Genomic DNA, 57,487 nt, shown 5'->3' with positions numbered 1-57,487 from the left:
GGAGTGCGCGGTGAGGAGGTGGGTCTCCGAGGCGTCCGGGCGGACATGGGCGACGGTCTGCTGCGCCCGTCCGTCGAGGACACCGACGTCGGCGTCCAGGACGGCGTCGATCTCGGCGCGGACCTCCCGGACGACGGCGTCCCGGAAGGCCCGCCCCGGCGCGAGGGACACGATCCGGCCCAGCTGGTGTGCGGCCTCGACACCGTCGTCCTCCATGGACTCGATCAGGCTCCCGACCGGCCGTTTCGGGTACCGGACGGCTTCGACGAGCCGGAACGGACGGATCTCCTCCACCGTCTGCTCGGAGTAGGCGTGCCAGAGGTGCGCGGAGAGCCGGGTGAGAATGCCTGCGGTCCGGCGAGCGTGCTCGGCACTCCAGTTCCGCGGGACCCGGGCGATCTTCTGGGCGGCGGCGCCGTCGCCGGTCGGCCAGGTGGCGACGATGATCGACGTGGTGGCGTCGTGCGCGTAAGTCGTCATCGGGTCCACCCGAAGGACCAGACACCGGCACCGCGGATTGTCCCGACGTACCTGCGCAGCGAGTGGCCGTCGCCGTTCTGCGGGTCGGGCCGGGCGGCGCAGAAGGCGAGGTGCTCGCCGGCGACCTGCTCGCACTCGTCGTCGTACATCGGCGGCCGGGCCACCGACAGGTACATCCGGGACCGGGTCAGCGCGACGACGAGCGCGCCCCACCGCCGCTCCCAGTAGCGCAGCACGGCGGCGAGGCCGACGAGATCGTGGTGCGGGTGGTGGCCGGCCCCGCTCCAGCCGAGCACCGCCGGGGTGTCGGCCGGACGGTAGGCGTCGACCAGCGCGAGCGGGCCGGATGCACCTCGCGCGCACTCGATCGCCGCGTCGAACGTCTCTGGGCGCCGGGCCAGGTCGCGCGTCGGGCGCAGCGCCCGCGCCCGCGGGATCGAGACCGGGAACGGGTCGCGGCACGGGCACTCGGCGCCGCACGGGCCCGGCCACCACCTGGCGAGCACGGCCTCGCCGTCGAGCCTGTCGATGGCGTCGAACAGCTCGTCGGGATCATCGGGACGTTCGAGGGTGTGCTCGAGATCGGCCGGGGAGACCCACACGGGGCAGCGGCCGGTCACGTGGGCGCGGCGGAGGAGGTGGTCGTAGAGATCGGCATCGGGATGGTCGGGAAAGCTCGGGGAACCGGCCTGGCCGGATTCGGTGACGGTCATACGGCTTGGACGACACCCGGGACCGGGCGGTTCCGGCTACTTCGCAATCGGGCACCGGCAGCCGCGGATGTCGGCGAATCGGCCTGGTGCGCGCGCGAGCTGCCCTACTCTCGGACGGTGTCGTTGAGTCCGGAGCAGCAGCGCTCGATCGAGGGCCTGGTCGCGCAGGTGAACGTCGACAACGTCTTGCAGGTCGCCGCGGTGCTCCGGCGACAGGCCGACGACATGGCCGCCCATCTCACCGTTGCCGACCAGGACCTCACGGTCCAGCGGTGCGGCGAGGATCCGGTGTCGACCGATGCCCAGCAGCTCTTCCAGGCGAAGATCGATCAGATCCTCAGCGTCCACTGGGCGCACGTGGAAGAGATCGTCGCAGCCTGTGAGGCCTTGCGCGTGACTGCGCGGAACTACGGCCACCTGGAGGACGTCATAACGGCGGCTCTGGGAGCTCCGTTGGAGATCCGGTGAGGTCCTGCCTCGTTGTCTGCGCACTGACAGTCCTCGTCGGTGTCTCTGCGTGCGCGGTCGGTCGCACCGGATCTGTCGATCCGTTTCCAGAGCGGCCCTACGCTCTTGACGTCACCCAGGTCGATCCCTGCGCTGCGCTCACCGAAAACCAGCAGACAGCGCTCGCGCTCAAGCTCGGTCGATCGGGCACGAGCCAGGGCGGTACATCCCGCGGCTGCAACTGGGTGAGCTCGGCCGGCCTGGGGTGGAACTTGCAGACACTGGTCGACGACGCCTCGACCGCAGTCGGCGCCGAGCCGACCTCGACGATCGTCGAGGTCGGTGGGTTCGGCGCGGTCCAGAGCTCACCGCCGGCTCGGGGAACCGGCCTCGCGTTCTGTCAGGTCGTCCTCGACGTCGCCGACGGAGCGTCACTCCGCGCACAGGTGCAGGTGACCCCGCTGGCGCCCGATGCCGAGCAGCACACGGTGGAGCGGACCTGCGAGCAGGTGCGCGCGGTCGCCGAGCTGATGATCGACAACCTGCACGCCCGGCAGACGCCCTGACCGTGCCGCCCGGCGGAGCGACACGGGCCGGAGCGCCCTACAGCGACATGAGACGAGCGCTTCGGACACCCGTGGATCCCGCCCCGAGCACCCGCATCCCAGAACGACCTCGACAGTCGGCGGTGGCGCCCAAGCCCGCCGCCGGCGACTCGCAGAGACCGTCGGTCACGGCCGACCCACGGGTCATCCCAGAGCGTCGAGCAGTCCTGCCAGCACCGCCTCCTCGTGTACGGCGAGGCCGTGATGCCGCATCGCCGCACCGAGATCGGCCTCCCACACCGGGTCGACCGGACGACCGTCGAGCGGCAACTGTGCCGAGGCGGCTGCGTCGACGTAGTCGTCGGCCGTCATCCGCCACGTGACGGCACCGACCTCGTCGATCACCCGGTTGGCGATCGCGATCCCGGGCCAGTCGAAGTCGCCGTGGTACCGGACAGGCCCACGGGCGGTCAGCGCCCGCAGGACGTCGAGGACTACGAGCGCCGGCTGACCGCTGGTGCACACAACCGGGACCGTGCCACCGAAGCGCTCGGCGACCGCTTCCAGCACACGCGGGTTCTCACAGGCCAGCACGGGCCCGGAGGCCGATGGGCGTCCTCGACGCAGGTCCCAGGGCGTCACGTGCACCGGATCACCGGCCTCGGCCGCGTGCGCGAACCGTGCAGCCGCCGGACCGTCGAACGCCAGACCGACCGTGAGGCAGCTGGTGGAGACGAGGTCGACCCGGACGCCGAACCGCTCCCACAGCGCGCGTCGCCCGGCCGCGTCGCGAGGCGGCTCGATCCCGCAGCGTGCCGCCAGCGCGCGCGTGACCAGTGCGGCGGTGGCACGGCCGTCGTCGAGCGCGTGGGCCCCGCCGCTCGTGGCCGCGGCGAGTTCGGTACGCGAGACCTGCTCGGGCAGTCGCCCGAGCACGGCGGCGGCCCGGCGCACGGCGGCGTCGGGATCGCGGCTGCGGGCGAGCAGCCCGGACCGCTGCACGCCGACCAGCCACTCCTCGCACCACGGCTCGTGCCCGAGCAGGTCCCGGGCCGTCTGCATCGGCACGGCCCGCTCCGCCCGACGCCGTTCGAGATCCCCGGGCCGGTCCGTGACCGCCTTCCCGGTGACGGCCTCGACCACCGCGACGACACCCCCGACCCGCGAGCGGGCGCGCAGTCCCGCATCGAGGTCGGCGAGATCGATCGTGGTCCGGGCCGCGACGACCGGCCGACCGAGCAGCCCGGCCAGCGCGTGCCGTTCGCTCCGGTCGAGGCCCTCGATCCGTACCCGCCCCTCCGCCCGCCTGCCCCGAGCGGCCAGCCGGGTGTGCAACGTGGACCAGATCCGGCCGAGTGCCGGATCGACCAGCCAGGCGGGGAGCTCGGTCGTCACGATCCGACCGCCTGCAGCCGACGTCCGTCCCACACGTGCCGGTACTGCGCGATCCCGCGCTCGGCCGGGTCGCGCAACGCCTCGTAGATCGCGAGCGATGGCACCGTCTCGTGGTCGCCCCACAGCCGTTCGCTGGTCACCACGAAGTCGAGGTCGAGCTGCACCAGCAGGCCGAACAGCAGCGGATGGGTCCGGACGTCGATCTTCGGGAACGCGTCGTCGAGCAGGACGAACCGTGGCGAGTACGGCGCGGCGCCCGCGAGCGAGCTGAAGTGCGCCGCGGCGGCCGCGAACAGGGGCAGGTAGCAGACCACCTTCTGCTCGCCCTGGCTGAGCGGTGAGCGCCGGTGCAGGTCCGCCCACGTCCCGGGTGTTTCTGGGCGGGTGTAGCGGATCCGGAAGGCGAACCACCGCCGGTAGTCCAGCGCCCGGTTCAGATGCTCGGAGTACGAGTCCTCGGGAGCCTCGGACCGGGAGGCCTCGATGAGCCGGTGCAGTGCATCGCGCAGCTCCTGACGCTCGTCGGGCAGCAGGGACCCGACCGGGCGCCCGAGCAGCTCGACCGCGCGGCGTGCATCGCCGGACACGTCGTCACGCAGCGTCCAGCGCAGCTGCACCGCGATCCCCTGGCTGGTGGTGACACCGCGCAGCAGGCTGTTCATCGCGGTGACGAGCTCCTCGGACTCCTGACGCCGGGCGCGCAGCGACTCCCCGAGATCACCGAGGATGTGCTCCTCGAACAGCCGGCGTTCCCGTTCGGTGAGCAGGTCGGCGTCGCGTTCGACGCCGGCCGCGAGCCGCCGGGCGAGCACGCCGATCGCGTGCTCACCGGCATCGTCCCGCCCGATCGCGGCGAGCGCGCCACCGATCTCGACCACCCGCGGATCGACGTCGGCGGCCGGGCCGCTCGTCGCGTCCTGCAGTGCCGCGAAGACCGCGACCGTGGTCGCCGCCCGCCCCGGCTCGGGAAGTTCCCCGAGGCGGCGCGCCACGACCAGTACGGCCGCGGGTACCGGGCCACCGGCGGTGAATCCGCGTGCCAGGTCGAGCGCTCCCTCCGGCAGCTCGACGAGGGCCTCGGCGCCGGAGTCGACCAGGCCGGGAGTCTCGTCGAGCGACGCGAGCCTCGCGACCGCCGCGGCGAGCACCGGTTCCTGCTCGGCGAGGCGCGCGGCCGCGTCCTCGGCCGCCTGGCCTGCCTGACCGGTCGACGTGTGCAGTTCGGCGATCGTCTCGTCGAGCTCGCGCAGCCTGCGCTGCAGTTGGGCGTCGCGTTCCTCGGCCTCGGTGATGCGGGCACGGAGCTCCCGGACCGGGGCGTCCACGGTCCGTTCCAGCTCGCGGGCGGCCTCCTCGGCGGCGACGGCGTCGCGTTCGGACTCCTCCGCCCGTGCCGCGGCCTCCTCGGCGTCGGACCTGTCCTGTTCGGCCACGCCGGCGTCGTCGGCCCATCGGGCGAGGCGGCGGTCGAGGTCCGTGCCGGTCGTCGCGTGCCGCTCCAGGAGCCGGTCGAGTTCCCGCAGCGCCTCACGCCGGGCGGCGAGCGCCTCGGCCTCGACCGGCAGCTCGTGCACGGCCGCGAGGTCGTGGAGCTCGCGCCGGCGTGCGGCCTCCTTCCCGCGGGCGTCGACCGCGGCCCGTTCCGCGTCGGCCGCGATCCGCTCGGCCCGCTCGACGGCCCGGTTCCGCTCGTCGAGCAGCGTCCACGCGCGCAGCAGGCCGGCCGCCACCGGGAGCTCGGCGAGCCAGGCCTCGAGGTCCCGCGCGGCCTGCGCCGCGGTCCGCTCGACCGTCGCCGCGGTGTCCCGACGGTCCTCCAGCCCGGTGATCGTGGTGTCGAGCTCGTCGAGGCGGCGGCGGCGCTCGGCTGCCCGGGCGGTGGCACCGATGTACTGCGGTGTCGGCTTGGAGCTGCGCCCGGTCAGCGGACCGAGCCGCCACCGCCCGTCGGTTCCGACGACGGCGGCCGGCACGGGAGCCGACCCCGAGTCGTCGGCCGGCGCGTCGGCACCCACCGGGCCGCCCCGTCCGACGACGTCTCCCACCCAATCCGGCAGACCCGGACCACTCGCCGCGACCCGCGCCAGCACGCCCGCGACGACCGCCGCCGTCACCGGCGAGCCGGTCGGTGGGTCGGCGATCAGCCACTCCCCCACACCGGTTCCCACCGCGGGCGGCCCGGCCGGCAGGACGACGTCGTCCCGATCGGGGTCCAGGACCGCACCGTCCGCCCGCACCCACGCGTCGAGCAGGCCGGACGACTCGAGCGCGGCCTCGATCCCTGCGCGGTCGGCAGGCCCGACGGAGCCGGCGAAGTCGATCAGCTGCCACAGCGGCGCGCCGTCGCCGGTCTCGCGTGGGTCCCGCCTCCAGGCGGGCGCCGGTGGCGCCGGGTCCGCCTCGGCCGCGACCTGGTCGCGCAGGGCGCGGGTCGTGGTGAGTTCGCGGTCGAGAGACGCGCGCAGTGCTCCCGCGTCCTTCTCCTGCCCGCGGTGCCGGTCCACCTCCAGCTGCGCCGCCGACCGGGCCCGGGCGCCGAGGCCGGCGACGGCGTCCGCGTCGAGCTCGGCCGGGACATCGACCGGTACGGCACGGATGTCGGCCCGCCAGGCGTCGAGTGCACCGGTGAACTCCCGCTCGGCGACGTCGGCGGCGCGGCCGGCATCGGCCCGGTACCCGCGGGCCTCCTCGGCGCGCTGCTCGGCGGCCGCGGCGGTCTCCTCCTCCCGGTGCCGTCCCGCGATCGCGGTGTCCAGCGCCGCACGGGCCTCGGCGACGAGATCCACGGCGGCGCGCCGCTGTCCGAGCACGGGACGGGCCGCGGTGACCGCCGCGGAGTGTGCGGTGAGCGCCTCGGCGACGGGTGGGGCGTCCCCGGTCGTGGCCAGCGCCGGTGCGCGCAGCACGGCCGGGACCGGGAGCGGGGTGTGGACCCCGGCCCGGCCCAGTCCGGCGGCGTGCTCGTGGGCGGTCGCCGCGAACCGGTCGAGGTCGGCCACGAGCGACACGCCGTCCGAGCGGGCCCGGTCCGCCGTCTGCGCGGCACGCCGCTCGGCATCGACCCGCACGCGCTCGGCCGCGGTGGACGCCCGGCGCAGGTCGGCGGCCCGCTCCTGCAACCGCTCCAGCTCGCGCTCGTTGCGCAGCAACGGATCCCGCCGCAGCTGCTCGAGCCGGGTCGCGAGCGTCGCCCGCGCGGTCCCGGTGTCGTCACGCTCCCCGGTCGTGGTCTCCAACCGGCGCGCGACCTCGGCGGACCGCGCCGCGCAGCGTTCCACCTCGCGGTGGCGCCGGGTGCGTTCGGTGTGCTGCTCGACGAGGTCCGCGCCCCGGGTTCGCAGCTCCTCCCGTGCGTAGGCCGCGTAGACCTCGGCGAAGGCGGAGACGCCCTCGGCACTGCGTCGCTGGCGGTCGAGCTGCTCGCCGAACGCGGCGAGCTCGTCGAAGGTGTCCCCGGCTGCGCGGACGGCGTCGTCGTCGAGCTGGGGCAGCGCCTGGATCAGCTGCTCGGCCAGGCGGGCGGGCTCGATGTCCTCGCCGACCTGGGGCTGACGCAGCCAGTACAGCAGCCGCAGAAGCTCGTCGTAGCGGTCCGGGTCCAGGCCGAACAGCAGCCGTCCGACGTGCTGCTTGTACGACCGCGCGGAGTCGAAGAACTGCCCACCGGCCGCCTCGACCGCGGCGCGCAGCCGGTCCTTGGCCAGCGGACCGGCGTCGTCCTCGAGCAGCAGGTCCTCCCCGACGGTGCCGGGGCAGGTGAAGAACCAGGCCGAGGCGGCCCGCGCGGACTGGGACGCGCGGATCCCGACCCCGCAGATCACCGTCTCCCCGGGTCGGGCGAGCTCGAGCCACAGGTACCCGGCCCGGTTCTGGCCCTCGTACCCGTCGAGCATCAGCCAGAGCAGGCTGGTGTGGTGGCGGGCCGACGCGGTCATCCGCGCCTTGTCGCCGTCGAGCACGAACGGCAGCAGCATCTCCAGCGTCTTGGACTTGCCCGCCCCGTTGGAGCCGCGCAGCAGCATGCGCCCACCGGCGAACTCGAAGATCTGGTCGTCGTACTGCCACACGTTGAGCACGCCGGCGCGAGCGAACCGGAAGCGTTCCTCGGTCATCAGCCGTCCTCCTGTCCGAACAGCGACTGCTGGTTGCGGGGTTCGGTGCGCTCGGGTCCGGTGCCGCCGGATTCGGTGATCGAGGCCTGCACCGTGTAGCGCGCGGCCGCCGCGTGGATCGACCAGCCACCGTCGGGCTCGATCCGGATCAGGCCGGAGTCGGCCAGTACCGCGGTCGCGTCGGCGAGCGCCGCCGCGGGATCCTCCCGGTGCTCCCGTTTCAGGCCGCGCCCCCACCTGCCACGTACCGCCTCGGCGGTCTCGACGACGACGTCGCGCCCCACCCGCATCCAGGTACGGTCGGCCGCCTCCCGTTCACGGGCCGCCGGACGCGACGCGTCGGCGAGCTGCTCCAGCAGCAGGAGCGCGAACTGACGGGCCGAGCCGCCTCCGGGGAACTCGACGTCGGAGAGCTCCCCGGCCGGGTCGACCGCGATCGCGCCCTCGGCGCGGATCTCGAGTTCCAGGCCGAACCGGTCGGCGAACCACACCCGTTCCCGGTTGCGGTTGCGCCGCCACCACTCGGCCTGCTCCTCAGGGAGGTCCGCGGTGGCGAGGACCGGGGACTCGACCAGCCGGCGACGCACCGCGACGCGCGCCCCGCCGGACGCCGACGGCAGCGCGGCGACGTCGAGCAGGTCGCCGGGCTGCTCGAGACCGCCGAGCGCCGCCGAGACCAGCAGCGGCAGACGATCCCGGCGCACGTCGAGCAGGGAGGCGGTGCGTTGCTCGGCCCAGTGCTCCAGGTCGCCGTCGCGCTCGTGCAGCACGCCCAGATCGACCAGTGCCGACAGGGCGGCGTAGAGCGCGCGCCGGTCGGCGATCGCGTCGAGATCGACGTCGATCCCCGCGTCGACGGCCGCCGAGCGAACCTGCGCCACGAGCTCGTCGACGAGCAGCTGGGTCCGGGACCGGCCGAGGGCGGCAACGGTGAGGCACAGCAACGCGTAGCCGCGAGGTCCGAACGGCCTCCCGCTGCGACGCAGCAACGGACGTCCGGCGTCACGGCCCAGTCCCGACTTCATCAGCCGCGCCGCCGTCGGCTCGACGATCAACCGGTAGCCGAGGCCGTCGGCGAAGAGCCGTTCGAGCTCGGCCCGGTGCCGGCGGACCAGGCGCAGATCGTCCGCGCCCGGCCCGTCGGCGTGCAGCAACGGGTGGCGCAGCAGGGCGCGGGCCGCCCGGCGCCGCTCGGCCACGGCCTGGACGTCCTCGGCCGGTGCCGGCCGCTCGACGCGGCTCATCCGGTCTCCTCCCCCGGTGCGACCTCCTGGGAGATCGGCTCGACCGACAGGGTCAGGTCACACATCTCGAGCCGCCCGGCCGGACTCGTGACCACGGTGCCCTCCCCCGGGGTGCGCCGGACGACCAGCCGCCATCCCGCGGCCGTGACCTCGGTCGTCGCCGTCGCACCGTCGCCCAGCGGGCGCCCGTTCCCGACCATCGCGCGCGAGTAGAGATCGAGCAGGACGGCCCGGGAACGGTCGGACAGCCGGATGGTGCCGAGGTCACCGCGATGCCGGGCGATCTCGGCGAGCGCGGCGGCCCGGTCCCGCTCGGCGCGTTCGCGCTCGGCGATCCGCGCCGCCTTCGCCTCCGAGTAGTCGTCGCGCCGCCCGGACCGCCCCCGGATCGTCCGGGCGCCGTGCCGGCGCAACGCGACGGGCACGTCCGCCGACGGGGTACGCCACCACGACGCCGTTGCGGGGACCGGGTCGGCGTCGTCGTCCGCGGCGAAGGCGAGGTGGCGGCACGAGTAGAGGCCGAACGCCGCCGCCCACAGGGCGTGCGCCGTGTCGTCGTCGGCGGTGTCGAACCAGCGGGCGAGGGTCAGCAGGTCGCCGTAGCGGCTCTGCTCGCGGCGGCCGCCGGCGATGCGGCGGAGGTTGACCAGCAGCGCCCGCATGGCGTCGGTGGCGAGCCGGCGCACCCCGGCCGCGTCCGAGTCACGTCCGGCACCACCGACGAACCAGGCGTGCAGCCCGGTCCAGTCCGCCGGGTCGAGGCCCTGGGTGCGGCGGGCGACGCTGCCGTCGACGCCCTGCAGGCGGGCCCCGGAGTTGGCCCGCGCGCACAGCGCCGGGACCCGTGGTTCCACCCGGACGAGTACGTCGGACAGCTGCGGCATGTGCCGCCCGATCTCGTCGACGAACCGCTGCAGGTAGTCGAGCAGGACGGTCTTGAAGGCCTGGAACTCGTCGCGGTCGAGGTCGTAGCGGACGAGGACCTGGGACAGGTAGGTGTAGAAGTCCCGGGTCGAGGACACGAGCCGTTCGAACTGCGCGAACAGGGTGCCGATCGCGCGGGCGAGCTCGTCGGGATCGGCACTCGCGATCGCGGCCTCGTCGAGGCGGGCGAGCTCGGTCAGCCCGGCGAGGATCCCGCCGAGCATCTCGGTGGAGACCTCACGCGCGGTGTCGGTGTGGCCGAGCAGCTCCTCCACGAACCGGTGCACCATCTCGCCGCGCTGGGTCAGCTGGTACCGGGCACGGTTCTGCAGGTACTCGCGCAGGCTGCGGGCCTCGGTCTCGCGCGGGCTGCGGGCGAGGTTGCCGTGCTCGACGAGGTAGGACAACCGGTCGTCGACGGTGTCGGTGTCGATCTCGAAGCCCTGTTCGGTGAGCTTCGTGGCGATCTCGGTCGCGGACTGGTCCGACAGCAGGCCCGCGATCTCGCCGGTGAACAGGCGCATGATCGCGATGTAGGTGGCGGCCTCCTCGCCGGACGCGTAGCGCAGCGCCTCCAGCCGGACACGGGCGTCCAGCGGGAGTGCACCGAGCTCTGGGGCGTCTTCGGACACGGCGCGAGGGTAACGAGAGGGTCCGACAGTCTCGGCGCACCGGCGCCGGCCCGGTCCTCCAACCCCGGCCCGGGAGTGGAGGCTCGCTCCGGCGGCCCGGTGGTGTGGCAGGTCGGTGTGGCAGGTCGGTGTGACAGGGTGCGAGACGTGCGCGTCGTCGTGGTCGGGTCCGGGATCGCCGGGGCGAGTGCCGCCTACCACCTGGCCTGGCGCGGTGCCGAGGTCGTGCTCGTGGACGCCGACCGTGCCGGTGCCGCGACGGCGGCCGGGGCGGGCATCGTCTCCCCGTGGGACCTGCGCGACGAGCGGCTGTACCCGTTCGCCGCCGCGGCCGCGAGCTACTACCCGCGGCTCGTGTCCGAGCTGGGCGACCGCACCGCACTCGACACCTCGTACGCGCGGGTCGGAGCGCTGGTGGCCGCCGCCGACGAACGTGAGCTGGAGTCGGTGCACCGGCGAGTCGCAGCGCGGGCGCACGAGCACCCGGCGGCGGGCACGGTGCAGCTGCTGGACGCGGCGCAGACCCGGGAGCTGTTCCCGCCGCTGGCGCCCGAGCTGGCGTCGGTGCACATCACCGGCGGCGCCCGGGTCGACGGCCGCCGGTTGCGGGCGAGCCTGCTCGACGCCGCCCGCGCCGGCGGGGCCGCCGAACATGCCGGTCGCGCCGAGCTGGACGAGACCGGGGTCCGGATCGACGGCGAGCCGGTGCCCGCCGACGCCGTGGTGGTGGCGGCGGGAGCGTGGAGCGACGACCTCGTCGCGCCGCTGGGCGTCCGGCTCGGCATCGCACCCCAACGCGGACAGATCACCCACCTCGACCTGCCCGGGGAGTCGAGCCCGCCGACCGGGCACTGGCCGGTGCTGTCCCCGCTCACCGGCCACTACATGCTCGCGTTCCCCGGCTCCCGGGTGGTGATCGGCGCGACCCGCGAGGACGGCTCCGGGTTCGACCACCGGATCACCGCCGCCGGGCAGCTCGAGGTGCTCCGGCACGGGCTCACCGTCGCGCCCGGGTTGGCCGACGCCACCCTGGCCGAGACCCGCGTCGGGTTGCGCCCGGTCTCCCGCGACGACCGGCCGGTGATCGGACCGCTGCCCGGGCACCCGCACGTCGTCGTCACCGGGGGGTTCGGGCCGAAGGGCCTCACCCTCGCCCCGTACGCCGGGTCGCTGGTCGCCGACCTCGTGCTCGGCGGGACGCCGACGATCGACCTGGCGCCCTTCCGGCCGGAGCGGTTCGGGGAGTCGACCCCTCGATAGGTACCCGGGAACTGCCGACCGCGTGCACCGACCACCCCGCGGATCCCGTCTCCGACGAGGTCGCCACACTGTGCCGATGCGAATGCGGTTCGAGCCCGAGGACGAGGACGCGTTCCACGCCCGCCGTGACGAACTCGGCGAGCAGTTCGCGGGCTGGCTGAACACACACGACGTGCCCGGCGACCCGGACGACGCGGGCCTGCTCATGGACTGGAAATGGGGCTACGGCGACGGGGCCCTCGACCACTGGCGGATCGCCGACGTCGACGAGTTCCTGCTCGAGTGGTGCCCGCGCAAGCTCTCCGCGGACCCGCAGGACTGCGCCGGTATCCCTGCCACGGTCGCGGCGTTCGTGGAGTTCCTCGCCCACACCGGGACGCTGGCCGGCGGCGACCCGCCGAGCAGGATCCGCGCGCACTGCGAGCGCAGCCGGAACCGGTTCGTCGAGGAGATGGGGAACCCGGCGAACTTCGGGATGGCCAAGAGCCTCTTCGCCGGCGCGGGCGGCATCGGCCCCGGCGAACCGGGCTCGACGGAGGACCTCGACGCGGTGTTCTCCCGGATGACGGAGCAGTCTCCCGGGGTGCTCGACCAGCTGCGCGAGCTGTTCGACGACGAGGGCGACGACAGCGACGGGCCGCTCCGGATCGGGCCGGTACGCGTCCCCGATGACGACGCCGTGCACGCCGCGGCCGCCTCCGCGCCGCTGCTGCGCACGATCCGTGCTCTCGCCGACTACTGTGCCGAACCCGGCCGGACCCTCACAGCCAAGGGGAACCTGCGCCTCGCCGACGCGCGTCATCTCGTCGAGGCCCTGTCCACGGGCGACGACCCGACCTTCGGCGGCAGGCGGAAGCTCACCTCGGCCGACGAGTTGCCGACGCTGAGCTGGTACGTCCACCTGGCGGTCGGGTCGGGCGCGGTGCGGCGGCACAAGGGCAAGCTGGTCGCGGTCGCCCGGTTCGCCGCGCTCGACGCCGTCGCCGCCCACGACAAGATCTTCCGCACGGCGGTGGAGAGCGGCGTGGGGATACGTCGGGTGCCGCTCCTCGACATGATCGAGCCGGCGGGGGATCTCCTCGACGGATGCGTGATCGTGCACCTGGTCGAGCTCCTCCACGGCGACGCGGAGACCGACGAGCTGATTGAGACGGCGCGCCGTACCGTCCTTCCCCCGCTGGGCGGGGCAGCCATGTTCATCGACGAGCTCGTGGTGAGCACCGTCCGCGAGCAACTGGAACGGCTGGTCTCCCTCGGTGCCGTGCAGATCGTGGATCGCGAGTCGAGCTACTGCGACGACTGCGACGAGGCGCACGAGATCGGCGGCCGGGTCTCGTTGACCCCGGTCGGCGTCCGCCAGGCGGTGCTGCTGGCCCGCGAGGGCGGGATCGAGGTGGCCGAGCGGGTGGACCCGGCGGAGGCCGGGCCCGGTCAGATCCTCGACCTGGTGGGCGCGACCGATCCGACGGAGTGGATGGCCGACGCCCGTACCTGGTTCGCCGCCCAGCCCGACCCGGGCGCCGCGACCGTCGCCCTGGCTGCGGCGGCGCTGGACGGGAACCGGGAGAGCATCGTCGCGATGGCCGGACTGCAGGCCCTCGAGGATCTCGCCGGGGACGCGGCCGTCGAGGCGGTCCGTCCGCACCTCAAGGGGCCGCACGACGGGATCGTGCTGAACTGGATGGCCGAGCAGGGCGCGATCGATCCGGACACCGTCGACCCGACCCGGTTCCTGTGCGGACTGGTCGACGTGCTGGCCGCCGCGCTGGACGCGGCGGGTGCCGAGGAGGTGGTCGCGATGGTCGACGCGGGCGGGCGATCCGGTCCGCAGGAGCTCGTGGGTGCGCTGTGGCGGCTCGACCACCCGCGGGTCGCGGACGTTCTCGAGGCCGTCGGCTCGCAGCACTCGGTCAAGGCGGTGGCGAAGGCCGCGCGCAAGGCGCTGGTGCAGCACCGCAGCATGCTGGCCGACCGGGCGGCGCAGGCACGCTGACCGCGGGTCCGTCAGACCTCCGGCCGGACGTAGTACGTCCCATGGGCTCGTCCCGACGCACGAGAGATTCGTACGCCCTGCCACATCAGCCGTGCGCCGTTCGACGCGGACGTCCGCGCGGTGCTCGAGCAGCGCGGTCAGCGGCTCGGCGCCCAGGCCCGCCACGTACTCGGTGAGCGACACGGCGACGATCGCACCACGACCGCCCCTACCAACCGCCACCAGGGAGCAGTCGCCCCGCGCCGGCTTGCCGACCACCGCCCGGGGTGCACCAGCGCTGCCCGCACGAGATCGAACAGCTCTCGTGCACCGGCCGGGGACGTTACGGCGTGGACGAGCCGCGCTGGTCGGGGCTGTGCGACCGGAGCGGACATCGCGGCAGGTCGGCCCGCCCGAGAACCCCGCGCATCACCGCGCAGTCGCAGTGCAGGCCGGCGCAGCGGTAGCGCTCCACGAACAGGTCGGGGAGCACACCGAAGTGCTCGGCCCAGGCCCGAGTGCACCGCAGGGTGCCATCGCAGCCCCAGAACCGGGTGCCCCGGTCGAGCGCCGCGCCGAGGCTCGCCCGCAACTGCGTCCCGACCTCGGCAATCTCCTCCATCGACGGTCGAGTTCCGGGCGGCTCCTCGTCCTCCTCTCCGGGCCATCCGTCCTCGGGCCGCTCGTCCTCGTGGAACTCATCAGCGGAGAACTCGTCAGCGGAGAACTCGTCGTCGGGCCGGTCATCGATACTGCGGTCCGGCGCAGCGCCGGTTTCCTCCAGGATCCGGTCCAGCACTTCATCGATCATGTCGTGCAGCACTCCGCGCCAGATCTCCACGGAGCGGCTGGGCGTGCGGGTGAAGTCGTCGATAGTCATGGGCGTCACCATCCCGGGCACCCCCGACAGTTCGCGGGTGCGAATGCCCCCGGTGGGGCCGAGCCGCGTGAACCACCTCGCGCACCTCGGCGGCGAACGGCTGTCCGGACTCACGCCCGAATGCCGTCCCGGAGCATGGCGAGCGCCCGCGCCTCGCACAGCCGGTGAGGTGCCGACACCCACACGACCCGACCGACGCTGCAAGGCCGAAGCGACTTCGCTGAGGCTCGCGGGCTTCGGTCGTGGTGCACGACTGCTCGCCGGATCCGTTCAGCGGGCTCAACGCGTGCCCGTTCGGCCCGCTGGACCTGGCATCGTGGTGAACCGCCGGACCAAGTACTCGACGACGATGCAGATCGTCCGCCGCACGACCCGTCGGCACTCGACGACCGTTGTCGAGATCTCGGGGACGAGGTTCACACCGCTGGTATGCGCTGGTCGGCGCGTCCGGAGCCGAGATCGTCCGCTTCTCGCTGACCGATCTCCACGCGAACTGACCTGGACGGGTCTGCGGAACCTGGAGGAGCGGCTCGCGCCGTACTTCGGGGAGAAGTGGATGAACGCTGATGAGCACCTACACGGTCGACGTGAACCGCGAGGACGGGCTGTGGTCGGCCATCGTCGAAGGCCTCCCCGGCAACGCCTTCGTCGGCCTGGACTTCGAGCGCTTCTCCGACGCCCGTGACGGCGTGCAGGAAGCGCTGATCGACTTCTTCGACAACGAGGAGTTCACTCTGGAGTGGATCTTCGCGACCGACCACCGCGACTTCACCCGGCCGCCTTCAGGATGCCTTGGGCATGTCCAAGGCGCGTGTGTCGCAGAGCCACCACTCGGCGACCGACGCCGACGACCGGTCCGTCGATGCCGCGTCGTGACGCGATCAGACACGTTGGCGTCGAGGAGCAGCCAGTCAGCGTGGAACCGGAGGCCTGCTCCGGCGAGGTCGACCCCGATCAACGAGGTCGACAGCCGATCGTCCGCGGCGGTCGCCCGTCAGCCCATCATGTCGGCGAAGCGGCCGACCGCGTCCGCACCGACCAGCTCACCCGGTAGCAACGGCAGCTCGGTCACGGGGATGCCGGGGAGTTTCCCGCTGAGCATCTCCATGAACTGCTCCTCGAGCTCCCGGCGCTGCATCAGGAACTCCCCCGCGTCCGCCGGGGAACGTCGGTTGACCACGAGCTGTCCGACATGGACCCCGGCCGCCCGGAGATGGCCGTGGAGCTCGACGCTCTCCAGCACCGGCAGCCGTTCCGCAGTCAGGACGACGACGAAGGAGGTGAGCGCCTCGTCCCTCAGGGTGTCCCGGAGCGCCTCGAACCTCTCACGTCGGGCGAGCAGGATCCGCCGGATCCGCAGGTCACGCTCGACCAACGGGTCGTGTGGGGTGTCCTCGACGAGCCCGCTCCGGTTCGTGTCCCGGGTCAGCCCGCGGACGGCGGCACCGAGCTTCTCCGACCTCCGCCGATTGCGCAGCAGCCCCTCCGTCCACGACGCCATGATCTCCGGCAACGCCATCAACCGCGACGTGTGCCCGGAGGGCGCCGTGTCGAACACGATCAGGTCGTAGCTCGGCAATCCCGTCTGCAGCACACCGGCGATCCGTTCCAGGACGGCGGCCTCGTGCGTGCCCGGTGACTGCCGGGACAGGTTCAGGTACCGGTCCACCTCGCCCCGCAGGTGCTGCGGCATCACCGAGTACAGCGTCTCCCGTACCGCCGAGAGGTGCTCGTCCGTCGTCGCCTCCGGGTCGATCTCGACGCCGTCGAGCTGATCGGCCAGGCCGACGACCTCGGGGCCGATGGTGCGCTGCCACAGGTGCCCCAGGTTGTGGGCCGGGTCGGTAGAGACCAGCAGCACCTTCCGCCCGGCACGCGCCTGGGCGAGGCCGACTGCGGCGGCGACCGACGTCTTCCCCACGCCGCCCTTGCCACCGAAGAACAGCACGCGACGGCGACCGGCCAGATCTAGCAACACGAGATCTCGTCCAGCGGTGAGCGTTCCATTCCCATCCGGCGGTGCCATTCGTGGAAGTTCTCGTAGACGGCGGGAAGCAGTTCCATCGTGTAGTAGCCGGCCGGATTGGGTAATCCGAGTGCCTCCGAGAGCACCATCATCATGAACAGGTCGTCCTCGTCGCGTTTCGCCCGCGCGAACGACCGCCGGTACGGCGCGGCATAGAACTCCTCGAGCCCGGCGGCGACGCGACGGCAGAACGCCACAAGCCCGCTACCGTCCGGACTCATCCCGGGTACCCGCTTCGGCCACCTCGTCCTCGGGGTCCGGCTCCTCGTTGCGGGCACGCCCGATCGCCATCGCCGACTCGACGACGACCCACGCCGCCGCGACGAGGATGACGAGGTCCATGACCAGCAACAGCCAGTTGCCCTCGTTGTAGAACTCCACGACCTGCACGAGCAGCGCGTGGACCGTCATCACCAGCACGAACAGCAGCGGCAGCAGCACAGGTAGGTAGGGACGCCGTCTGCGGACCAGCATCACGGTGATGATCGCCAGTGTCAGCGCGGCCAAGAGCTGATTGGTGGTGCCGAACAACGGCCAGATCACCATGCCGCCCTCGCCGGACCCGGTCACGTCCGCGCCGAAGGACAGCCCCAAACCGAAGACGATCACGATGACGGTGGCCACGAACGTGCTGAACCGCAGCCCCATGAGGCCGCCGATCTCCTCGACGATGTAGCGCTGCAACCGCACGCCGGTGTCCATCGTGGTCGCCGCGAACAGCACCGCCATCGTGGCGAGGATCGTGGCGGACAGTGACACCGGGATGGCGAGACCGTCGTTGAGGATCGACCCGCCCGAGGTGACGAACGTGACCACACCGCCCTCGTTGAACGCGGAGTAGGTCTCCTCCCAGCTCGCGAGCGTCTCGAACCCGGCCGTGACGACGATGATCGTGCCCAGCGCCAGCAGGCCCTCCCCGACGGCGCCGAAGTAGCCGACGAAGCGCGCGTCGGTCTCCTTGTCCAGCTGCTTCGACGACGTGCCGGAGGAGACCATGCCGTGGAACCCGGAGATCGCACCGCACGCGATGGTGACGAACAGCAGTGGCACGAGGCCGGGCGTGCCGGGGGGCGGATTCTCGTTCACGGCCGGAGCCACGATCGTCGGCGCGGAGACGAGGATCGCGGCGTACAGGATGCCCAGGCCGATGAACAGCTGGAGCCCGTTGATGTAGTCGCGCGGCTGCAGCAGCATCCAGACCGGCAGGGTCGAGGCGACACCGGCGTACAGGAACAGGACGATGATCCAGAACGCGCCGGTCGACAGCCCCAGGACGGTGTCCGGCAGCTCGATCGGGAAGCGGTCCCCCAGCAGGATCAGCGCGTAGAGCGCGACGACGCCCACGACCGACACGAGCGGCAGGTTCCACTTCATCCGGTAGATCGCCTGGCCGATCAGCACGGCGACGACGATCGCGCCCCAGACCGGGATCACGGCCGTGGGCTGGGCGACCAGGAGCTCGGCGATGACCACGGCGAAGACCGCGTTCACCATCAGCAGCAACAGGAAGATGACGATGAGGAACAGGTTCCGGCCCCGGCTGCCGATGTAGCGTCCGGACAGCGACCCGATGGACTGGCCCTTGCTCCGTACCGACGCCCAGAGCGCACCCAGGTCGTGCATGCCGGCGAAGAACACCGTGCCCAGCGTGACCCACAGGAACGCCGGCACCCAGCCCCAGATCACCGCGACGGCCGGGCCGACGATCGGGGCTGCGCCGGCAACGGAGGTGAAGTGGTGTCCCCAGAGGACGAACTTGTTGGTCGGGACGTAGTCGACGCCGTCGGTGAACTCCCGCGACGGCGTCGTGAACGACGGGCTCAGCTTGTAGACCCGCGTGGCCAGGTACTTCGAGTAGAGGAGGTAGCCGGCGACGATGATCGCTATGCCGACCAGTGTCAGGACCACTGAGTTCACGGTTTCCGACCTCGCTTCCCTGCACCGGCTCGACCCGTCGCCGGGCAGACTAACCCGCCTCCCGGTATCAGATCGACCAGAAGCACGCATACAGGACAACTGAGATGAAACTGTGAGTCCGGGGATTGCGTGAGGCGCTCCTTCAGCCGGACACGGGCCGATGCGGCACGGTGATTCTCCGAAGTCGGCTCCCCCGGGCCGCCCGTCGCCTACTCTCGCTCCGTGCCGCTGAGCCCGGAGCAGCAACGCTCGATCGCCGACCTGGTCGCGCAGGTCAACGTCGACAACGTCCTGCAGGTCGCCGCTCAGCTGCGCAAGCAGGCGGACGACATCTCACGAGAGCTCTACACCCGGGCTCCCGATCTGGTCGTCGGCAGCTGCGGCAGAGATCCGGTATCGCTCGATGCACAACAGCTCTTCCAGCGCAAGATCGACCAAATCCTCGAGGTGCACTGGCGACATGTCGAAGAGCTCCGGGCAGCGGTGGAAGCGTTGAGGCAGGCCGCGCACCGATACGGCTACGCGGACTCGATCATCGAGAGCACCTTCACGACGCTGGTGTCGAGCGCTTGAAGCGCACAGCGCTGCTCGCACCAAGTTTTGTGATCGCACTCGTACTCGCCGCGTGTGGCGAGGTCGCGACCGATCCTGCCGACCCGTTCCCGCCGCGCCCTTACACCATCGACGTGACGCGGGTCGAGCCCTGCAGCGGACTCGACGCGGAACAGCGAGAGCGGCTGTCACTCCAGCACGGATCGGAGAGCCTCGCCCAGGGCGGAACATCGCGTGCCTGCACCTGGCCGAGCACTGACGGCGTCGGCTACACCTTCCAGACGCTGGAACTCGACGCGGGTGCGGCCATCGGTGCCGATCCGACCTCGACCCTTGTTACCGTCGCCGGCTTCGGGGCCGTCCAGAGCTCACCGCCGGCTCAGGGCACCGGTCTCCCGTTCTGCCAGGTCGTCCTCGACGTCGCCGACGACGCCTCGCTCCGGGCCCAGCTCCAGGTCAGCCCACTGGCCGCGGAAGCGGACCGGCGCACCGTCGAGGCCACCTGCGAGCAGCTCCACACGGTCGCCGCGCAAATGCTGGAGAACCTCCGCGTGCAGCAGGGTCAGTAGTTCCCGACCACCCGCACCGGCGTCACCAGCACCGCCGCCCGGCGCTGCTCGGCCATCACGCGGTCGTACGCCACCCAGTCGTCGTGCGTCCCGCCGCAGGCGGTGAACACGTCGCGCAGCAGCTGCGGGACGTCGACGCCGTCCCGTGGGTCGTCCGGCCCGATGATCTCCGACGATCCCTCGACCGCGACCCACTTCCACCCCGAGCGCCAGTGCAGCGACGTCGCGGGTCGCGCGCGCAACGCCTCCAGCTTCACGGGCCCGTAGGTGACGTAGGCGGCGACGGGCGAGCCGCTGACCGGATGGTCGAGGACCCCCGCGTTCACCAGCGAGGTGTGCGGCCGCCCGTCGGGCCGTACGACGGCGACGGTGCACAGTCCGCTGTCCTCGGCCACGATGCGCCGGACGGCGTCGAGATCGGCAGTCATGCTTCGCGAGTGTGCTCCGGTACGCCGCCCTGCGCAGCCGCGAGGGGCACCCTCGTGCCGCCAGGGGCCCCGAGGGTGGCCCCTCGGAGCAGCACCGGTCGGGCGGTCGCGGGGCACGACCGGCGACCGGGGCGCACCCGGGCGACGCGGGCACGCGTCCGGTGACGCCTCAGCGCCAGCCGAGCTCCTTGGTGCAGGACGGCCAGGCCTTCCAGCCCTGCTGCTCCTGGACCTTCTTGGCGACCGCGATCTGCTGCGACTTCGACGCCTGGTCGGGGCTCGACGCGTGCTGCGTGCCGCCGAACTCCTGCCAGGTCGACTCGGTGAACTGAAGCCCGCCCAGGTAACCGTTCCCGGTGTCGGCGCTCCAGTTCCCGGTGCTCTCGCACTGGGCGAGCTGGTCCCATGTGGACGTCTTCTCGACCGAGGGGGCCGACGCGGCCGCCGAGGCGGTGCCGACGATCCCCAGCGGTGCTGCCGCCATCGCGGTGAGCACGCCGATCCGGGCGACCGTGCGGCCGGTGTCAGTGGGCTTGCGGTGCCGTCCTGCCATGTTCGCTTCTCCGTGCGTCGGGGAGCGGGTCCGTCGCCTCCCGGGCGGATTTCTCGGGGGTGCCCGGAAAGCGGCGGACACGGTAAGCACGTCCGCCGCGCCCCGCTCAACCGCTGGGACGCACTCCCCGCCATCGCCGCGACGAACGGTCGGTCACGTGCGATCGACGCCGGACGGAGTAGCGCAGCTCCGACGGACAGTCGAATCGGTGCTCACGTGGTAGGGGAACCTGCGGGGACGGGTTCCGGGCCGGTCGGGGCCGCCACCCGGCGTCCCAGCACGGTCGCGACGACGCCGACCGCGACGATCGTCCCGCCGTAGACGAGTGCGGTCGGACGCAGCCCGGCGACCGTCGCGGCCAGCCCGGCGATCATCGCGGGCACGCTGAACGCCAGGTACGACAGCGTGTAGGTCGCCGCGAAGAGCTCGCCGCGCTCGTGCGGCTCGGCGAGCGTCGACAGCGTCCCGAAGGTCGCGAACGCCGCCGCGCCGAAGCCGACGCCGGCCACGACCGTGCCGACCGTGGCCACCAGCAGCAGCCCGCTCAGCACCCCGGCCAGGGTGACCAGGGTGCCGAACGCGAGCACTGCCGCGGACGGGGCGAGCACCCGGACCGGCGGACGCCCGCGCAGCAGGAAACCCGTTACGGCGCCGGTCAGGCACAGCACCGCCACGACCAGGCCACCGACCAGGTGGTCACGGACCCCGAACACCTCGGTCACGACCGACGGCCCCAGCGACAGGTAGAGCCCGCTCAGCGACCAGCTCGCCAGCAGCGTGGGCACCACGGCGGAGAACCCGGCGCGCAGCCGCGGTGGCACGCCCACCCGGGGACGCAGCGACGCCAGCGCGCCCGGCCGGCGCTCGATCGTCTCGGGGATCAGCGCGACCAGCAGCGCGGCGACCAGCAGGCCACCGAGCAGCAGCACCCAGACCAGCCGGGTCGGGGCGGGCGCGAACTCCACCAGCGCCCCGCACGCCAGACCCCCGAGCCCCAGGCCGGTGAGCGGCGCGGTCCCGTTGACGAGCCCCGCGCGCCCCGGCTTCGTGGCGAGGTCGACGAGCGTCGCGGGCAGGGTCGCCGTCGCGGCTCCCGTCGCCACGCCCTGGACGATCCGGGCGGCGAGCAGCCAGCCGACCCCGCCGGCGACCAGGAACAGCACCAGCGCGACGATCTCGAGGCCGATCGCGGCGAGGATCACCGGCCGTCGTCCGATGTGGTCGGACAACGCGCCCACGACGAGCAGTGCCGCGATAAGCGCCAGCACGTACACCGCGAAGACCGCAGTGAGGGTGAACTCGGTGAAGTCGAACCGCTCCTGGTAGACGACGTAGAGCGGGGACGGCGCCGACGACGCGGCGAGGAACCAGACGAACGTCGCCGCGACCACGGCGAAGGCGACCGGTGGCGTCAGGCGGAAGCGGGCGGGCACAGCGCTCCTCGGGTCGAACGGCTACGTAGCGTTGCCAACGACCCCGGCACGAACCGCATTCCCGGACGACACCGGAGGACTCCCGCAGCGGGACCGCCGGTGGCAGGCTTGCCCCATGCTGCGTGCCACGTCCACCCGGGCCGGGCTGTTCCAGGTGCGCTACGAGGTGAACCGGAACGGCCGCCCGGTGACCGGCTGGACCGCGCGAACCTGGCAGCAGCACCGCGACCTGGTGATCGACGGCCACCCGTACGCGCTGCGTTCGGAGGGCATCGCCCGGTTTGCGCTCGAGGGCGAGGTCCGCGCCCACATCCTGCGCACCGTGGACCATCCGGACGGTCCACTGTCGCGTCCGCACTGGAACGTGGAGGTCGGCGACCTGACCTACCGGCTCGCCGGCTCGGGCGTCGGCCGCCGCTTCGCGCTGCTGACCACTGCGGACGCGGTCAACGAGGCCGGCCGGGTCTGGCGGACGGGAGCGCTGCGGCCGTCGTACGCCGCCCAGCTGCCGGACGCGCTCCAGCTCCCGGTCCAGGTCTTCGTGTTGTGGTCGGCGATGGCGATCTGGCGGGCGAGCGTGGCCGCGGGCACCGCGGCCGCCATCCGCTGACCCGTCGATCCGCCTGCCCTGCAGACGACGACGCCCCGGACACCGGTGGGTGTCCGGGGCGCATCGCCGGCGACGGGCGCGGTGGTGGACACGCCCGTCCCGAGGGAGGAGGGTCAGGCCTGGTCGCGGAACCCCGCGGCCTGGGCCTGCCACATCCAGCGGGCCTCCTCCAGGGCACGACCGAGCTCGATGAGCAGGTCCTCGGTCAGCGGGTCGGCCTTGCCGGCCTGCTCGATCCGCGGACGGAGCCGGTCGACGGTGATGTCCACTGTGGCGGACACGGTCAGCACCGTGTCGGCGTCGGACACGTAGCCCTCCGGGTACTCCGGCAGGCCGGTGTCGCGGCCGACGGTCCTCGACCGGCCGTCCGGGGCGACGCCGATGGCGGCGGCGCGCTCGGCGACGTTGTCGGAGTGCTCACGCGCGAGATCGACGAGCTCGTCGAGGTGCAGGTGGACGTCGCGGAACTGCTTGCCCACCAGGTTCCAGTGCGCCTGCTTGGCGACCAGGGACAGGTCGACGAGGTCGACGAGGGTCTCCTGCAGGACGCGACCGGTGATGTCGGTGGCACCGTCGTCGAGCGGGCTGGTGATCGGGGTGGCCATGGTGTCTCGGCTCCTTCGGTGTCGGTCCGGGAACTGCGCCGGCGGGGGTCTCCCGCCTACACACGGAACAACGCCGGCGCCGGAACCGGTATGCCCGGAACGGCCCGCCACCACGCGGTTCGTGACACAGTCGACATCCGGTAAGGGCCACCTGACCTGGGGAAAAGACGGGGGCTACCGGGCGGCGTGGGTGACCAGTACCGGGATCGGCGACTCCAGGATGATCCGCTGCGCGGTGGAGCCGGTGAGCAGCTTGCCTACCGGACTGCGCCGCTTCACGCCGACGACGAGCAGCTCCGCCTCCTCCGCCGCCGCGAGATCCAGGATCGCCTCGGCGGGGTCGCCGCCGTCGTCGATCACGTGGACGTCGGCAGCCGGGTCGCCCTCGGCCCGCAGCTCCGCGAGCCGCGACTCGAGATCCGCACGCACCGTGCCGGCCTCGTGGGCGTCGGCGTCGAACCTCTCCTGCCGCTCCGTCGCCAGCGCGACCAGCGGCGCGCCCCGCAGCCGGGACTCGCGGACCGCGAGCTCCAGCGCGGCGGCACCCTCGGGCGTCGGGCCGTAGGCCACACAGATCGTCATGTCGCTCCCCATCACGCGCGTGCGGACGGCGCCGACCCTAGACACGGAACCGGTCGAATCGGAGAAGAGTTCATTGTGTTCACAGAGGTCGTAGTGTTTCCGCATTGCGACATTGGCCGCGCATCGCGCGTGTGCCAACGTCTGCGCCCATGCCACGACGGCAGGTCATCGCAGCCCTCGGAATCGTTCTGGTCGCCGCCCTCGCGGTGACCGCATTCGCCGACGCCGCCCGGTCCGGGGAGGGGCAGGCGGCACGCTCCAACCTCACCATGATCGCGCCCGCGGCGGCGGGCGGCGGCTGGGACCTCGTCGCCCGCGAGGCGCAGCAGGCAATGCGCACCGGCAACGTCGTCAACACCGTGCAGGTGGTCAACATCCCCGGTGCGGGCGGCACGATCGGCCTCAACCAGCTGGCCGGGCTGGCCGGTGAGGAGACCACGATGATGGTCACCGGCACCGTCATGCTCGGCGGGATCAGCCAGGCGGGCAGCGAGCTGAGCCTGGAGGACACGACGCCGATCGCTCGGCTCGCCGAGGACTTCGAGGTGATCGCGGTACCGGCGGACTCGCCGTTCCGCACCCTGGAGGACTTCCTCACCGCGTGGCGGGCGGACCCGGCCGGGCTGCCGGTCGGTGGCGGCTCGGCGGGCGGCATCGACCACATGGTCGCCGCGCAGCTCGCCCGGGCCCGCGACGTGCCGGTGCCGGACATGGTCTACACACCGCACCCCGGGGGCGGCGAGCTCACGTTGAGCCTGCTGTCCACCGCGTCCGGCACGGTCGGCGTCGGGATCTCCGGCTACAACGACTTCCGCGACCTCGTCGAGGCCGGGCAGCTGCGGGTGCTCGGCGTCGTCGCCCCGGAGCGCCTGGAGGGCGTCGACGCCCCGACGATGACCGAGCTGGGCCTGCCCGAGGTCGATCTCGTGAACTGGCGCGGGCTCGTCGCGCCGGCCGGGATCACCCCCGAGGAGCGCGCCGAGCTGGAGCAGATCGCCCGCGAGCTGGTCGGCACCGAGTCGTGGAGCGAGGCCATCGAGCGCAACCGCTGGGTGCGCAGCGAGGCCTACGGCGAGGAGTTCGACCGGTTCCTCGTCGCCGAGCAGCGCCGCATCGACGACCTTCTGAAGGAGCTGGGGCTGGCATGAGGACCCGTCCGGCACATCTGTCGAGGGGCGCACTGGTCGTCCCCGCGATCCTCGTCGCGCTGGGGATCTTCCTGCTCTACGGCACGCTGACGATGGAGGTCGTCGGCGACGGCGGGCTGTTCGGCCCGACGACGATGCCGTGGATCGTCGCCGTGCTGTGCTTCGTCGTCGCCGCGGGGCTGACCTTCGACATCCTGCGACCGCGGCCGGAGTACGACGGCGTGGCGGCCGGTGCCGTACCGGCGGCGGTCCCGGCGGGCGGTGCCGCTGCCGGCGGGGCCGACGACGCGGCAGCCGCCACCGGGCACACCGGCGTCGACCCGGGCTCCCCCGACGGCGTGGGGCCCGACGGCGTGGGGCCCGACGGCGCGGGGTCCGGCAGCGAGGCGTCCGGGGACGCGGTTGCGGACGCGCCCGACGCGGTGAACTCGGCCGCGGTCCTCACCGCCGTCGGCGGCGTGGCGGCGTTCATCGTCGTCCTGCCGTGGCTGGGCTGGATCCTGGCGGCGACCGGGCTGTTCACCGCGCTCGCCGCCGCGCTCGGCAACCGGCGTTGGTTCCCGGTCGTGCTCGCCGGGCTCGCGCTGGCCTCGGCGATCCAGGTCGTGTTCAGCGGGCTGCTCGGGATCTCCCTGCCCGCCGGTTTCGTCGGGGGGTTCTGATGGAGCAACTGACCAACCTGCTCGGCGGGTTCGCCGACATCCTGAGCCCGTCGGCGCTGCTGTTCGTGTTCGTGGGCGCGCTGCTGGGCACGGCCGTCGGCGTGCTCCCGGGCCTCGGCTCGGCGATGGCGGTGGCGCTGCTGCTGCCGCTGACGTTCGTGCTGGACCCGACCAACGCGCTGATCATGTTCACCGGCATCTACTTCGGCGGGCTGTTCGGTGACTCGATCGCCGGCATCCTGATGAACACCCCGGGCAACTCGACGGCCATCGCGAGCTCGTTCGAGGGCTACCGGATGGCCCAGCGCGGCAAGGCGGCCCAGGCGCTGGCGACGGCCGCGATCGGCGCCTTCATCGGCGGCATGGTCGCCTCGTTGCTGGTGGTGTTCTTCGCGCCGACCCTCGCCGAGCTCGCCACCGGGTTCGGGCCCGCCGAGTTCTTCGCGCTGGCGGTGTTCGCGTTCATCGCGATCTCCGCGGTGGTGGCCGACTCGGCGATCCGCGGGCTCGCCGCGCTCGCGATCGGGCTGGTGCTGGCACTGATCGGGATCGACCAGCCGTCGGGGACGCCGCGGTTCTCCTTCGGGTTCCCGGCCCTGCTCGACGGGGTCTCGATCGTCGTCATCACCGTGTCGTTGCTGGCCCTGGGCGAGGTGTTCCACCAGGCCGCGAAGGTCGGCCGGAGCACCGAGCAGGACACGGTGCTGCCGACCGGGCGGCCGTGGCTCTCGCGCGCGGAGTTCCGGGCGGCGCTGCCCGCCTGGCTGCGCGGTACCGGCTACGGGCTGCCGTTCGGCGTCATCCCCGCCGGTGGCGCCGAGGTCCCGACGTTCCTCGCCTACGGCACCGAGCGCCGGCTCGACCGGCGCCGGACGACCCCGATGTTCGGTCGCGGATCCATCCAGGGCGTGGCGGGGCCCGAGGCCGCGGGCAACGCGACGGCCGGGACCGCGATGGGCGCGCTGCTCGCGCTGGGCCTGCCGACGTCGGCCACAGCGGCGATCCTGCTCGCGGCCTTCCAGCAGTACGGCCTGCAGCCCGGACCGCTGCTGCTGGAGCGCTCCGGGGACATCGTGTGGGCACTGCTCGCCGGGTTCTTCCTGGCGATGGTCGTGCTGCTGATCCTGAACCTGCCGTTCGCTCCACTGTGGGCGCAGCTGCTGCGGGTGCCGAAGTCCTACTTGTACGCGGGCATCGGCGTGTTCGCGGCGTTCGGCGTGTATGCCGCCGGGGCGAGCACCGTCGACCTGGTGATCATGCTGGTGATCGGCGTGCTGGGGCTGGCGATGCGGCTCTACGACATCCCCGTCGCACCGGTGCTGATCGCGGTGATCCTCGGGCCGCTCGCCGAGTACTCGCTGCGGGACGCCATGGGCAACTCGGGGAACGACCCGGCCGTACTGGTGTCCTCGCCGATCACGGTCGTGCTGTACCTGCTGCTGGTCGCGGGCCTGGCCTGGGCGGCCTGGCGACGCTTCGCCGAGAAGCGGGCCGCCGACGTGTGAGCTGCGCTCGCTCCCCCACGGCGTCCGAGCCTCCCTCGGGTGCCCTGGCCCGGCGCCCCGAGGGGCACCCTCGGGGCGCCCAGCGCTACCAGGGGCACCCTCGCGGCATCCGTGCTCCCGGGGGCACCCTCGCGGCACCGGCCCTGTGCGCTCCGAGGGGCACCCCCGCGGCGCCCGGCGCTACCAGGGGCACCCTCGCGGCACCTGTGCTCCCGGGGGCACCCTCACGGCACCCGTGCTCTCGGGGCATCCTCGCGGCACCCGTGCTCCCGGGGGCACCCTCGCGGCACCCGTGCTCCCGGGGGCACCCTCGCGGCCCCCGGAGCGGCCCGGGCCGGCCGCCCCGGGGGGACCCTCGGGGCGCTCGGCGCTACGAGGGTGCCCCTCGGAGCGGGTGCGGCGCGGTGCGGAGCCGGCCCGACACCCGAGCCGAGCTGCGCACCCCGGGCGCGGAGCGGGGCCCGGTCACACGGCGACGTCGAGCCCCGCACCGGGTGTGGTGGCGACCGGCACGGGGCGCGGCTCGGCCGCGTCACCCTTGCGGGGACGGCCCCGCGGACGCTTGCGGCTCACCACGACACCGCGCTGGAAGATCTCGCCTCCCCACACCCCCCACGGTTCACGACGGTGCAGCGCCGAGGCGAGGCAGGCACCACGGGCCGGACACGTCCGGCACAGCGCCTTGGCGCGTTCGACGTCGTCGGGCGACTCGGCGAACCACAGATCGTCGCCGGTGGCCCGGCACGGCAGGTCCGTGGGTCGGCAGTGCAGGTCGGTGGGCGGCGTGGTTCGCGCGGGTCGGATCGGTGCGGTGGACGTGCTCATCGTCGGCTCCCCCCGGGGCCTGGATTCGCGGTACCCGTACACGTTCCCGCACCCGGCTACCGGACGGCTACGGCTCGGCTATGCCCGCCTCGCGGGGGCCGCTCAGCAGCACGTCCAGCTCCGCGGCCTCCCGGGCGCCGACGCCGTCGAACAGCTGCCGGGCCGCCCGCCACTCGGTGCGGGCCCGCCGGTCGTCCCCGGCCGCGGCGTGCACGTCACCGAGCCGGCGCCGGGTCCGGCCCCGCCACCACGGCAGGCGCAACTCCGTCCACAGCCGCAGCGCCTGGTTCTGGCACTCGGCCGCCGCGTCCAGCCTGCCCTCCACCCGGTACAGCTCACCGAGGCTTCCCAGCGCCCGGGCCTCCCCGTAGTGGTACCGGTGACGCCGGAACAGCTCCAGCGCGGTGTCCAGCTCCACCCGGGCCTCCTCCGCGCGTCCGATCCGCGTGTAGCCGACGCCGAGGCCCTCACGCACGGCGGCCTCGGCGAGCGGGTCCCCCAGCTCGGTCGCCGCGGCGAGCGCCTCGCGCAGGCAGCGCCGCGCGGGTCCGAACTGCCCGTGCAGGCGGTGCACCCCGGCCAACCGGCGCAGCGTCCAGACCTCGCTCCGCCGGTCGTCCACGGCCCGCAGCACGGCCAGCGCCTCGTCCAGCAACGCCGCGGCGTCGTCGAGGCGGCCGGTGTCGCGGTACACCGCCGCGATGCCGGACGCGGCGAGTGCCCGGCCCTGCCGGTCGCCGGTCGCGCCGAAGCTGTCCCGGGCCTCCTCCAGGAGGACCAGTGCCTCGCCGGCCCGGTCCTGGATGCGGGCCAGCTCGCCGAGCCCGCGCAGGGCGTGTGCCTCGGCCCAGTGGTCGCCGGCCCGCCGGGCCGCGGCCACGGCGAGCTCGGAGATCCGCCGCCAGTCGTCGTAGTAGGCGCGCAGCACCGAGATCGGGGCCAGTGCGGTGTCGAACCGGCAGCCGAGCGCGTCGAGCCCCGAGGCGCAGGCCTGCTCCGCGACCGCGAGCAGCGCCGTGATCTCGGATTCGAACCACCGCAGGGGCTCGTCGAGCGCGGCCGCGACGGTGTCGGGGTCCGGTCGCCAGGCCGGTGTGGACGCGACACCGCCGCCGAGCTCGGGCGAGGGCAGCCTGCGGCCGGCCCGTTCGGCCAGGGTGAGCCAGCCGCCGACGGCCCGCGCCAGCGCGTCGGTGCGCTCCCGGGCGGGCTCCTCGGCGGCGGCAACCTCCCGGGCGTAGACCCGGATCAGGTCGTGGAACCGGTAGCGCGCCTGCTCCCCGCCGACCGGCCCGGCGAGCTCGAGCAGCTGCGCGTCGAGCAGCTGCTCGATCAGCTGGTCCGCCCGCTCACGCGGGACGTCCAGCAGCGCGGCGACCACCCACGGCGCGAAGTCGGGGACGTCCAGCACCCCGAGCAGCCGGAACGCCCGCCGGGCGGCCGGGTCCAGCCCGGCACAGCTCAGCGCGAGGCTCGCCCGCACCTCGAGGTCCCCGACCGCGAGCTCGTCGAGCCGGCGGTGCTCGTCGGAGAGCAGCTCGGCCATCCGGGCCAGCGTCCAGTGCGGCCGGGTCGCCAGACGGGCCCCGACCACCCGGATCGCCAGCGGCAGCCGGCCGCACCAGCGCACGATCTGCTCGGCGGCCTGCGGCTCGCCGTCGACCCGCTCCGGGGAGACCAGCCGGGACAGCAGCTGCAGCGACTGGTCGGGCTCGAGCACGTCGAGGTCGACCCGGACCGCGCCGGCCAGACCGCTCAGCGGCGTACGGCTGGTCACCAGCACCGCGCAGCCGGCGTCCCCGGGCAGCAGCGGACGGACCTGGGACTCCGCGGCGGCGTTGTCCAGCACCAGCAGCAGCCGCCGCCCGGCCACCAGGCTGCGGTAGAGCGCGGCCCGCTCGTCGAGCTGTTCCGGGACGGTCGCCCCCCGGGCGCTCAGCGCGCGCACGAACTGGGCGAGCACGTCGGCGGGGTCGCGCGGGTCGGCCTCGGCGCCGCGGAGGTCGACGTAGAGCTGCCCGTCCGGGAACCGGCTCCGCAGCTGGTGGGCCACGTGCACGGCCAGCGTCGTCTTGCCCACCCCGGCCTTGCCCGCGATCGCCGCGACCACGACGGCGGGTGAGGTGTCGAGCCGGTCGACGATCAGGTCGCGGATCCGGTCGACCTGTTTGGCCCGGCCGGTGAAGTCCGCGATGTCCGCGGGCAGCTGAGCGGGCACCGCGGGAACGCCCACCGGGGCCTCGGCGGGCGCCGGCGACAGACCGGGGTCGTCGGTGAGCATCGCGCCGTGCAGGTCCTGCAGCGCCGGGCCGGGATCGAGCCCCAGCTCCTCGGCCAGCACCCGGCGGCCACGGGCGTAGACCGCCAGCGCGTCGGCCCGCCGGCCGGACCGGTACAGCGCCAGCATCAGCTGGCCGCGCAACCGTTCACGGAGCGGGTGCCCGGCGACCTCGGCATCGAGCTCGGCGACGAGGTCGCCGTGCCGGCCCGACGCGAGGTCGGCGTCGACCCGGTCCTCCAGGACGGCGAGCCGGTCCTCCTCCCACCCCGGCACGACGGTCCGGACCAGCTCGGCCGCACCGGTCCCGGCCAGCGGCGACCCGCGCCACAGCGCCAGGGCCGCCCGCAGTGTGTCGGCCGCCGCGCCGGCCTGCCCCGCGGCGAGCTGGGCCCGTCCCTCCCGGGACAGCTCGGTGAACCTCCCGACGTCGACGTCGGCCGGGTCGACGTCGAGGAGGTACCCGGACGGGCGGGTGACCAGCATGGCGGCATCGGTGCCGAGCGCGCGGCGCAGCTGGGAGATCAGGCTGTGCAGCTGCGCACCGGCGGTCCGCGGCGGGGCCCCGTTCCACAGCAGGTCGACCAGCCGGTCCCGCGGCACGACCTGGCCGACGTGCACCAGCAGGACCGCCAACAGGTCCGCGACCTTGCCGGAGGGCAGGACCAGCCTGCGCTCGCCGTCCCGGGCCTCGAGCGGCCCGAGCAGCAGGTAACGCATCCCTTCACCTCTCGACGCCCGTGAGTGGTTATCGCGGCTCTGACCGCGATAACCACTCACAAGCCACTACACCAGCGCGGTGCGCACCGCGGCGGCGGCCCGGTCCAGGGTCTCCCGGGCCGGGTCGAGTGCCCCGACCATCTGGAAGAAGCCGTGGATCATGCCGTCGCACGGCACGTGCTCGGTCGCGACCCCGGCCTCGGTGAGCCGTCCGGCGTAGGCCGCGCCCTGGTCGCGCAGCGGATCGAACTCGGCGGTGATCACCATGGCCGGGGGCAGCCCGGAGAGGTCCTCGGTACGGGCCGGGGACATCCGCGGGTCCAGGCCGTCGTCCGGACCGGCCTGGTACCAGCCGTAGAACCACTCCATCCAGCCCCGGCTCAGCAGCGGGCCGAGCGCGTTCTCCCGCATCGAGGGGCTGTCGTCGTGCCGGTCGACGGCCGGGTAGACCAGCAGCTGGAACCGCAGGTCCGGGCCACCCCGGGTGCGGGCGAGCTGGGCGACGACGGCCGCGAGGTTGCCGCCGGCGCTGTCCCCGCCGACGGCCAGCCGGCTGCCGTCGCCACCGAAGTCACCGATCTTCTCCGCCGCCCAGACCGCGGCGGCGTAGGCGTCGTCGACCGCCGCCGGGAACCGGTGCTCCGGGGCGAGCCGGTAGTGCACCGACGCGACGACCGCCCCGGACCGGTTCGCCAGCGCCCGGCAGACGGCGTCGTGGCTGTCGATGTCGCCGATCACCCAGCCACCGCCGTGGTAGTAGACCAGCGTGGGCAACGGTGCCTGCTCCTCGCCGGGACCGTGCGGGACGTAGACGCGGATCGGGATGTCGCCGCCCGGGCCGGGCGCGGTGGTGTCGGTGACCCGTGCGAGCTCCTCGGGTTCCCCGGCCAGGTCGGCGAGCTCGCCGATCAGCGCCCGGTTCTGGTCGACCGTCATGCTCTCCGGGGACGGCATCCCCTGTTCGGCCATCTGCGTCAGCAACGCCTCGACCTGGGGGTGCAGTGGCATCTCAGCTCTCCTTCGTGTCCAGGAACCCGTGCACGGCCTCGGCGACGGGTGCGGGGTTCTCCAGGTGGGGCAGGTGGCCGGCGTCCGGCACGGTCACCAGGCGGGCGTCGCGCAGGTGCCCGACGAACGCCGGGCCGTAGGCCGGGTCGACGAGCCGGTCCTGCTCGCCCCAGACCAGCAGCGTGGGCGCCGACACCCGGTGGATCCGCCGGTCCAGGCCCTTGTCCGGGATCGGCCAGATGAAGTGCAGGATGCTCGCCATCCGCATCGCCGCCTCGAACTGCGCCTGCGGGTCGTCGGCGGGCACCTCCATCGCCCGGGCGAGCGGCCCGGTCGGGTCGGCGAGCACCAGCGCCGGCAGCTCGGTCGGCGGCATCCCGGCGATGTCCGGGATCGGGTGCTCGTCGAGCCAGAGCCCGATCGGCGCGAGCAGGACCAGCCGGTCCACCCGCCGCGGGGAGTTCGCGGCCAGCTCGGCCGCCACCATCCCGCCGAACGAGTGCCCGACGACCGTGACCCGGTCCAGGCCGAGCGCGTCGAGCAGCTCGTCGTAGAACAGCACGAGCTCCCAGATCCCGGGCAGGTGCGACAGGTCCTCGCCCTCCCCCGAGCCGGGATGGTGCACCGCGTACACGGTGTGCGAGGCGGCGAGCCCGTCGAGGAACGGATCCCACATCAGCCCCGCCGCGCCGTGCAGGAACAGCAGCGGCTCGCCCGTCCCGCCGACCAGCACCCGCGCGGTGAGCGGGCCGACCCGCACCTCGCGCTCCTCCGTGTGTGCTCCGGTGACCGTCATCGTCGCCCCCTCACACCTGCGCGGCCGGCTCGGCGGTGACGGCGCGGACGGCCGCCCCGGAGGGCCACCACTCGTGGGTCCAGCCCTCGTCGTCCCAGATGTGCCGGATCCGCGGGATGACCTCCTCGGCGAACAGCGTGATGTTCTTCTTCGTCAGCTCGTGCGGCATCGACCCGATCTGCAGCAGCGCGTGCAGGTTGCCGACCCGCAGCGTGCGGGCGACCTCGATCAACCGATCGGCCACGGTGGACGGACTGCCGGCGATGATGAAGCCCTCCTCGACGAGGGTCTTCCAGTTCTTCTCCAGCGCCGCGGCCGCGGCGATCGCCCCGGGCTGGTTCGTCTTGATCGCGAACTCGGTCGACTTCCGGGTCCGGTAGCCGGGTGCCTCGAAGAAGTACGGCGGGATGTGCAGGCACTTGTTGAAGAAGTAGGTGACGTGCTCGAGGTACTCCTGCTCGGCCCGTTCGTCCGTCTCGGACACACAGATCTGCTGGGCGAACCCGGCCCGGAACGGGTTCCGGTCGATACCGAGCTCGTCCATCGTGGACCAGAAACCGTCCATCAGCTTCTTGCCGAACTTCGCGCCGAAGAAGGACAGGTAGCTGTAGGTGTAGTTCTTCGCCGCCGCGAGCTCCCAGGTCTCCACCGACCCGCCGCCGGCCAGCCAAACCGGCGGGTGCGGCTGCTGCAGCGGCTGCGGCCACGGGTTGACGTAGCGCAGCTGGTTGTACCGGCCGTTGAACGTGAACGGCCCGGGCTCGGTCCAGGCCCGGGTGATCAGCTCCTCGGCCTCCCGGAAACGCGGCCGGGTCTCGGTGGGGGTGACGCCGTAGCAGAAGTTGACGTCCATCGAGGTCCCGACCGGGAACCCGGCGGCGAGCCGGCCGTTCGAGAGCACGTCGAGCATCGCGAACTCCTCGGCCACCCGGGTGGCCGGCGCGTACAGCGCGAGGGTGTTGCCCAGCACCATGATCGCCGAGTTGTTGGGCGTGCGGCGGGCCAGCGAGGCCGCCATCAGGTTCGGCGAGGCCATGAACCCGTAGCCGTTCTGGTGGTGCTCGTTCACCCCGACGCCGTCGAAGCCGAGCGCGTCGGCCAGCTCCAGCTCGTCGAGGTTCCACTGGTAGTACTGCGCCACCCGCCGCGGGTCGCACAGCTCGGTGTTGGGTGGGGTGACCCAGATCGACTCGTATCGCTGCTCGAAGTCCACCGGGAGGTCCCGGTAGGGCATGAGATGGAAGAAGATCGACTTCATTGTCGCTCCTGATCGCGTGACAGCGGTCACACGATCCTACCCGTGAGTGGTTATCGCGGTTCTGACCGCGATAACCACTCACAAGCAGCTATGCCAGATGGTGACTCTCCTGGAGTGCGTAGACCGGGGTCGGGATGCCCTCCTGGCGGGCCTTGAGCTGCAGCGCCAGGTACAGCGAGTAGAACCGGCTCTGGTGCAGGTTCCCGCCGTGGAACCACAGGTGCGGCTGCTGGGTGGGCTTCCACATGTTGCGCTGCTCGCCCTCCCAGGGACCGGGGTCCTTGGTGGTGTCGGAGCCCAGGCCCCAGACCTTGCCGACCCGGTCGGCCGTCTCCTGCCCGACGATGTCGGCGGCGAGGCCGTTCATCGACCGGTACCCGGTGGCGAACACGACCAGGTCGGCGTCCAGCTCGGTGCCGTCGGCGAGCCGGATGCCCTTCTCGGTGAAGGACTCGACCTGCCCTCCGACGAGGTTCACCTTGCCCTCGGCGACCAGCTCCGCCGCGCCGACGTCGATGTAGTAGCCCGAGCCGCGGCGCAGGTACTTCATGAACAGGCCCGACTCGTCGTCGCCGAAGTCGAGCCGGAAGCCCGCCTTCTCCAGCTTCGCGTAGAACTCGGCGTCGATCTCGCGGACCCGGTCGTAGTTCGGCTTCTCGAACTGGTTCATGATCCGGTACGGCAGCGACGCGAAGATCATGTCCGCGGTCCGGGTGTCGACCCCGCTGGCGACCGCCTCCTCGGAGTAGAGGCCCTTGAGGCAGTACTCCATCAGCGAGGCGGACCTGATGATGTGGGTCGAGGACCGCTGCACCATCGTGACGTCGGCGCCGACCTCCCAGAGCGCGCCGCAGATGTCGAACGCCGAGTTGTTCGACCCGACGACGACGACGCGCTTGCCCTTGTAGGCGTCCGGGCCGGGGTGCTGCGAGGAGTGCTGCACCTCGCCCTGGTACTGCTCGCGGCCGGGGAGGTCCGGGATGTTCGGCTTGCCGGAGACACCGAGGGCGATCACGAGCTGGCGCGGGCGCAGCGTGACCTGCTCACCGGCGCGGTCGACCACGACGTCCCACCGGCCGCTCGACTCGTCGTAGGTCGCGGACGTCGCCTCGGTGGAGCCCCAGTAGTTCAGCTCCATGATCCGCGTGTAGAACTCCAGCCAGTCGCCGATCTTGTCCTTCGGCGCGAACACCGGCCAGTTGTCCGGGAACTTCAGGTACGGCAGGTGGTCGTACCAGACCGGGTCGTGCAGGGCGAGGCTCTTGTAGCGCTTGCGCCAGGAGTCGCCCGCCCGCTCGTTGCGCTCGACGATGATCGTCGGAACACCGAGCTGGCGCAGCCGCGCGCCGAGCGCGATGCCGCCCTGACCACCGCCGATGATCACGACCTCGGGGTCGCGGGTCCGGCCCAGCTCGGCGAGTTCCTGCTCGCGCCCCTCCTTCCAGGTGACCCGGTCGGGGTTGGCGCCGTGCTCGGTGCCGAACGGGCGGTTCTCCCGCATCGGCTCCTCGTGGCCCGTGAGCTCGTCGAGGGTGGTGAGCAGCGTCCACGCCCGGCCGTCGGTGATCCGGACGTGGCCCGACCCGCGCCCGACGGCGGTCTCGAAGGAGAACCACGCCTCGGTCACGCCGCCGGCCTCGCTCGGCTCCGCGGTGATCGTCCAGCGGGAGGGGTCGGTCGACTCCAGCGTCCGGGTCAGCAGGTCGCGGACGCCGTCGTGGTGCTCGACCGTCTTCAGGTTCCAGGTGAAGGAGACCAGGTCACGCCAGTAGCACTCGTCGGCGAACAGGGACACGGCCCGGTCGACGTCCCGCGCGGACAGGGCGTCGGCGAAGGCGTTGAGCCAGCCCTCGGCCGTCGCGCGGGCAGTGCTGACTCCTGTGGTCTCCGACTGCGTGGTGGTCACTCGGCACCTCCTGCGAGCGGGTTCGCCACGACCGCGGCGGCGCTCGCCGGCCTGCCGCGGTCGTCGGGGCTGTCAGGCCTGGAGTGCAGTGAACACCACACCCGTGACGCGCGACACCGGTTGCGGCGACGTTGCAACGGGGCCCGGGGCGGACCGGTCCGGCCGCGCGGTCAGAACAGCAGCACACCGCGCCCGCGCTGCCCGCCCGCCTCGAGCGCGCGGTGCGCGTCGGCGGCCTTCTCCGCGGGCCACGTCCCGGCGACCCGCGGGGTCAGTGCGCCGGAGGAGGCGAGGTCGCGGACGGCGAGCAGCTTCTCGCGGTCCTCGGCGATCGTGCGCACCCACACCGGGTGCCAGGCGATGCCGCGTTCCTCGGCGCCGCGGTGGCCGCGGACGGTGGCGATCCGGCCGCCGTCGCGCACCGCCGGGAGCAGCACGTCACCCTGCACCGAGCCGTCGGCGAGCCCGTCGACCCCGTCGGGGACGGCGCCGCGGACCGAGTCGGCGAACCCGTCGCCGCGGGGCAGCACGACGTGCGCGCCCAGGCCGTCGACCAGCTCCCGGTCGGACTCGGCGGCGTCGGCGACCACCCGCAGCCCACGGGCGAGCGCGAGCTGCACGGTGTAGCCGCCGAACGCGCCCGCGGCCCCGGTGACGGCGACGGTGCCGCCGCGCGGGACGGCCAGCTCGTCCAACGCCAGCCACGCGGTGAGGGCGTTCATCGGCAGGGTGCTCGCCGCGGTCTCGTCGACGCCCTCCGGCAGCGGCACCACCGACCCCGCCGGGACGACGACGTGCTCGGCGTAGGCCCCGTGCGCCCCGCCGGGGACGACGATCGCCATCACCCGCTCCCCCACCGCGACCGGGCTGCCGTCGCCCGCCTCGTCGACGACGCCGGCGATGTCCATCCCGGGCACCCACGGCGGGTCGACCTTCTGCAGCGGCCGGGCGCGCTGCACGGTGTCGGTGGGGTTGACCGCGGCCGCGGACACCCGAACCCGGACCTCGCCCGGCCCGGCATGCGGTTCGGGCAGCTCGAGGACCTCGAGGACGTCCGGGCCGCCGTGGGTGGTGAATCCGATCGCTCGCATGATCCCCACCCTCGCCCCGCCGGCGCCGGGACGCCACCGCACCGCGGCGGGCGGCACAGTCAGGCCAGGTCGGGCCGGTGCGGCGTCCGCTCCCCCGCTTCGAGCGCCACGGTCAGGACGTTGCCCGCCGGCGGCAGCGGGCAGGTCGCGTGGTCGGTGAACGCGCACGGCAGGTTGACGACGCGGTTGAGGTCGAGCCGCAGCGTGCCGTCCCGGCCGGGGTCGTCGGTCTTGAGGATGCGCCCGGCGCCGTAGGTGGTGTCCCCGGAGGTGGCGTCGCGGAAGTGCAGCGACAGCCCGCCGTCACGGCCGGCCAGCGCGACCAGGCGCTGCCGGGCCCCGCGGTAGGTGAACGCGACCTCGCCGAGCGCGGTCGGGAAGTGCTGCAGCCCGGCGACGACCGCGTCGACGGCAATCCGGCCCGGCTCCTCGTAGGCGGTGAACAGCCCGTCGACGACCGCCGCCTCGTCGTAGCCGAAGGTCGGCACGCCGTCGAACGCGGTGCGGGTGAGCGCCTGCGGGTCCCGCACGCGCAGCGCGAAGTCCTCGCTCCGGCGGGCGATCTCCACGACACGCTCCCCGACGGTGACCAGCACGCCGGGGAGACCGTCGACCGGACGGACGTGGGCGATCCCGTCGAGCGGCTCGGGCGCGGCGGGCAGCACCACCCCGTCCGCGGCCGTCGCGGTGATCGCGACGTGGTCGGCGTCGGCGACCCGCCAGGTCCCGGGCAGCCCGGGGATCGTGCCCTCCTCGGGCGTGAGCCAGTGCAGGGCGGTCAGCGAGAGCCAGCCGTGCGGCTCGCGCAGCGTCTCCTCGCGGTCGGCCCGCCAGGCGGTGTGCTCGGTGCGGGGGTCGGCGCCGGTCGTCGTCATACCGGGGGCAACGCCGCGGCACCCGCCGACCTTCCCCGTGCGTGGTTACCGTGGCCAGGACCGCGAAAACCACTCACGGGTCAGTGCACCCGGCGGCGGACCGAGTCCGGGTCCGGCCGGGTCAGGGCGACCACCCCGGCCAGCGCGACGAGCACACCGAGCACGGCGACCGCCTCCCACCCGGGCCGGATCCGGTCGCCGAGCAGCGCGATCCCGACCGCGCCGGGCACGACCACCTCGGTCACCGACAGCACCGCCGTGGCCTCCCCGACCGCGCCGTCCTGCAGTGCCTTCGCGAACGTCAGCACCCCCAGCACCCCCATCGCCACGACCCCGTAGACCAGCGGGTCGAGCAGCAGGTCGGCCACCGTCTCCCAGCGGAACGGGCCGGGGTGGATGGCACGCACCGCGAGCGCGGTGCCGCCGAACCCGAGCCCGGACAGCAGGGCCAGCAGCATCGGCCGCCCGGACCGCCACACGAACGGCGTCGCCACCAGCAGCAGCGCGAAGGAGGCGAGCAGCACCGGCGTCGCCGCGGGCGGCAGCGCCTCCGGACGTTCCGGGGCCGCGGCCGTGGCCACCAGCACCAGCCCGGCCAGCACGGCGAGCACCGCCCAGCGGTCGCGCGGGATCAGGTTCCACGGGTTCCAGCCGTGGTCGGCCAGCGCGGTGAGCGCGATCGCGCCGGCCAGGATGGACTGCACCGCGAACACCGGCAGGTAGCGCAGCGCGATGACGGTGAGCACCCAGGCGACGACGTCGGCGAGCAGCCCCGCCAGGAACCACGGCTGCAGCCACACCGGCCGCCCGTAGCGGGCCAGCCGGCTGCCCTTGGCCTCCCACAGGGCCGCGATCGTGTTGCCGATCATCGCGGCGACGGCGATCAGCAGGGCGAACAGGGTCGTCATCTCAACCGACCATCCTGCCCGTTCCCGGCCGTCCCGGCTCCGGACACGCCGACCCACGCGAAGCCGGGTCGACGGTGCACACTCGGACCATGCGCATGCAGTTCGCGGAGGACGAGGACGACGCGTTCCAGGAGACCGCGGGCCGGTTGATCAGCGGCTTCACCGGTTGGCTCGACGAGAACGAGCTCGTCGCCGAGCCGATGTCGGCCGAGCTGCTGCTCCAGTACAAGTGGCTCGCGGCCGACGGCGACCTGGCCGACTGGCCGTTGGAACAGGTCGAGACCTTCCTCGACGGCTGGTGCCCGCGGATCATGGCGGAGCACCGCCTGCCGCTGCGCCTGGTGCCGCTGACCGTCGCGGTGTTCCTGGAGTACCTCGACGAGTGCGGGCTGCTCACCCGGGACAGCCCGCGGCCGTCGCAGATCCGGCGGCTGTGCACGGCCTACGCCGACGACTACGACGAGCTGGAGGCCGGCCCCGTGCACCCGGTGCTCGCCGAGTTCGACACGCCCCCGGACCCGGTGCGGCTGCCCGGGCCGGCACGGCGGGCGGAGTCCGCGGCGGCGGCGACGATCGTGCGGGACGCCCGCGCACTGGCGCAGTGGTGCGGGGAGAAGGGCCGGCAGCTGACGCGCACCGGCAACCTGCGCCTCGCCGACGCCCGCCACCTGGCCACCCAGCTGGGCACCGACGACCTCGACGCGGCCCGCTACGCGCGGCTGCACCGCGCGGACCGGCTGGTGAACCTGACCTGGATCCTCGAGACCGCGGTGCTGGCCGGGGCCGTGCAGCGGGAGAACGGCAGGCTCGTGGCCGGCGCGCGCTTCGCCGGACTCGACGACACCTCCGCGCACGAGGACCTGGTGCTGGCCGCCCGCGAGGCCGGGGCGCTGACCGTGTCGATGGGCGGGCAGCGCCGGGGCGACGACGGCTACGACCTCGGCGACGACCTGCTCGGCGGCCTGCTCGACGACGACGATGACCCGGACGGCGATGACCCGAACGGCGGCCCGGACGCCGACGACCCGGACGGGGCCGCGGACGGGCTCGCGGACCCGGGCGGCACCGAGCAGGACGGCACCGACCTGGACGACGAGGCCACCGAGCGTGCGCTCGAGATCCTCGCCCGGGAGCTGGGCTCGACCGGCGACGGCTCCCCACCCGACGACGAGCTCGCCGGCGAACTCGCGGACGAGCTCGCCGGGGAGCTCCTCGACAGGGCCGACGGGACGGACGGGGCCGACGGCGAGTTCCCCGAACCGGCCGACGACGCCACACCGGCGTTCCTCGCCCTGCTGCGCCACCCCGACGACGGCATGGCCTTCGACGATCTGGCCGCGCTGCTCGACCTGGTGCTGGACTGGAACGACGGGCTCGCCGACCTCCCGGCGTTCCACACCGCCCGGCTCGTCGAGCGCCTCGAGCGGCTCGGGCTGGTCGCCTGGACCGACACCACGACCGAGCGCGACGACCTCCTCGGCGAGGACCGGCGGACCGGGGGCCGGATCACGCCGACCCCCGGCGGTGTCGCGTGCGCGCTGCTCGCGCTGTCCGCGGAGGGGCTCGGCTTCCCCAGCCGTCCCGACCCCGCGGTCGCGAGCGTCGCCGAGATCGTCGACCTGGCCGGTGAGGTGCCGCCGGACGAGTGGCGCAGCGACATCGACGCCTGGCACGCCGCCCAGCCCGACAAGGACGGGGCCGTCGCCGCGTTCGTCACCCGCGCGCTGGCCCCGGAGCAGCCGCTGGTCGTGGTGCTGACCGCGACCAGCGTGGCCGCGGAACGCTTCGGCGCCGACCTCGTCGACGACCTGCTCGCCCGGCACCTCGACGGTCCGCACCGGGCCCAGGTCGCCCGGCGGCTGGTGGCCCGCGGCCGGCTGGACCCGCAGTCGGTCGAGCCGGAACTGCTGCTGCGCGCGTCGGTCGACGTCCTCGCGGTCACCGTCGACACCATCGGGACCGACGAGTGGCCTGCGCTGTTCGCCCGCGAGTTCCCGCCGGAGACCGTGGAGGTGTTCGACGACCTCTGGCGGCTCGACCACCCGCGCCTCGGCGAGGTCCTCGCCGAGATCGGCGGGTTCCACCCGGACAAGCGGGTGGCGAAGGCGGCACGCAAGGCGCTGGTCCGCTGGCAGAGCCGCACCGGCGGCAGCTGAGGAGCACCGGACCCTCGAACACCGGGCCCTCGAACACCGAGCCCTCGACCAGGGCGCCGCCGCATGCGAACATGTGTTCGTGCGCGGCCGGGCCACCATCCTGCATGCCGACCTGGACTCGTTCTACGCCTCGGTCGAGCAGCGGGACGACCCGCGCCTGCGCGACCGCCCGGTGATCGTGGGCGGCGGGGTCGTGCTGGCGGCCAGCTACCAGGCGAAGGCCTACGGCGTGCGGACGGCGATGAACGGGCGCCAGGCCCGGGCGCTCTGCCCGGCCGCGATCGTCGTCCCGCCCCGGATGGCGGCCTACTCCGAGGCGAGCCGCGCCGTCTTCGCGATCTTCCGCGACACCACGCCCGAGGTGGAGGGCCTCTCGATCGACGAGGCGTTCCTCGAGGTCGGCGGCCTGGCCCGGATCGCGGGCGGCCCGCGGGAGATCGCCGCGCGGCTGCGGGCCCGGGTCGCGGACGAGGCGGGGCTGCCGATCACCGTCGGGGTGGCCCGCACGAAGTTCCTGGCCAAGGTGGCGAGCGCGGCCGCGAAACCCGACGGGCTCCTGGTCGTCGACCCGGGCGCCGAGCGAGAGTTCCTGCACCCGCTGCCGGTGGAGCGGCTGTGGGGAGTCGGCGCGGTCACCGCCGCGAAGCTGCACGAACTCGGCGTGCGAACCGTCGCCGACGTCGCGGGGCTGGGAGAGGCGGCGCTGGTGTCCCGGTTGGGCCCGGCCGCGGGACGGCACCTTTACGCGCTGGCCCGGCTGCGCGACCCGCGGCCGGTCGACACCCACCGCACCCGGCGCTCGATCGGCTCGCAGCGGGCCCTGGGCCGCCGTCCGCGCACCGCCGAGGAGCTGGACGCGATCCTGGCCGGGACGGTCGACCGGCTCGCCCGCCGGCTTCGCGCCCCGACCGGCGGGCGTGGCACCGGCGGCGGGCGCGTCTGCCGGACCGTGGTGCTGCGGCTACGGTTCGCCGACTACGCCCGGGTGACCCGCTCGCACACGCTGCCGGTGCCGACCGCGCACACCCCGACCATCCTGGCCGCGGCCCGGCGTCTGCTGGTCGCGGCGACCCCGCAGATCCGCGACCGCGGCATCACGCTGCTCGGACTGTCGCTGACCAACCTCGACGACGACGGCGCACTGCAGCTCGAGCTCCCGCTCGACGCCCACGCCGGCCCGGCGCTGGACACCGCGCTGGACGCGGTACGCCGCCGCTTCGGCGCCGGCTCGGTCGCCCGCGCCACCCAGCTGGGGCGCGACCAGGGCCTGGAGGTCCCGCTGCTGCCCGAGCACGAGTGAGCCCGGCCCGGACGGGCGCTCGGCAGCACGGCGCGCTCGGCAGGACGGAGCACTCGGCACTACGGGGCGCTCGACAGGGCCGGGTGCTCAGTAGTACGGGGCGCTCAGCAGGACGGAGCCCTCAGCACGACGGGGTGCTCGCCAGCTCGCGGGTCGTGTGCACGTAGTAGTTCGTCACCCAGCCCTCCACCGGACCGAGCAACCGGTACCAGACCGTGTCGCCGCGCACCGGCTCACCGCGCCGCCAGCAGTCGACCCGCACCGGGGTGCCCGACTCCGGGATCGTGCCGACGACCGCGTGCCCGGTACCCGGGCCGGAGCGGACCTGCAGCCCCTCGATCGAGGTGCGGGTGCACCCGGCGAGCACGAGGAGCCCGAGCAGGATCGCGCCGGCGCGGCCGAGATGCCGTCGTCGTCGCACGTCCTCACCCCGTTCGCGTCCGCGTTGTCACTCGATCGTGTGACCGTGAGCGCGCACGGTAGCGAGTGCCCGGCGTCACCGCGCGACGGACACTCGGTCAACTTCAGGTTGACGATCCGTCAGCGTCAACCTACGGTTGACCCCATGACTCCACCTCTCCCGGTCACGAACATCGCCCGGCTCGACGACCTCATCGCCGCCATCACCGGCGTCCACGACGACCCGCTGGACCAGCTCACCGACGCCGTCCTCGCCGAGGACCACCTCGGCGAGGTCGCCGACCACCTCATCGGACACTTCGTCGACCGCGCCCGGCGCTCGGGTGCGTCCTGGACCGACATCGGGCGCAGCATGGGCGTGTCCAAACAGGCCGCACAGAAGCGGTTCGTGCCGAAGGCGGACGAGCCGATCGATCCCGAGGACGGGTTCAAGAAGTTCACGCCACGCGCCCGCAACGTCGTGGTCGTGGCGCAGCGCGAGGCGCGGGAGGCCGGCAACGACCGGATCACCCCGGCCCACCTGGCGCTCGGCCTGATGGCCGACCCCCAGTCGCTCGCGGTCGTCCTCCTCGAACCGCAGGGCGTGACCGCGGACGCCGTCCGGCAGGCCGCCACCGCCGTCCTGCCGGAGCGGACCGAGCAGGTACCCGATCTCATCCCGTTCGACGCGGCCGCGAAGAAGGCACTGGAGCTGACCTTCCGGCAGGCGCTGCGGCTGGGGCACAACTACGTCGGCACCGAGCACGTCCTGCTGGCACTGCTCGAGCAGGAGGACGGCGAGGGTGTCCTCTCCGGACTGGGTGTGGACGGGCCGCGGGCCGAGGCCGCCGTCGTGCGGGCCCTCGCCGGGGCCGCGGCCCAGGAGCCGCCGTCCGGCGGGTGAGCACCGGCCCCACCCGCGCGCTCAGGTCCTCCGGTGGACGGGCAGCTCCCGCAGCGGCTGCCCGCCGTCGACGAACAGCCGGGCGTGCGGGTGGGTCACGGCCGCGATCCGGTCCATGGCCCGCGCCCCGGCGCGGGGGTGGCGGCCGTCGAGTGCACCGACCCGGATCGCGACCACCAGGTCGAACGGCTCCTCGTCGTCGGCCAGCGTGAGGTCCTCGATCGCCACCCGGCGCGCGCGCAGCCGGCCCGAGGCGAGCTGCTCGGCCGAGCCGGCCCGCAGCAGGCGGATGGCCGCGTCCGACCGGTCGATGGCGAGGACGTGCCCGGTGGACAGCCGGTCGGCGATCGCCCGGGCCGCGGCGCCGGGCCCGCAGCCGATCTCGAGCACCCGCAGGTGGGGCTGCAGCGGTAGCGCCGCCACGATCGCGGCGAGCCGCGGGGAGATCACGGCCGCGTCCGGCACGCCTGCGGCCGCCCCGGCCCCGCCCCGGACGCCGGCGCGCGACCGTCCGGGCGCACCGGCATCAGGAGGCCACCTCGTAGCGGGTGTGCTGCAGGATCGTCCACGCCACCAGTGCCGGGTTGTCGACCATCGGGACGTGCCCGACCCCGGGCAGCACGACCAGGTCGGCGCCCGGCACCGCGTCCACCATCGGACGCCCGTACCGGGCGAACGGGATCGTCCGGTCCGAACCGGACCAGGCGATCCGGACCGGGCACGGCAGCTGGTCGAACGGCGCGATCGCCGTCTCGACGCTCGCGGCGGACAGCAACGGCTCCAGCATCGTGCACCCGGCGAGGTCGTCGAACAGCTCGTCGACCTCCTCCGGGGTGTAGCGGTCGGTGCGCTCGGCGACGGTGAGCAGCAGCAGGCGCCGGATCAGCCCGCAGCCGGCGAGCCGGCGCACCGGCCGCCACCCGGCCAGCAGCGCACCCACCCGGAACGTCGCCAGCAGCCGGTACAGGTCCGAGGGCATCGCCCAGGCCCCCGCGGGCGAGAGCGCGACCACCGACCGCGCCCGCCCCCGCCGGGCCAGTTCCAGGGCCGCCCAGCCACCGAGCGAGTTCCCGACGACGTGCGGGGCCTCGTCGATGCCCAGCTCGTCCAGCTGCTCGATCAGCGCGTCGACCACGACGTCGATCGAGAACCCGCCGTCGGGCAGCGGCGGCCCGCCGAGGTGGCCGGGCATCGTCACGGCCCAGACGTCGTGGTGCTGCTCCAGCATCGGCAGCACCGGCTTCCAGGCCCGCCACGACGACGTGACCCCGTGCAGCAGGAGCAGCGGCTCCCCCGCACCGCCGCGGTACAGCGCCGTCATCGCACGATCACGGGCTCCGCCGAGCCCGGGTGCAGGGAGAGGACCTCGCCGAACCCGGCGGCGAGGCACTCGGCGAACAGGTCGCGGTCGGTGATCGCCGCCGCGTCGAGGTTGGCCCCGACGCAGCAGGTGTCGCCGTGGGTGACCACCGAGATCATCGCCGCGCTGCCGGGCAGCGGGGCGAACGGGTAGACGCGCTCGATGCGGGCCCCGCACAGGAACGCCTCGGACCGCAGCCCCGGCACGTTCGACGCCTGCAGGTCGTTCCCGGTGGTCGCGCCGCCGGCGACCAGGGTCAGCAGCGGGCCGGGCAGCCGGGCCAGCAGCGGGGCGACGACGTCCGGGCTCTCCAGCGCCGGTTCGTCCCGCGCCACCCGCATCTGCGCACCGACCGCGCGGATCCGCTCGGCCGGGTCCACCAGCCCCATCGGGGCCCGCAGCCGGGCGGGCGCCCACCGGTTGCCCCCGGCGGCGTCGCCCGGGCGGCGCACCGAGACCGGGACCGAGGTGCGCAGGGTCGCGTCGCCGGGCACCGGCCGGCCCTGCCGCTCGTGGTAGATCCGGAATCCGCCGAGCAGCGCGGCCAGGTAGACGTCGTTGAACGACCCGCCGGCCGCCCGGCCGGCCGCGCGCAGGTCGGGAAACCCGACGTCGAGCGCGGCGAACCGCCAGGACAGCCCGCGCGGACGCAGCAGCTCCGAGGCCCCACCGGCCGGCGGGGACAGCACCCGCACCGCGGAGTCGAGGTAGCGGGCGCCGGCCCGGACCGCGGCCACCGGCCGGGCGAGCGCGCCCAGCACGTCCCGGGCCGCCCGGCCCGCGGCGGGCACCATCCCGGCCTCGCGGCGCACCAGGCGGTCGACCTCGGCGAGCGGGTCCGGCGACTCGGTCGCGGGCGCGGCCGGCTGGGGTTTGGCGTCGTCGTGCTCGCGCTTGCGGCTGTGCAGCTGCGACAGCAGCTGGACGACGCCGAGGCCGTCGGTGAGCACGTGGTGCATCTTCAGCAGGAACGCCGCCCCGCCACCGGGCAGTCCCTCGACCAGCACGGCCTCCCACGGCGGCCGCTGCCGGTCGAACGGGGTCATCGCGCACTGCTCGGCGATCGGGCCCAGCGCCTCCCAGAACCCGGGCCCGGACCCGGGGATCCGCACCCGTCGCAGGTGGTAGTGCAGGTCGAAGTCGAGATCGTGGATCCAGTACGGGGTGCCGAGCCCGGCCAGCGGCTCGCGGACCCGCTCGCGGAAGCGCGGCACCATCCGGGTCGCCCAGTCCACGGCGGCGGCCAGCCGGTCCCACTCCGGCTCCGCGTCGAGCACCTCGACGGCGAGCACCGGGGAGCGGTAGCGCGGGTCGTCGGCCTCGGCCCGCCACATCATGACCTCGAACGGCGACATCTCGCGGCTCGTGCCCCAGGACGGCGCGGGCACCGGGAGCTCAGCGGTCACCGGGCTCGCCCTCCTCCCGGTCCGTGCGGCGCTCCGGCCACGTGGTCAGGGTGTCGAGGAACAGGCCGCGGACCTGCTCGGCGTACTTCCCGGCCTCCTCGGGCACCCAGTGCGCGGTGTCGATCGGCGGGTGCACGACGACCTGGACGGTGCCCCCGCGCAGCGTCTGCGCGCCACGCCACATGATCTCGCCGGCGTTGCGGATGACGATCGGGACGACCGGCACCCCGGCCTGCATCGCGATGTGGAAGGCGCCCTTCTTGAACGGGCCGAGGCGGGGCGTCGGCGACCGGGTGCCCTCCGGCGCGATCGCGAGCGAGATGCCGTCGGTGCGGAGCTTGTCGACGGCGGGCTGCAGCGCCTGCCGCGCCCGGCGGGTGTCGCTCCGGTCGACGAAGGCGACGTCGGCGATCCGGAACAGCTGCCCCCACACCGGGATCTGCGCGGCCTCGGCCTTCGCCACCCCGGTGAAGCCGTCGCGCAGCAGCTTCATCAGGATCGGCACGTCGAACTTGGACTGGTGGTTGAACACGAACACGCACGGCCGCGCGGACACGAGGTGCTCGGCGCCGGTGACCTCGACGCCGATCCCGGCCAGCCCGAACGCGACGTCGGCGCCGACCCCGGCGGCCATGTCGACGAACGTGCGGCGCGAGCGGTGCAGCAGCCCGGCCCCCGCCGCGGCGGCCAGTCCGCCGGCCATGCCGCCGTAGAAGACCGCGGTGCGGGCCAGGTCGCCGACGTCGGGGAACAGCCCGCCGCGGGGCGCGCAGTCCAGCACCGGCCAGCCCAGCTCGCCCGCCAGCCTGCGCAGCGAGTCGGTCGGGGACACCGCGACCGGGTTCCCGACGGCGGAGAGGAACTCGGCGTCCTCGGTGCCGTTGGCGTAGCCGAAGCAGTCCCCGATGTCGGCGCCGTGCGCCGCGGCGTCGGCCCGCACGGCCGCGGCCTTGCCCGGCCCCCACAGCGAGACGCCCACCACCCGGCCGGTCAGCACGCCGTCGTCGGCCTCCAGCTCGGTGCACAGCACCCGGTCCGCGCCGAGCTCGTCGGCCATCGGCTGCACCTGGAAGCGGGTCGCCGAGGACGCCATCACCACCTGGTGGCCCCGCTCGCGGTGCGCGGCGACCAGCTCCCAGACCTCGGGGTGCAGCGCGCCGGCGATCTCCTCGCGGAACAGCGTGCGGCCCAGCGCGTACAGCTCGTCCTCGCGGCGCCCGGTCCAGGTGGCCAGGGTGATGGCGAGGAACTCCTTGAAGTCCTCGTCGGTGCGGATGCCGCGCATCCCGGACAGGATCGTGCGCACCAGCTCGACCGGGCCGACGTCGAACTCGCGCAGCCGGGTGCGGTAGAACGCGCCGGCCGAGTAGCCGTCGATGACGGTGCCGTCGTAGTCGAAGTACGCGATCGTCCCCGGCCCCGGCGGGGCCTCCCGGACGGCGCGCAGACGCTCGGCCCGCGCCTCCTCGGATCGCGCACCCTCGGCCCGCGCACCCTCAGCTTGCGACACCCGCGTCCCCCTCCGTGCTCCCGTCCGCCGCGGGGAGCGCCCGCGCGACCGGTTCGTCGTCGCCCGTGCCCAGCACCACCTGGAGCCGGACGCGTTGCAGCTCGGCCAGCCGTCCGAGGTCGTCGATCACCGCGGCCACCTCGTCGCACCAGGCCACCCGCTTCTCGGCGAGCGACGGCCCGGCGCCGTCCGCGCCGGCCCGGCCCGCGCCGTCGGGGGTGACCAGCCCGCGGTTCTCCGCCTGCCGCACCGCGGTGGCGTACAGCTCACGCGACACCGAGTCGGCCCGGTCCAGCCGGTGCTGCATCAGCATCTGCCGGCCCACACCGAGGCACTCGTCGAGGAACTCCTGCTGCGGCGGCAGCGGGCCGTCGCCCTCCGCGGGCAGCGGACGATCACCGAGCGCGGCCAGCCGGTCGGCGACCACCAGCTGGGCGTCGAGGAACGAGCGGAGCACGCCCGGCGCGACCAGCAACGGCAGCTGCCGCAGGGCCGCGCGCACGTCGGCCGGGCGGGCGTCGCGCCGCCGCCAGTCGGGGTCGATCAGGCCGAGCTCGCGCAGGATCTCCCCGCGGAACGCGCGGCGGGTCGAGAAGAAGAACTCGAACTTGAGCAGGTCGCGCAGCCGGGCGAGCTCGCGCCACCCGACCTCGACCAGGTCCTCGTCGTCCCCGGCGTCCCCGATGCGCAGCAGCGCCACCTCCAGCAGCGCCCGCTCGAGCAGGTGGTGCAGCGTCCCGTTGCGGTAGAACGCGGCGACGTGGTGGCGGCCGGCGCCGATCGCGAACACCGGCTCGGTCCCGCCCTCGTACACGGTGACGACACCGGCCTCGGCCAGCCGGTCCAGCGTCATCCGCAGCCCGTGCCGGGTCCGCAGCTCCGCGACCGGGACGGCGACCTCCCGCGCCTCCAGGTAGTCGGCCAGCGGGGCGACGACCTCACGCACCTGCTGCAGGGTCAGCGCGCGGTCACGGGCGGACAGCAGCGCGAACGTGGCCAGCGACGTGGCGGTGGCCGGGGTGACCCCGTTGATCCCGGCGCACACCCGGAACGCCACCTTCTCCAGCTGGGCGGGCCCCTCCCCCGCGTCGGCGAGCGCCTGCCGCAGCGACAGCGGTTCGGCGATCCGCACCCGCGCGGTGCCGATGTGCCGGCTCTGGTCGCGGAAGTAGTGGTAGAGCCAGCCCAGCCCCTCGGCCCGCTTCTCGCCGCCCGCCTGCTCGGCGGCCATCGCGCCGACCTCGTGCAGCTGGTCGTAGGCGATCGAGACCGGGACCAGGATCGCGTCCAGCCCCGGCCGGTCCTGCATCGCGGCGACCACGTAGCGCAGCAGGCCGACCCGGGGACGGCGGAGCTTGCCGGTCCGGCTGCGCCCGCCCTCGATGTACCACTCCAGGTTGAACCGCTTCGCGAGCAGGTGGCCCAGGTACTCCTGGATCGCGGCCTTGTAGACGACGTCCTCGCCGAACACGCGCCGGATGAACACGACCCCGGCGCGGCGGCCGAGCGCCCCCATCGGCCAGAACGAGAGGTTGTTGCCGCCGAGCACGTGGTTGCGCGGGAAGTTGCGCTCGTGCAGGACCTCTGCCAGCAGCAGCGGGTCGGCGTAGGAGCGGTGGCTGGGCAGGAAGATCAGCGCGTGGTCGCGGTTGAGCGCACGCAGCCGCTCCAGCCCGGACTCGTCGACCTGGACGTCCCAGGCCTTGGCGTGCATCGGGCCCATCATCGCCCGGAAGACGTCGATGGCCGGCGGGCTCTGCACCGCGGCCATCTCGTGCAGGCACGACTCCAGCCGCTGCGCGACCTCCGGCGCGGGCCGGCCGGTGCGGCGGGCGAGGCGGGCCGCCAGCTCGGCGAACCGGGCCGAGGAGGTGATCTGCTCGACCATCCGGCGCGGCACCTTGTACCGGTCGCCGAGGATCCGGCGCTCGACGCGGTCGCAGGCCAGCACCGCCTGCCGCACGACGAAGCGGGCGAAGCCCTCCGACCCGGGGCGGCCGTTCTCCTGGGCGACGAACCGCGACACCAGGTCGGAGACGGTCGCGGGCTCGCCCACGACGACCCGCGCCGCGTCCGGACGGTGCCGGGCCATCGCCGGGTGCAGCGGTGACCAGGCCATCCGCATGACGGCGGTGGTGGCCAGCCCGCGCAGCCTGCGGACCGCGCCCGGCTCCCCGGCCTCCGGGGTCACCCAGGCGACGCGGGCCGGGACGATCACGGTGTCGTCGCCGTGCAGCGCCTCGCCCAGCGCCGCCGGGACCTCCGGACCGTCGCCGATCGGCACCACCGGCGCACCCGGATGGCTCTCCTCGGCCCAGCGGCGCAGGATCGTCCGTTCGGTGTGCGACCGGGGCTGGACGACCAGCACCTCGGACGGGCCGCTGTGCGCCCCGGTCGTCGCCTCGGTCGTCATGCCCATCCCCCGTACGGCGTGCCCTGCCGGGCTCCCGGTTCCTGCGCGTCACAACGTAGTTACCGACGGGTTGGTGAACAACTTCGCGCGCGGCGTCAGTCGAGCAGCGTGGCGGCCTCGGTCAGGGTGTGGCGCAGGATCTGCTCCATCTCGTCGAACTCGGCCTGCCCGGCGATCAACGGCGGCGCGAGCTGCACGACGACGTCACCGCGGTCGTCGGGGCGGCAGTACAGCCCGTTGTCGAACAGGGCGCCCGGCAGGAACCGCTTGACCAGCAGCTCGCGCTCGGCGGCGCCGAACGTCTCGCGGGTGTGCCGGTCCCGGACCAGCTCGACCGCCCAGAAGTACCCGTCCCCGCGGACGTCGCCGACGATCGGCAGGTCCAGCAGCTTGCGCAGGGTGGCGCCGAACGCGTCGGCGCGGGCCAGCACGTTGCCGTAGAGGTCCTCGCGTTCCATCAGGTCGAGGTTGGCCAGCGCGACGGCGGCCGAGACCGGGTGCCCGCCCCAGGTGTAGCCGTGCGGGAACGTGACCCCCGGTTCCAGGAACGGCTCGATCACCTCGTCCGTGGTGATCATCGCGCCGAGCGGGCCGTAGCCCGAGGTCATGCCCTTGGCGCAGGTGATGATGTCGGGGGTGAAGCCGAACTTCGTGCAGGCGAACGGGTACCCGTGCCGGCCGAACGCGTTGATCACCTCGTCCGAGACCAGCAGCACGTCGTGCCGGTCGCAGATCTCGCGGACCCGCGCGAAGTACGACGGCGGCGCGGTCAGGCAGCCGCCGGAGTTCTGCACCGGCTCCAGCACGACGGCGGCGACGGTGTCGGCGCCCTCGAACAGGATCGCCTCCTCGATCCGGTCGGCGGCCCAGCGGCCGAGTGCCTCGGCGTCGCCGTCGAACTCGGGGTGGCGGTAGAGGTTGGTGTTCGGCACCCGGAACCCGCCCGGCGCCAGCGGTTCGAAGTCCTTCTTCATGGCCGGCAGCCCGGTGATCGCCATCGCCCCGTGGGTGGTGCCGTGGTAGGCCGTCGCCCGGCTGATCACCTTGTGCTTGGCCGGGCGGCCGCGCAGCGCGAAGTACTGCTTGGCGACCTTCCAGGCGCTCTCCACGGCCTCACCGCCGCCGGAGGTGAAGAACACCCGGTTCAGCTCGCCCGGCGCCAGGTGCGCCAGGCGCTCGGCCAGCTCGGCGGCGGGCGGGGTGGTGTAGCCCCAGACCGGGAAGTACGCCAGCTCCGACGCCTGCCGGGCGACGACCTCGGCGAGCTCGCGGCGGCCGTGCCCGGCCTGCACGACGAACAGCCCGGCCAGCCCGTCGAGGACCCGCCTGCCCCGGTCGTCCCACAGGTGCATCCCCTCGCCCTTGGTGATCACCGGTACCGGGTTCGCGCCGTCGCGGCCGTGCATGCGGGCGAAGTGCATCCACAGGTGCCGGCCCGCCGACGCCGCGGCCGGGGACAGCGAACTGCCGGACGGAGCGGGTGTGTGCCCGGCGGTGCCGGTGTCGTTCTCCTCGAGGGCGGTCATGGGGCTCCTCCTGCGGGTGGCGGGCGACGGGGCGACTCCCGATCGTCGGCCGTGGAAGGCACCCCGGTCGGGATACGATCTGTACGTCCTGGTCCGCGCGACCGAACGGAGTGTCGCCGGTGTACCCGACGATCGCGGAGGTCCTGGCGCGACCCGAGGTCCGCTCCGGCGGGCCGGTCGTGCGTGCCGGGCGGGAGGCGCTCGACCGCGAGGTCCGCTGGGTCCACGTCAGCGAGCTGGCCGAGCCGGCGGGGACGCTGCCGGGCGAGGTGTTGATCCTCTCGGTCGGCCTGCCCGTCGCCGACCCGACCACCGATCCCGCGCGGTACGTCGAGGCGCTGCGTGCCGCGGGTGCGGTCGGGCTGGTCGTCGAGATCGGGCAGCACCTCACCGCGCTGCCCGGCCCGCTCGTGCAGGCCGCCCGGGCCGCCGGGTTCCCGCTGGTCGAGCTGCGCCGCACGGTGCGCTTCGCCGACATCGTCGCCGGGGTACTGGCCCGGATCCTCACGGCCCGGCACGAGCGGGCGTCGTTCGCCGAGCACGCCGGGACGGTGTTCCGCACGCTCACCCTGCACCGGGTGGCGCCGTCCCGGGTCGTCGGCGAGGCCGCGGCGCTGCTCGACGGCGCGGTGGTGTGCGAGGACCTCGCCCACCGGGTGCTGCTCACCGGCGGCACCCCCGACCTGCGCGACTGGCGGGCCCGGTCCCGGCTGGCCGGACCCGCCGGCCCGGAGGGGTGGGAGTCGGCGCCGCTGGGGCGGCCCGGGGCCCGGTGGGGACGGCTGGTCGTGCCGGTCCGGCCCGCGCCGGGGGCCGGCGACCGGGTCACGACGCTGCTCGGCCACGCCGCCGACGCGCTCACCCTGCTCGAACCCGACCCCGCCGCGCTGCTGCGCGCCGCCCACGACGGGCTGGTGGCCGACCTCGTCGGGGCGACGCCGGTCGACACCGAGGGGCTCGCGGTGCGGGCGCGGGCCTGCGGGGTGCCGACCGGCGGGGACCTCGAGGTCGTCGTGCTCGCCGGGGCGCCGCTGCCCCGGCTGCGGGCGCTGGCCGACGCGGCCGTGCCGGACGTGGCCCCCGACGCGCTGACGGCGACCGGCGCGGCCCCTCCCGACGGCGGCGCACCGGCCGGGTCCGCGCCCGGCTCCGCCCCCGGTGACCGCGCCCCGGGCGCGGCGGCCCCGGCCGGCGGAGCGGGTGCCGCGACGGCTCCCGCGGCCGGTCGCAGCGGCGACGGGCGGGTGGTCGTCCTCGTCCCGGCGTCCCCGGCCCCGCGCGCGGAGCAGCTGGTGGCCCGGCTGCCCGCGGAGGTCCCGGTGGTCGCCGCCGTCGCCGGGCCCGGCCCGTTCGCCGAGCTGCCCGCCCTGCTGCGCGAGGCGCACCTGGTGGCCGACGCCCGGCCGGACTCCGCGGTCACCCCCGCGGTGCCGCACCGCCGGGCCGGGCTCGGGGTGCGTGGGCTCGTCCACCGGCTCCGCGACGACCCGCGCCTGCTCGGGTTCGTCGAGGAGACCCTCGGGCCGGTGCTCGCGCTCGGCACGCAGGAGCGTGCGCGGGCACTGGACGGCCTGCGCGCGCTGGTCGACGCCGGTGGGGTCGTCACCGACGTCGCCCGCCGGCTCGGCACCGGCCGCCCGGCCGCCTACGCACGGATCCGGCGGCTCTCGACGCTGCTGGGCGCCGACCTCACCGACCCCGAGATCCGCACGGCGGTGCACCTCGCCCTGCTGGCGCTGCCTCAGCCGAGATCGGCCGAGAGCAGCTCCACCTCCCCCATCGCGGCGATCCGGCCGTCGAGCGGGCGGCCGTAGTCCGTCGCCACGTCCGCGGCGCGACGGGCCGTGACCGTCCATCCGTACCGGCGCAGCCGGGCGTGCGGGGCCTCGGTCCGCGGCTCGTCGAAGAACAACCCCCGGACGTCGGTCCCGAACAGCCGCTCGGACAGCGACCGCAGGTACGGGTCGGCGGCGATCCGGTCGCCGATCCCGCCGATGTGCTCGACGGCGATCCGGCTGCCCGGCGCGGACAGCGCGTGCACCCGCTCGAACAGCAGGCGCTCGGCGTCGGCGGGCAGGTAGGGCAGCAGCCCCTCGGCGAGCCACGCCGTCGGGAGCCGCGGATCGAAACCGGCCGCGGTCAGCGCGGCCGGCCAGTCGTGGCGCAGGTCCACCGGGACGGTCACCCGCCGCGCGGTGGGGGTCCCGCCCACCGAGTCGATCACCTCGTCCTTGAAGCCGAGCACACGCGGCTGGTCGACCTCGAACACGGTCGTCCCGGACGGCCAGCCCAGCCGCAGTGCCCGTGCGTCCAGCCCGGCCGCGAGCAGCACGACCTGGCGGGTACCCGCGCCGAGCAGCGCCTCGTCGAAGAACCGCGACCGCACACCCTGGTAGCCGGCCTGCGCCACCCACTCGTCGCCGTCGTCCCCGCCGGCGCCGGGCCCCTCGTCCGTGCCGTCGGTGCCGCCCGTGCAGTCGGTGCCGTCCGGGGTGCGGCCGTCGGGCACCGGGAGGACGGGGCCGGCGGCGTCGACGAAGGCCTGGGCGAGGGGGTCGTCGACGAGGCGGTCGTCCCGGCGGCTCTCGGTGGCCCGCCCGGCGGCGACCACGAGCGCGGTGGCGCCCACGCTGCTGGTGATGTCCCACTGGTCGTCGGCAGTACGCATGCGGATCACGGTACGACCCGTGATTAGCAATGCTCAGCAATACGACGCATGATCACCCGCGAGGTGGAGGACGTACCGGACAGCCGGGCCGAGGGCCGACACCCGGGTGTGCTCCGCGCCACCCCGGCGAGGCCTGCGGGCCGCTCGCCGCGGTGCTCGCAGCGCGACCGGCCGCGCGGGGATCAGCCGGCCGCGACCGGCTCGCGGTTCCCGCGCCTCTCCCCCGCGGTCGCCGGGACCGGCAGGTCGGCGACCACCTCGGCGTAGACCTCACCCAGCGCCTCCGCGATCCGCGCCCGGTCGAACCGGGAGACCGCCCGGTCCCGCCCGGCGATCCCGTAGCCGGTCCGCATGGCGTCGTCGGCGAGCAGCCCGCGCAGAGCCACCCTCACCTCGTCCGGACGTCCGGGGCGCACGTGGACGCCGGTGACCCGGTCCACGACCGCGTCCTGCAGGCCGCCCACGGCCGACGCGACGACCGGTCGCGAGCACGCCATCGTCTGCAGGACGGGCGCCACCGGGACGTCGTACCCGGCGGCGGCGACCACGACGTCGGCCGAGCGCAGCAACCGGGGCATGGCCGTCGCGGCGACCGGGCCGAGGAAGCGGACCCGGTCGGCGACGCCGGCCTCCCGCGCGACCCGGAACAGCCGGGCCCGGTCCGGGTCCTCGCCCTCGGTACCGCCGGCCACGAGCAGTTCCGCGCCCCGCACCCCGGCCAGGGCGCGGATCGCGGTCCCGGCGCCGGCGCCCGGGGCCAGCGACCCGAGGACGACCAGGCGCGGGCGGTCGCCCCGGCGCAGCGCCGGGCCGTGCGGGGTGAAGGCGTCGGTGTCGACGCAGGCCGGCACGGTGCGCAGCCGGGTCCGTGGCACGCCGTGGCGCAGCAGCGCGGTGTGCTGGTCCTCGCTCGAGGCCAGGACCCGGGCGACGTCGGGCGCCGCGCCGGCGGTGGACCCGGAGCCCGGGCCGGGCGCGCCGGCCGGGAGGGACAGGACCGGGAGGGACAGGACGAGGGGCAGCCCGGTGGCCGCCGCGGCCCGGGCCGCGGCGGGGCCGACCGCGTGCACCACGTCGGGCGGCGCGTCGGACCAGGCGGCGGCAAGGTCGTCCCGGAGATCGCAGTAGTCGCCAGGATCGCAGTCGGCACCCAGATCGCAGTCGGCACCGAGGTCGCCGATCCGCAGCGTGCCCGCACCCCCGGCGGGGGCGACCAGCTCGGGGTCGGCGGGCCGGTCGGTGTGGATCCCGACGTGGTGCCCCGCGGCGGCGAGCGCGCTCGCGACGAGCCCGGAACCGCAGGTGGTCCCGGCCTCGGGGGTACGGACGATGGCGATGCGCAACGGTGGCCTCCTCGTCGTGCACGCTGGACGGCGGCACGCGCAGGTGGCTCTACACGTCGGAGACGCGCGAGGGACTCACGCGTCGTGTGCCTGACGGTACCGGTTCCGGCGGCGGCCGCCACTCGGACGCCGACGCAGGTGTGCGCGCAGCCCGCACGGGGTACCCCGGCGAGGCCCGAGAACGGGGTCGCCATGGACGCGGAGGGAGACCGTGGATGCCTGGTCGTTCGTGGGCACTGCACCTGCCGGCCCTGCCGTGGTCGTGCCGGCGCGCCCGCAGGGAGCTGCAGCGTTTCCTGTCCGCGCAGCTGCCCGAGCCGGTCGTCCAGGACGCCGTCCTGGTACTGCACGAGCTCGTCGCCAACGGCGTCGACCACGCACGGACGCCGATGCGGCTCACCGCCCGCGTGTGCGACGGGTCGGTGCGGATCGGCGTGCGCGACGGCTCCCGGGTGGTCGGGCGCCCGCAGCCGCCCGACGCCACCGCGGCGCGGGGCCGCGGCCTGCAGATCGTCGCGAACGTCGCGCGCCGGTGGGGAGTGCGGCCCCATCCCGCCGGCAAGACGACGTGGGCCGAGGTCGGGCCGCCGACGGACGCACCCGCCGCCGACCTGCGTGTGGTCGGATCCGTCTGAGCTGCCGGCTGTCCGTACCGGACCACCCGGTGGCCCCGGGGCGCGCATGCCCGCCGCGCCGGACGGGTAGGCCCGGCGGAGGCGGACGACCTGACGGTCGAGCCGACCCGCCCGACCCGACCCGACGGAAGGAGCGAGCATGCGCCCGGACAGCCCGGCCACCGAGACCGACCCGGCCGACGTCCTCGACCAGCTGCGCGACGCCCGTCCGGACGCCGACCGGCCGGTCACGCCGGGGGCCGACCGGCCGGCGACATCGGAGGCCGACCGGCCGGGGAGGCCGATGACCGACGCCGCAGCGACGTTGGACGCCGACCCGGCGGCGACACCGGTGGTCGACCCGGCGGCGACGCTGGAGGCGGACCCGGCGGATGTCGCCGACCAGGACCGCGAGGCCCCGCCGGACGAGGACTACTGACCGGCCACGCCGGTGCCGGTCGGCAGGTCACCCGGATCGGGCCCGCGTGTGGTCCCGTGGCGGGTCCCGGCCCGGGGCCCGATCAGATCAGGCTGGACCAGTAGGACCAGAACCGCTGCAGCGACAGCCCGATGATCACGACGTACCAGAGCACGACCGGCACCGCGTGGTACTGGCGCAGCGCGTTGTACATCCCCCGGGCGACGCCCGTGCGGTCCAGGGTCGCGAGCGCGGTGTACCAGAAGATCGGCATCGTCACGGCCCAGACGACCATGCAGTACGGGCACAGGGCCCCGATCCGGTACAGGCTCTGGAAGATCAGGTAGTGGACGAACACGATGCCCGCGGCCGACCCGATGGTCAGGCCGGTCCACCACCACGCCGGGAACCGGACCCGGGCGAGCAGCGCGGCCCCGGTCGTGACGACGACGGCGTACGCACCGATCCCGAGCAGCGGGTTGGGGAACCCGAAGAAGGCGGCCTGCTCGGTCGTCATCACCGACCCGCAGGACAGCACCGGGTTGAGGCTGCACGAGGGCGTGTAGTTCGGGTCCAGCAGCAGCTCGATCCGCTCGACGGTCAGCGTGAAC

50 protein-coding genes (2 of these 50 only partly in view) are annotated in these 57,487 nt (G+C 74.1%); 16 read left to right on the top strand and 34 right to left on the bottom strand.

What is annotated here, in order from left to right; all coding sequences use genetic code 11:
* Both BM093_RS05980 and BM093_RS05975 read right to left on the bottom strand, forming a co-directional pair.
* A protein-coding gene (locus BM093_RS05980; protein ID WP_143105275.1) for a hypothetical protein crosses the window boundary here: on the bottom strand, positions 1-480 show its 5' portion. The gene continues 585 nt to the left of window position 1, outside the view; only the first 480 of its 1,065 coding nucleotides appear in the window; the start codon lies at positions 478-480; its stop codon lies off the left edge, out of view.
* On the bottom strand, positions 477-1,193 hold the full coding sequence (locus BM093_RS05975; protein WP_093338406.1) for a DUF4253 domain-containing protein: 717 nt from the start codon (positions 1,191-1,193) through the stop codon (positions 477-479). The genes BM093_RS05980 and BM093_RS05975 overlap by 4 nt, the downstream gene beginning before the upstream one ends.
* A 117-nt stretch (positions 1,194-1,310) precedes the next feature.
* Here BM093_RS05975 and BM093_RS35775 point away from each other — a divergent pair, with 117 nt between their 5' ends.
* Positions 1,311-1,661, top strand: coding sequence for a PE domain-containing protein (locus BM093_RS35775; RefSeq protein WP_177238292.1), 351 nt, complete (start codon positions 1,311-1,313; stop codon positions 1,659-1,661).
* Positions 1,658-2,206 (top strand): DUF3558 family protein, encoded by a 549-nt coding sequence (locus tag BM093_RS05965; RefSeq protein WP_093338403.1) that lies wholly within the window; start codon positions 1,658-1,660, stop codon positions 2,204-2,206. The genes BM093_RS35775 and BM093_RS05965 overlap by 4 nt, the downstream gene beginning before the upstream one ends.
* A 183-nt stretch (positions 2,207-2,389) precedes the next feature.
* Here the strand turns inward: BM093_RS05965 and BM093_RS05960 are convergent, their stop codons facing one another.
* Genes BM093_RS05960 through BM093_RS05945 form a run of 4 tightly spaced genes read right to left on the bottom strand, consistent with a single transcriptional unit; the run spans position 2,390 to position 10,492 of the window.
* Positions 2,390-3,580: a TIGR02679 family protein gene (locus BM093_RS05960; RefSeq protein WP_177238291.1), complete on the bottom strand. Its 1,191-nt coding sequence runs from the start codon at positions 3,578-3,580 to the stop codon at positions 2,390-2,392.
* Positions 3,577-7,692, bottom strand: a complete 4,116-nt coding sequence (locus BM093_RS05955) for a TIGR02680 family protein (RefSeq protein WP_093338398.1) — start codon at positions 7,690-7,692, stop codon at positions 3,577-3,579. The genes BM093_RS05960 and BM093_RS05955 overlap by 4 nt, the downstream gene beginning before the upstream one ends.
* Positions 7,692-8,936 carry a TIGR02678 family protein gene (locus BM093_RS05950; RefSeq protein ID WP_093338395.1) on the bottom strand — a complete coding sequence of 415 codons (1,245 nt, stop codon included), beginning with the start codon at positions 8,934-8,936 and terminating at the stop codon, positions 7,692-7,694. Before BM093_RS05950 ends, BM093_RS05955 begins: the two co-directional genes overlap by 1 nt.
* Complete coding sequence (locus BM093_RS05945) at positions 8,933-10,492, bottom strand: TIGR02677 family protein (RefSeq protein ID WP_177238290.1); 1,560 nt, start codon at positions 10,490-10,492, stop codon at positions 8,933-8,935. The genes BM093_RS05950 and BM093_RS05945 overlap by 4 nt, the downstream gene beginning before the upstream one ends.
* Positions 10,493-10,639: 147 nt before the next feature.
* Between BM093_RS05945 and BM093_RS05940 the strand changes: the two genes are divergently transcribed.
* Together BM093_RS05940 and BM093_RS05935 are read left to right on the top strand one after the other, a co-directional pair.
* Positions 10,640-11,752 carry an NAD(P)/FAD-dependent oxidoreductase gene (locus BM093_RS05940; protein WP_093338699.1) on the top strand — a complete coding sequence of 371 codons (1,113 nt, stop codon included), beginning with the start codon at positions 10,640-10,642 and terminating at the stop codon, positions 11,750-11,752.
* 76 nt (positions 11,753-11,828) lie between these two features.
* A complete protein-coding gene (locus BM093_RS05935) occupies positions 11,829-13,745 on the top strand; it encodes a hypothetical protein (RefSeq protein ID WP_143105271.1) in 1,917 nt (638 codons plus the stop codon).
* 322 nt (positions 13,746-14,067) lie between these two features.
* On the opposite strand, the gene BM093_RS05930 is transcribed toward BM093_RS05935, so the two are convergent.
* The 4 genes from BM093_RS05930 to BM093_RS05915 all read right to left on the bottom strand — a co-directional run bounded on the left by BM093_RS05930 (position 14,068) and on the right by BM093_RS05915 (position 18,547).
* The gene (locus BM093_RS05930; RefSeq protein ID WP_093338387.1) at positions 14,068-14,625 is read right to left on the bottom strand and encodes a hypothetical protein; all 558 of its coding nucleotides are present in this window, start codon (positions 14,623-14,625) and stop codon (positions 14,068-14,070) included.
* Between the two features lie 973 nt (positions 14,626-15,598).
* Positions 15,599-16,582 carry an ArsA family ATPase gene (locus tag BM093_RS05925; protein WP_093338384.1) on the bottom strand — a complete coding sequence of 328 codons (984 nt, stop codon included), beginning with the start codon at positions 16,580-16,582 and terminating at the stop codon, positions 15,599-15,601.
* Positions 16,573-16,851 (bottom strand): cory-CC-star protein, encoded by a 279-nt coding sequence (locus BM093_RS05920; RefSeq protein ID WP_093338382.1) that lies wholly within the window; start codon positions 16,849-16,851, stop codon positions 16,573-16,575. The genes BM093_RS05925 and BM093_RS05920 overlap by 10 nt, the downstream gene beginning before the upstream one ends.
* Positions 16,835-18,547, bottom strand: a complete 1,713-nt coding sequence (locus tag BM093_RS05915; protein ID WP_093338378.1) for a carbon starvation CstA family protein — start codon at positions 18,545-18,547, stop codon at positions 16,835-16,837. Before BM093_RS05915 ends, BM093_RS05920 begins: the two co-directional genes overlap by 17 nt.
* A 222-nt stretch (positions 18,548-18,769) precedes the next feature.
* On the opposite strand from BM093_RS05915, the gene BM093_RS05910 reads away from it, so the two are divergent.
* Both BM093_RS05910 and BM093_RS05905 read left to right on the top strand, forming a co-directional pair.
* Positions 18,770-19,120 (top strand): PE domain-containing protein, encoded by a 351-nt coding sequence (locus BM093_RS05910; protein ID WP_093338375.1) that lies wholly within the window; start codon positions 18,770-18,772, stop codon positions 19,118-19,120.
* Positions 19,117-19,668: a DUF3558 family protein gene (locus BM093_RS05905; protein ID WP_177238289.1), complete on the top strand. Its 552-nt coding sequence runs from the start codon at positions 19,117-19,119 to the stop codon at positions 19,666-19,668. The genes BM093_RS05910 and BM093_RS05905 overlap by 4 nt, the downstream gene beginning before the upstream one ends.
* On the opposite strand, the gene BM093_RS05900 is transcribed toward BM093_RS05905, so the two are convergent.
* The 3 genes from BM093_RS05900 to BM093_RS05890 all read right to left on the bottom strand — a co-directional run bounded on the left by BM093_RS05900 (position 19,662) and on the right by BM093_RS05890 (position 22,082).
* Positions 19,662-20,096 carry a pyridoxamine 5'-phosphate oxidase family protein gene (locus BM093_RS05900; RefSeq protein ID WP_093338372.1) on the bottom strand — a complete coding sequence of 145 codons (435 nt, stop codon included), beginning with the start codon at positions 20,094-20,096 and terminating at the stop codon, positions 19,662-19,664. The two genes, BM093_RS05905 and BM093_RS05900, sit on opposite strands and share 7 nt — an antisense overlap.
* Positions 20,097-20,265: 169 nt before the next feature.
* Entirely contained in the window at positions 20,266-20,649 is a 384-nt protein-coding gene (locus BM093_RS05895; RefSeq protein ID WP_093338369.1) for a transglycosylase family protein, read from the bottom strand.
* Between the two features lie 212 nt (positions 20,650-20,861).
* On the bottom strand, positions 20,862-22,082 hold the full coding sequence (locus tag BM093_RS05890; RefSeq protein WP_093338366.1) for an MFS transporter: 1,221 nt from the start codon (positions 22,080-22,082) through the stop codon (positions 20,862-20,864).
* Positions 22,083-22,197: 115 nt separating this feature from the next.
* On the opposite strand from BM093_RS05890, the gene BM093_RS05885 reads away from it, so the two are divergent.
* Positions 22,198-22,692 (top strand): hypothetical protein, encoded by a 495-nt coding sequence (locus BM093_RS05885; protein ID WP_093338362.1) that lies wholly within the window; start codon positions 22,198-22,200, stop codon positions 22,690-22,692.
* Between the two features lie 113 nt (positions 22,693-22,805).
* Here BM093_RS05885 and BM093_RS05880 read toward each other — a convergent pair whose 3' ends face one another.
* Positions 22,806-23,297, bottom strand: coding sequence for a Dps family protein (locus BM093_RS05880; protein WP_093338359.1), 492 nt, complete (start codon positions 23,295-23,297; stop codon positions 22,806-22,808).
* Positions 23,298-23,471: 174 nt separating this feature from the next.
* Entirely contained in the window at positions 23,472-23,879 is a 408-nt protein-coding gene (locus BM093_RS05875; protein WP_093338693.1) for a universal stress protein, read from the bottom strand.
* A 149-nt stretch (positions 23,880-24,028) separates the two neighbouring features.
* Between BM093_RS05875 and BM093_RS05870 the strand changes: the two genes are divergently transcribed.
* Genes BM093_RS05870 through BM093_RS05860 form a run of 3 tightly spaced genes read left to right on the top strand, consistent with a single transcriptional unit; the run spans position 24,029 to position 27,194 of the window.
* Positions 24,029-25,027, top strand: coding sequence for a Bug family tripartite tricarboxylate transporter substrate binding protein (locus tag BM093_RS05870; protein ID WP_093338357.1), 999 nt, complete (start codon positions 24,029-24,031; stop codon positions 25,025-25,027).
* Positions 25,024-25,689, top strand: coding sequence for a tripartite tricarboxylate transporter TctB family protein (locus tag BM093_RS05865; RefSeq protein WP_093338355.1), 666 nt, complete (start codon positions 25,024-25,026; stop codon positions 25,687-25,689). Before BM093_RS05870 ends, BM093_RS05865 begins: the two co-directional genes overlap by 4 nt.
* Positions 25,689-27,194 carry a tripartite tricarboxylate transporter permease gene (locus tag BM093_RS05860; protein WP_093338352.1) on the top strand — a complete coding sequence of 502 codons (1,506 nt, stop codon included), beginning with the start codon at positions 25,689-25,691 and terminating at the stop codon, positions 27,192-27,194. Before BM093_RS05865 ends, BM093_RS05860 begins: the two co-directional genes overlap by 1 nt.
* Positions 27,195-27,659: 465 nt before the next feature.
* Here the strand turns inward: BM093_RS05860 and BM093_RS05855 are convergent, their stop codons facing one another.
* The 9 genes from BM093_RS05855 to BM093_RS05815 form a co-directional block, all read right to left on the bottom strand.
* Positions 27,660-28,019, bottom strand: coding sequence for a WhiB family transcriptional regulator (locus BM093_RS05855; RefSeq protein ID WP_093338349.1), 360 nt, complete (start codon positions 28,017-28,019; stop codon positions 27,660-27,662).
* A 67-nt stretch (positions 28,020-28,086) separates the two neighbouring features.
* Entirely contained in the window at positions 28,087-31,017 is a 2,931-nt protein-coding gene (locus tag BM093_RS05850) for an AfsR/SARP family transcriptional regulator (protein ID WP_093338347.1), read from the bottom strand.
* 66 nt (positions 31,018-31,083) lie between these two features.
* Entirely contained in the window at positions 31,084-32,025 is a 942-nt protein-coding gene (locus BM093_RS05845; protein ID WP_093338344.1) for an alpha/beta hydrolase, read from the bottom strand.
* 1 nt (position 32,026) lies between these two features.
* Positions 32,027-32,821, bottom strand: coding sequence for an alpha/beta fold hydrolase (locus tag BM093_RS05840; protein ID WP_093338342.1), 795 nt, complete (start codon positions 32,819-32,821; stop codon positions 32,027-32,029).
* A gap of 10 nt (positions 32,822-32,831) precedes the next feature.
* Entirely contained in the window at positions 32,832-34,079 is a 1,248-nt protein-coding gene (locus BM093_RS05835) for an LLM class flavin-dependent oxidoreductase (RefSeq protein ID WP_093338339.1), read from the bottom strand.
* Between the two features lie 88 nt (positions 34,080-34,167).
* Positions 34,168-35,985 carry an NAD(P)/FAD-dependent oxidoreductase gene (locus BM093_RS05830; RefSeq protein ID WP_093338336.1) on the bottom strand — a complete coding sequence of 606 codons (1,818 nt, stop codon included), beginning with the start codon at positions 35,983-35,985 and terminating at the stop codon, positions 34,168-34,170.
* Positions 35,986-36,155: 170 nt separating this feature from the next.
* The gene (locus tag BM093_RS05825; RefSeq protein ID WP_093338690.1) at positions 36,156-37,076 is read right to left on the bottom strand and encodes an NADP-dependent oxidoreductase; all 921 of its coding nucleotides are present in this window, start codon (positions 37,074-37,076) and stop codon (positions 36,156-36,158) included.
* Between the two features lie 59 nt (positions 37,077-37,135).
* Positions 37,136-37,951: a DUF1684 domain-containing protein gene (locus BM093_RS05820; protein WP_093338334.1), complete on the bottom strand. Its 816-nt coding sequence runs from the start codon at positions 37,949-37,951 to the stop codon at positions 37,136-37,138.
* Positions 37,952-38,031: 80 nt separating this feature from the next.
* Positions 38,032-38,859 (bottom strand): hypothetical protein, encoded by an 828-nt coding sequence (locus BM093_RS05815; protein ID WP_093338331.1) that lies wholly within the window; start codon positions 38,857-38,859, stop codon positions 38,032-38,034.
* 89 nt (positions 38,860-38,948) lie between these two features.
* On the opposite strand from BM093_RS05815, the gene BM093_RS05810 reads away from it, so the two are divergent.
* Complete coding sequence (locus BM093_RS05810; protein WP_093338328.1) at positions 38,949-41,015, top strand: hypothetical protein; 2,067 nt, start codon at positions 38,949-38,951, stop codon at positions 41,013-41,015.
* A 73-nt stretch (positions 41,016-41,088) separates the two neighbouring features.
* Positions 41,089-42,315 (top strand): DNA polymerase IV, encoded by a 1,227-nt coding sequence (gene dinB / locus BM093_RS05805; RefSeq protein ID WP_218162678.1) that lies wholly within the window; start codon positions 41,089-41,091, stop codon positions 42,313-42,315.
* A gap of 121 nt (positions 42,316-42,436) precedes the next feature.
* Here the strand turns inward: dinB and BM093_RS05800 are convergent, their stop codons facing one another.
* Complete coding sequence (locus BM093_RS05800) at positions 42,437-42,736, bottom strand: SH3 domain-containing protein (protein ID WP_093338325.1); 300 nt, start codon at positions 42,734-42,736, stop codon at positions 42,437-42,439.
* A gap of 144 nt (positions 42,737-42,880) precedes the next feature.
* Here BM093_RS05800 and BM093_RS05795 point away from each other — a divergent pair, with 144 nt between their 5' ends.
* Positions 42,881-43,618, top strand: coding sequence for a Clp protease N-terminal domain-containing protein (locus tag BM093_RS05795; RefSeq protein WP_093338322.1), 738 nt, complete (start codon positions 42,881-42,883; stop codon positions 43,616-43,618).
* Positions 43,619-43,639: 21 nt separating this feature from the next.
* Here BM093_RS05795 and BM093_RS05790 read toward each other — a convergent pair whose 3' ends face one another.
* The 6 genes from BM093_RS05790 to BM093_RS05765 all read right to left on the bottom strand — a co-directional run bounded on the left by BM093_RS05790 (position 43,640) and on the right by BM093_RS05765 (position 51,833).
* A complete protein-coding gene (locus BM093_RS05790; protein WP_245773330.1) occupies positions 43,640-44,068 on the bottom strand; it encodes an SAM-dependent methyltransferase in 429 nt (142 codons plus the stop codon).
* Between the two features lie 76 nt (positions 44,069-44,144).
* On the bottom strand, positions 44,145-44,939 hold the full coding sequence (locus BM093_RS05785) for an alpha/beta fold hydrolase (protein ID WP_093338319.1): 795 nt from the start codon (positions 44,937-44,939) through the stop codon (positions 44,145-44,147).
* Positions 44,936-46,384: a wax ester/triacylglycerol synthase domain-containing protein gene (locus BM093_RS05780; protein WP_245773329.1), complete on the bottom strand. Its 1,449-nt coding sequence runs from the start codon at positions 46,382-46,384 to the stop codon at positions 44,936-44,938. Before BM093_RS05780 ends, BM093_RS05785 begins: the two co-directional genes overlap by 4 nt.
* Positions 46,374-47,894, bottom strand: a complete 1,521-nt coding sequence (locus tag BM093_RS05775) for an HAD-IB family hydrolase (RefSeq protein WP_093338316.1) — start codon at positions 47,892-47,894, stop codon at positions 46,374-46,376. Before BM093_RS05775 ends, BM093_RS05780 begins: the two co-directional genes overlap by 11 nt.
* Positions 47,881-50,307 (bottom strand): glycerol-3-phosphate 1-O-acyltransferase, encoded by a 2,427-nt coding sequence (locus BM093_RS05770; RefSeq protein ID WP_177238288.1) that lies wholly within the window; start codon positions 50,305-50,307, stop codon positions 47,881-47,883. Before BM093_RS05770 ends, BM093_RS05775 begins: the two co-directional genes overlap by 14 nt.
* Positions 50,308-50,402: 95 nt before the next feature.
* Positions 50,403-51,833, bottom strand: a complete 1,431-nt coding sequence (locus tag BM093_RS05765; RefSeq protein WP_093338308.1) for an aspartate aminotransferase family protein — start codon at positions 51,831-51,833, stop codon at positions 50,403-50,405.
* Positions 51,834-51,952: 119 nt separating this feature from the next.
* On the opposite strand from BM093_RS05765, the gene BM093_RS05760 reads away from it, so the two are divergent.
* Positions 51,953-53,647, top strand: coding sequence for a PucR family transcriptional regulator (locus BM093_RS05760; protein ID WP_093338679.1), 1,695 nt, complete (start codon positions 51,953-51,955; stop codon positions 53,645-53,647).
* Here BM093_RS05760 and BM093_RS05755 read toward each other — a convergent pair.
* Together BM093_RS05755 and BM093_RS05750 are read right to left on the bottom strand one after the other, a co-directional pair.
* Positions 53,575-54,501 carry an SAM-dependent methyltransferase gene (locus BM093_RS05755; RefSeq protein WP_093338305.1) on the bottom strand — a complete coding sequence of 309 codons (927 nt, stop codon included), beginning with the start codon at positions 54,499-54,501 and terminating at the stop codon, positions 53,575-53,577. The genes BM093_RS05760 and BM093_RS05755 overlap by 73 nt on opposite strands.
* A gap of 182 nt (positions 54,502-54,683) precedes the next feature.
* On the bottom strand, positions 54,684-55,844 hold the full coding sequence (locus BM093_RS05750) for a glycosyltransferase (RefSeq protein ID WP_093338301.1): 1,161 nt from the start codon (positions 55,842-55,844) through the stop codon (positions 54,684-54,686).
* Between the two features lie 215 nt (positions 55,845-56,059).
* Here BM093_RS05750 and BM093_RS05745 point away from each other — a divergent pair, with 215 nt between their 5' ends.
* Together BM093_RS05745 and BM093_RS05740 are read left to right on the top strand one after the other, a co-directional pair.
* Complete coding sequence (locus BM093_RS05745) at positions 56,060-56,479, top strand: ATP-binding protein (RefSeq protein WP_093338298.1); 420 nt, start codon at positions 56,060-56,062, stop codon at positions 56,477-56,479.
* 139 nt (positions 56,480-56,618) lie between these two features.
* The gene (locus tag BM093_RS05740) at positions 56,619-56,897 is read left to right on the top strand and encodes a hypothetical protein (protein ID WP_093338295.1); all 279 of its coding nucleotides are present in this window, start codon (positions 56,619-56,621) and stop codon (positions 56,895-56,897) included.
* A gap of 82 nt (positions 56,898-56,979) precedes the next feature.
* Here the strand turns inward: BM093_RS05740 and BM093_RS05735 are convergent, their stop codons facing one another.
* A protein-coding gene (locus BM093_RS05735; protein WP_093338293.1) for a vitamin K epoxide reductase family protein crosses the window boundary here: on the bottom strand, positions 56,980-57,487 show its 3' portion. Its footprint extends 137 nt past the window's final position; the window shows 508 of its 645 coding nt (coding positions 138-645); the start codon falls outside the window, past its right edge; the stop codon is at positions 56,980-56,982.

This window comes from Pseudonocardia ammonioxydans, assembly GCF_900115005.1.
Classification (GTDB): Bacteria; Actinomycetota; Actinomycetes; order Mycobacteriales; family Pseudonocardiaceae; genus Pseudonocardia; species Pseudonocardia ammonioxydans.
Note: the sequence above shows the minus strand (reverse complement) of the source record. Positions and strands in the feature narration are given on the sequence as shown.

Coding starts and splice junctions, on each gene's coding strand:
- BM093_RS05975 (WP_093338406.1), bottom strand. CDS start 1,193: ATGACCGTCACCGAATCCGGCCAGGCCGGTTCCCCGAGCTTTCCCGAC.
- BM093_RS05955 (WP_093338398.1), bottom strand. CDS start 7,692: ATGACCGAGGAACGCTTCCGGTTCGCTCGCGCCGGCGTGCTCAACGTG.
- BM093_RS05950 (WP_093338395.1), bottom strand. CDS start 8,936: ATGAGCCGCGTCGAGCGGCCGGCACCGGCCGAGGACGTCCAGGCCGTG.
- BM093_RS05935 (WP_143105271.1), top strand. CDS start 11,829: ATGCGAATGCGGTTCGAGCCCGAGGACGAGGACGCGTTCCACGCCCGC.
- BM093_RS05920 (WP_093338382.1), bottom strand. CDS start 16,851: ATGAGTCCGGACGGTAGCGGGCTTGTGGCGTTCTGCCGTCGCGTCGCC.
- BM093_RS05900 (WP_093338372.1), bottom strand. CDS start 20,096: ATGACTGCCGATCTCGACGCCGTCCGGCGCATCGTGGCCGAGGACAGC.
- BM093_RS05895 (WP_093338369.1), bottom strand. CDS start 20,649: ATGGCAGGACGGCACCGCAAGCCCACTGACACCGGCCGCACGGTCGCC.
- BM093_RS05885 (WP_093338362.1), top strand. CDS start 22,198: ATGCTGCGTGCCACGTCCACCCGGGCCGGGCTGTTCCAGGTGCGCTAC.
- BM093_RS05880 (WP_093338359.1), bottom strand. CDS start 23,297: ATGGCCACCCCGATCACCAGCCCGCTCGACGACGGTGCCACCGACATC.
- BM093_RS05875 (WP_093338693.1), bottom strand. CDS start 23,879: ATGACGATCTGTGTGGCCTACGGCCCGACGCCCGAGGGTGCCGCCGCG.
- BM093_RS05870 (WP_093338357.1), top strand. CDS start 24,029: ATGCCACGACGGCAGGTCATCGCAGCCCTCGGAATCGTTCTGGTCGCC.
- BM093_RS05865 (WP_093338355.1), top strand. CDS start 25,024: ATGAGGACCCGTCCGGCACATCTGTCGAGGGGCGCACTGGTCGTCCCC.
- BM093_RS05860 (WP_093338352.1), top strand. CDS start 25,689: ATGGAGCAACTGACCAACCTGCTCGGCGGGTTCGCCGACATCCTGAGC.
- BM093_RS05855 (WP_093338349.1), bottom strand. CDS start 28,019: ATGAGCACGTCCACCGCACCGATCCGACCCGCGCGAACCACGCCGCCC.
- BM093_RS05850 (WP_093338347.1), bottom strand. CDS start 31,017: ATGCGTTACCTGCTGCTCGGGCCGCTCGAGGCCCGGGACGGCGAGCGC.
- BM093_RS05845 (WP_093338344.1), bottom strand. CDS start 32,025: ATGCCACTGCACCCCCAGGTCGAGGCGTTGCTGACGCAGATGGCCGAA.
- BM093_RS05840 (WP_093338342.1), bottom strand. CDS start 32,821: ATGACGGTCACCGGAGCACACACGGAGGAGCGCGAGGTGCGGGTCGGC.
- BM093_RS05835 (WP_093338339.1), bottom strand. CDS start 34,079: ATGAAGTCGATCTTCTTCCATCTCATGCCCTACCGGGACCTCCCGGTG.
- BM093_RS05825 (WP_093338690.1), bottom strand. CDS start 37,076: ATGCGAGCGATCGGATTCACCACCCACGGCGGCCCGGACGTCCTCGAG.
- BM093_RS05820 (WP_093338334.1), bottom strand. CDS start 37,951: ATGACGACGACCGGCGCCGACCCCCGCACCGAGCACACCGCCTGGCGG.
- BM093_RS05815 (WP_093338331.1), bottom strand. CDS start 38,859: ATGACGACCCTGTTCGCCCTGCTGATCGCCGTCGCCGCGATGATCGGC.
- BM093_RS05810 (WP_093338328.1), top strand. CDS start 38,949: ATGCGCATGCAGTTCGCGGAGGACGAGGACGACGCGTTCCAGGAGACC.
- BM093_RS05795 (WP_093338322.1), top strand. CDS start 42,881: ATGACTCCACCTCTCCCGGTCACGAACATCGCCCGGCTCGACGACCTC.
- BM093_RS05785 (WP_093338319.1), bottom strand. CDS start 44,939: ATGACGGCGCTGTACCGCGGCGGTGCGGGGGAGCCGCTGCTCCTGCTG.
- BM093_RS05770 (WP_177238288.1), bottom strand. CDS start 50,307: ATGACGACCGAGGCGACGACCGGGGCGCACAGCGGCCCGTCCGAGGTG.
- BM093_RS05765 (WP_093338308.1), bottom strand. CDS start 51,833: ATGACCGCCCTCGAGGAGAACGACACCGGCACCGCCGGGCACACACCC.
- BM093_RS05755 (WP_093338305.1), bottom strand. CDS start 54,501: ATGCGTACTGCCGACGACCAGTGGGACATCACCAGCAGCGTGGGCGCC.
- BM093_RS05745 (WP_093338298.1), top strand. CDS start 56,060: ATGCCTGGTCGTTCGTGGGCACTGCACCTGCCGGCCCTGCCGTGGTCG.
- BM093_RS05740 (WP_093338295.1), top strand. CDS start 56,619: ATGCGCCCGGACAGCCCGGCCACCGAGACCGACCCGGCCGACGTCCTC.